Source organism: Lapidilactobacillus salsurivasis, assembly GCF_054785215.1.
On sequence record NZ_BAAABI010000008.1, the window covers coordinates 1 to 56,827 of the forward strand.

A 56,827-nucleotide genomic window follows, 5' to 3' on the forward strand; every position below is an offset into this window, starting at 1 on the left:
TCTGACTACGAATCAGAAGGTTGTAGGTTCGACTCCTACTGGGTGCATAGTTCGGGAAGTAGCTCAGCTTGGTAGAGCACCTGGTTTGGGACCAGGGGGTCGCAGGTTCGAATCCTGTCTTCCCGATGGTAGTAAAATAATAAAATGCGGAAGTAGTTCAGTGGTAGAACATCACCTTGCCATGGTGGGGGTCGCGGGTTCGAATCCCGTCTTCCGCTTCTGAGTCTGAAAGATAGCTTTTAGGCTTTTTTGTTCTAAGGATTCAGTAGAGCTGATTGACGGGAAATAGCTCAGCTTGGTAGAGCACTACGTTCGGGACGTAGGGGTCGCAAGTTCAAATCTTGTTTTCCCGATTGAAAAACGTTGAAAGTGATTAAACTTTCAACGTTTTTTGGTATCAGTTAGGAACTTGGTAGTTGGCAGATCGGTTAATTTCTTTTATAATGAAGGTCAATGATGGTCAAAATCAGATGAGACTTGATAGAAAAGGAATCGATCGATGGCAGGACAAAATATTTCAGATATAATTGAAGCGTATTTGAAACAAATTCTGGCTGCGGAACAACAGATAGAAATCAATCGTTCCGAAGTAGCGGCGCAGTTCAATTGTGTTCCTTCACAGATCAATTATGTCATTAAGACTCGTTTCACCACGCAACAAGGCTATTTGGTGGAAAGCAAACGGGGCGGCGGCGGATACATTCGCATTGAAAAGATGCAATTTTGCGATCAGGACCATTACTTGAATCGCTTAATTGCGGCAATCGGGGCGCAAATCACCTTGCCGCGGACGTTAATGGTTTTGCAGCAGTTGATTGAATCGGAATTGATCAGTGAACGCGAGGCACGCTTGATTGCCACGATGCTGACAGATGAGGCATTGCGGATCAAGGATCAGACGGCCGCGGAAACAGTGCGCGCTAATCTCTTGAGCGCATTATTGGATGGCTTACGTTATCGCTGAATTTGGTTTAAAGAAAGGCAGGCGTTATCTTGGATAATCTATTTACAGAAAGTGCCAGTAAAGTGCTGGTCATTGCCCAAGAACAGGCGCGGTATTTTCATCATCACGCGGTGGGGACAGAGCATTTATTGTTAGCATTAACGATGGAAACGGAGGGAATCGCCGGTAAGACGCTGCGGCAATTGACGATCACCCCGGATTACGTCAAGGAGGAGATCGAGCGGTTTACTGGTTATGGCTCGTCCTCCGCAGAAGGTTCGGATCAGGCGGATGGCTATTTGCCTTATTCGCCGAAGTCCAAGCAGATTTTGGCTTATGCTGGGGACGAGGCCAAGCGTCTAGGCGCCATCAAGATTGGCACCGAACATATTTTGTTAGGATTATTACGTGAGGACGATATTTTGGCCGCGCGGATCTTGACGAATTTGGGGCTCAGTCTAACCAAGACGAAGCAGATCCTATTGAAAAAAATGGGCTTATCTGACGCTAATTTCAAAAAAGGGCAGATCGCTGGCGGCCGTGCTTCAGCGCGACCGGCAGCAACGCAAGCGAAGACGTTGACCCCGACTTTGAATTCTTTAGCGCGGGATTTAACGGCTGCGGCCACGGAAGCGAAAATGGATCCCGTTGTCGGTCGTGATCGGGAAGTTAAGCGGGTGATTCAGATTTTGAGCCGGCGCACAAAGAACAATCCGGTCCTGGTCGGCGAACCTGGCGTTGGTAAAACAGCGATCGCCGAAGGACTAGCGCAGCGCATCGTTGCGGTCAATGTCCCGGCTGATATGCGGCAAAAGCGGCTGATGATGCTGGATATGGGGTCCCTGGTTGCTGGCACCAAGTATCGTGGTGAGTTCGAAGATCGCCTAAAAAAGGTGATCGACGAGATCTATCAAGATGGCCAAGTCATCCTGTTTATTGATGAACTGCACACGCTTGTTGGCGCAGGTGGGGCAGAAGGCGCGATCGACGCTTCCAATATTTTGAAACCGGCCCTGGCTCGGGGTGAATTGCAGTTGATCGGCGCGACGACCTTGGATGAATATCAGAAGTATATTGAAAAGGATTCCGCCCTGGAACGTCGGTTTGCCACCGTGCAAATCGATGAACCGACGCCGGCCGAAACTGAATCAATTTTGAAGGGGTTACGTCCGCGTTACGAAGCTCATCATGGTGTGACGATCACCGACGAGGCTTTACATGAAGCGGTTGTACTAGCGGACCGCTATATTGTGGGACGATTCATGCCCGATAAGGCGATTGATTTGATCGACGAATCCGCCGCTAAAGTCCGCTTGGATGAAGCCAGTGACCTGAGCCCGCTGGATCAGGTCCAACAAGAATTGAACCAAATCATCGCCCAAAAGGAACAAGCGATCGAACAACAGGACTTCGAGCAGGCCGCCAATATTCGTCAGAAAGAAATGGCCTTGAAAGTCAAACTCGATGAAGTGATCGCGGCCAATCCTGGCACAGTTCGCTCCGATGTGAAAGTCACGCCAGAAGACGTGGCGGAAGTCGTTTCTGAGTGGACCGGGGTACCATTGACCCAACTGCAGAAGAAAGAGAGCGAACGGCTGATCAACCTGGAACAGATTCTGCATAACCGGGTTGTGGGTCAGGACAAGGCCGTGACTTCGGTGGCTAAAGCAATTCGCCGGGCCCGTAGTGGGTTAAAAGATCCACAACGGCCGATCGGTTCATTCTTGTTCTTAGGACCAACCGGCGTCGGTAAAACCGAATTGGCCAAGGCCTTGGCCGAAGCGATGTTTGGTTCGGAGGACAATTTGATTCGAATCGATATGTCCGAATTCATGGATCAATACACCACCTCCCGTTTGATTGGGTCACCGCCAGGCTATGTTGGCTATGACGAAGGCGGTCAATTGACCGAGAAAGTTCGCAACAAACCTTACTCGGTTGTGCTATTTGATGAGGTGGAAAAGGCCCATCCGGATGTTTTCAACTTGTTGTTACAGGTTTTGGATGATGGTTATTTGACTGATGCCAAGGGGCGCCGCGTCGATTTCCGCAATACGATTTTGATCATGACTTCGAATTTAGGGGCAACGGCCTTACGTGATGACAAATCAGTTGGGTTCGGCGCTTACTCGGCGACGGATCAGCATGCGGAGATGAACGCCAAGATCATGGAGGCGACGAAGCAATTCTTCCGGCCAGAATTCCTGAACCGGATCGATGAGACCGTGATTTTCCATAGTTTGGATAAGGCGCAATTGCGCACCATCGTTCGGATCCTCTCGCGGAAACTACAACAACGGTTGGCGGAGCAACAAATCAGCTTGAAACTGACGCCGGCAGCCATGGATGTGATCGCTCAGGATGGCTTTGACCCTGAATATGGCGCCCGGCCATTGCGGCGCGCGATCCAACGGGACATTGAGGATCGGGTCAGTGAAATGTTGCTGGACAAAACAATCACCACCAATAGTCAAGTTACGGTCGGCGCCAGTAAAGGAAAAATCACGGTTAACGTGAAAGCCTTGAAGCCCAAAGAAGCGGCGCCAAAGACCAAAAGCAAAAAAGCTGTCAAAACGCCTTGATTCCTTCAGATGATAGGTCCAAATAAGTAAGTCGCAACAAGCTAGGTTGTTAACAATCTAGCTTTTTTGCTGGGTTCTGTGCTATCCTTTGAAAGAACGAAAAGAAAAAGAGGTTCATTATGTCTGAATTAGTAACTACCGTGTCCAGTTATCAACAGGCCGCGGCTGTCATTGCGGCCGGCGCCGACCGCCTATATCTCGGCGAGGACGAATTCGGGTTGCGCTTACCCCATAGTTTCGCGCGAGAGGAATTGGCGGCGATCGTGACCCTAGCTCATCAGGAGCAGAAGAAAGTCACTGTGGCGGCTAACGCTATTTTCCATAACGATCGCATCGCCAAAATCGACGAGTATTTCCGCTTTCTCGCGGCAATCGGTGTGGACGAGGTCAGTATTGGTGATCCCGGGGCAATCAATGTTTTGCGGCGGGCGCAACTGAACTTGCCCTACCTTTATGACGCGGCCGACTTGGTGACCAGTTCGCGGCAAATCAACTTTTGGGGGAAACATGGAGCGCACGCCGCGGTGTTGGCCCATGAGGTTCCTTATCAAGAAATGATGCCCCTAAGCCAAAAGGTGACGATTCCTGTGGAGGTCACGGTTTATGGCGCCATTGTGATTCATCAGTCTGGACGGCCGCTATTGGATAACTATTCGAATTTTGTCCAAGAGCATTTGGACCGGACGGATCGGCAACGGGGGTTGTTTATTGCGACGCCCCATCATGATGAGACCCATTATTCGATTTATGAAGATCGCAATGGGACGCATATCTTTGCGAATAACGATCTTGACCTGCTGCCGGATCTGCCTAAGTTATGGGATCTTGGGTTGCGGCGTTGGAAGCTGGATGGTCTCTTCGCCGATGAAGCGACCTTCCCCCAAGTTGTCGCGGCTTTTGCCCAAGCGCGCGCACTTTTGGCGGCGGGAACAGCGACCGCCGCGGACTTGGCAGTGCTGGATCAAACGGTTCAGCAGTTGCAACCAGCAGGCCGCGGTTTAGACAATGGTTTCTTTGATTTAGATCCAGATGAGGTGAAATAATGTTAACTGCAGTCAAACATCCAGAAGTACTAGCGCCAGCCGGGACCCCCGAGAAATTAAAGGTCGCGATCGACTATGGCGCCGACGCGGTCTATATCGGGGGCGACGCCTATGGTCTGCGCTCCCGTGCGGGAAATTTCTCGTTCGCGGAAATGAAAAGCGGTGCGGATTACGCCCATCAACACGGAGCAAAAGTTTACGTGGCTGCCAACATTGTCGCCCACGAGCAAAATTTAGCCGGAGCCGGTTCGTTTTATCGGCAAGTGCGCGATGCGGGAATTGATGCGGTGATCGTCTCGGATCCCTCCTTGATCGAAACGGCGATCACCGAAGCACCAGGTCTGAAGGTTCATTTATCCACCCAAGCTTCCGCAACCAACTATGAGACCCTGAATTTCTGGCAAAATGAAGGCTTGGAGCGGGTGGTTTTAGCCCGGGAGGTGGGGATCGCCGAAATCAAGGAAATGCGTCAACATACCGATGTCCAAATCGAAGCGTTTGTCCATGGTGCTATGTGTATTGGCTATTCCGGGCGTTGTGTGCTGTCCAACCACTTGAGTCTGCGGGACGCCAATCGAGGCGGCTGCGCGCAGAACTGTCGCTGGAAGTATGACTTGTTCGATCTCCCTGACCTAGGTCAGAAGCGCGAATTGGTTGGGCACGGTCCAGATGGAAAAGCCGAGAAGTTCTCCATGAGCGCCGTCGATATGTCGATGATCGAGCACATTCCTGATTTGGTCGAAGCAGGTGTGGATTCGCTGAAAATCGAAGGACGAATGAAGACCGTTCATTATGTCTCGACCGTGGCCAATGTTTATTCCACCGCGGTTCGGAAATATTGCGCTGATCCGGCTAATTATCAGTTGGATCCGGCTTGGGTCGACGAGTTGTGGAAAGTGGCTCAGCGCGAATTGTCGACAGGCTTTTATTACGGGACGCCAAATGAGGAGTTCCAATTGTTTGGTCAACGGCGCCGTTTGCCTCATTACGCCTTCGTCGGTGAGGTCTTGGCCTACGACGCGGCGACACGGCAAGTGACGGTCCAACAACGCAACAATTTTGGGATCGGCGATCAGATCGAATTCTATGGACCGAACTTCAGTCATCATACTCAAGCGGTAACCGATCTGTTCGATGAGGACGATCAAGCCATCGACCGGGCGCCGCATGCGATGCAGGTCGTGCACTTTACTTGCGCTCAACCGGTTCAGCCGGGCGATTTCGTCCGGGCCCAGGCGCGCCACTAGGTTCTGGCCGGCCTTGGATTCGGGGACATTTCGGGTCTCAATTTGGTAGATTCACACATTTGAGCAAAAAAAGACAATTAACAACGCTTACAATTTGTCAAGACCTTTACAGATAGAAATATTTAGCGTATACTAACAAGGTCTGACAAGAGCTGTAGCGTACAATATTACAGTATCACGACCGATCTTTTGTCCGGTAAGTGATTATATAAGTACAAAGGCAAGGCGTTTGCTGTTGCTTTTGTCTTTTTTTTGCTTAAAAACTGGTCGAAAGAACGATTTAATCAAAATGTAACATTTGTCATGATTCTGAAATATTAGCAAGCTACTGATTTTTTTGAAGGGGTGAACGGTTTGGTAGGACACATCGTGAAATATGGTAAGCACCGGACGCGGCGTTCTTACGCGCGGATCAAAGAAGTGCTCGATTTACCAAATTTGATCGAGATCCAAACAAATTCATATCAATGGTTCCTAGACGAAGGGCTCAGCAGCATGTTCCAAGACATTATGCCGATCGACGACTTCGCGGGTAACCTTTCGCTTGAATTTGTTGGCTATAAACTTTTAGAACCAAAATACTCAGTCGAAGAGGCGCGGCAACATGACGCCAATTATTCGGCGCCTTTACACGTTACTTTGAAGTTGACCAATCATGAAACCAATGAGATCAAAACTCAGGATGTTTTCTTTGGCGATTTCCCATTGATGACCGAGCAAGGGACCTTCATTATCAACGGTGCCGAACGGGTTATTGTTTCCCAATTAGTTCGTTCCCCTGGTGTTTATTTCAATTCATCAATCGATAAGAACAGCCGGACGCTTTACGGCACAACGGTCATCCCGAACCGCGGCGCCTGGTTGGAATACGAATCTGATGCGAAGGATATTTCCTACGTGCGGATCGACCGGACCCGGAAGCTTCCCTTGTCAATTTTGATTCGGGCATTGGGCTACGGCTCGGATTCCGAAATCATCGATATCTTAGGTGAAAACGACAGCTTGATGTCAACCTTGGAAAAGGATGTCCACAAGGATACCAGTGATTCACGTGTCGCTGAAGCCTTGAAAGATATTTACGAACGTCTCCGCCCAGGCGAACCGAAGACCGCAGATAGTTCGCGGTCATTGCTGTACGCGCGCTTCTTCGACCCTAAGCGCTACGATTTAGCGCCGGTTGGTCGTTATAAAATCAATAAGAAACTGGGCTTGAAACATCGCCTGATCAATCAAACGCTTGCTGAGACCTTGGCCGATCCTGATACCGGTGAGATTTTAGCGGAAAAGGGTAAATTGGTTGATCGCGAAGTCATGGATAAATTGAATCCCTATTTGGCGCGTGATGATTTCAAGACGGTCACTTACGAACCTTCTGATGAAGGTGTTGTTAATGAACCAATGACTGTGCAAGTCATCAAGGTGGTTTCACCCGATGATCCTGAAAAGGAAGTCAATCTGATTGGTAACGCGAATATCGCCGAGGATGTCAAGCACATTACCCCTGCGGATATCGTGGCTTCGATCAATTACTTCTTGAACCTGAGCGAAGGCTTAGGAAGCACTGATGATATCGACCATTTAGGCAATCGGCGGATCCGTTCCGTTGGTGAATTGCTCCAAAACCAATTCCGCATTGGTTTGGCGCGGATGGAACGGGTTGTGCGGGAACGGATGTCGATCCAAGATATCAACACAGTCACCCCACAACAATTGATCAATATTCGTCCTGTTGTGGCGTCCATCAAGGAATTCTTTGGGTCTTCCCAGCTGTCCCAGTTCATGGATCAAACGAATCCGTTAGGTGAATTGACCCATAAGCGGCGTTTGTCTGCCTTAGGACCTGGTGGTTTGACCCGTGATCGCGCTGGTTACGAAGTGCGGGACGTTCACTATACCCATTATGGCCGGATGTGCCCAATTGAAACCCCTGAAGGACCAAACATTGGCTTGATCAACAGTTTGGCGTCTTATGCCGTCGTCAACAAATACGGCTTCATTGAAACCCCTTATCGCCGGGTCGCTTGGACCGATCATAAGGTTACCGATAAGATCGACTACTTGACCGCTGATGAAGAAGATAATTACATCGTCGCGCAGGCGAACTCTGTGTTAAACGATGATGGTAGTTTCGTCGCTGACACAGTCTTGGCGCGACACAAAGACGAAAACATCGAAATCAGCCCTGAGAAAGTCGATTACATGGACGTTTCGCCTAAACAGGTTGTCGCGGTCGCGACTGCCTGCATTCCTTTCTTGGAAAATGACGACTCCAACCGGGCCTTGATGGGTGCGAACATGCAGCGTCAGGCTGTGCCATTGGTTGATCCTCATGCGCCATTAGTTGGTACTGGGATGGAATATGTGGCTGCCCATGACTCCGGGGTTGCTTTACTGGCTAAATATGATGGTGTCGTTGAATTCGTTGACGCTAAAGAAATCCGGACGCGTCGCGCTGATGGCACCTTAGATAAATATCAATTAATGAAATTCCGCCGTTCTAATGGTGGTAAGAGTTACAACCAACGGCCAATCGTGGCTAAAGGTGATCAAGTCGATGCTGGTGAAATCATCGCTGATGGACCAGCGATGGAGAAGGGCGAATTAGCCTTGGGGCAAAACCCATTGATCGCCTTTATGACTTGGAACATGTATAACTTTGAAGACGCGATCGTTTTATCAGAACGTTTGGTCAAAGACGATATTTACACGTCGATCCATATCGAAGAATATGAATCTGAAGCCCGTGACACTAAATTAGGACCTGAAGAAATGACTCGGGAAATTCCTAACGTCGGTGAAGACGCGTTGAAAGATTTGGATGAATTCGGGATCGTGCGGATCGGGGCCGAGGTTCATGACGGTGATATCTTAGTCGGCAAGGTCACGCCGAAAGGGGTCACTGAACTATCCGCTGAGGAACGTTTGCTCCATGCGATCTTTGGTGAGAAGGCTCGCGAAGTTCGCGATACCTCACTCCGTGTCCCTCATGGCGGCGGCGGCATCATTCAAGATGTGAAGATTTTTACTCGTGAAGCGGGCGATGAGTTAGCGCCAGGCGTCAATATGATGGTGCGGGTCTACATCACTCAGAAGCGGAAGATCCAAGTCGGGGATAAGATGGCCGGTCGTCACGGTAATAAAGGGACGGTTTCCATCGTGGTTCCTGAAGAAGATATGCCATTCATGCCAGATGGCACGCCGGTCGATATTCTCTTGAACCCCATGGGTGTTCCTTCACGGATGAACATTGGTCAGGTCTTGGAACTGCATTTAGGCATGGCCGCGCGTAACTTGGGGATCCACGTTTCCACGCCAGTTTTCGATGGCGCCAATGAGAAAGATCTTTGGGATACTGTTAAGGAAGCCGGAATGGCCAGTGACGGGAAGACTGTTCTTTATGACGGTCGGACCGGTGAAGCCTTCCATAATCGTGTTTCCGTTGGGGTCATGTACTACATGAAGCTGGCCCACATGGTTGACGATAAGATCCATGCTCGTTCGATTGGACCTTACTCTTTAGTGACGCAACAACCTTTAGGTGGTAAAGCCCAATTTGGTGGTCAGCGTTTCGGGGAAATGGAAGTTTGGGCCTTGGAAGCTTACGGGGCCGCTTATACCTTACAAGAAATCTTAACTTACAAATCGGATGACGTTGTTGGCCGGGTCAAGACCTATGAAGCCATTGTCAAAGGCGAACCAATTCCAAAACCAGGCGTACCTGAATCCTTCCGCGTTTTGGTCAAAGAATTACAGGCTTTAGGGCTTGATATGAAGGTCTTGGATGCCGATCATCAGGAAATCGAACTCCGCGATATGGATGACGAGGATGATGATATCGTCAATAACGACGCGTTACAGAAATACTCCGACGAACAAGAGAAGAAACGTCAAGAAGAAGAGGCGCAAAAAGCCTTAGCTGAAACGACGGGTAAAGATCAGCCGGCTAAGTAAGCGGTCGATTGACAATAGACAGGGAGGTCTAAATCTTTGATCGATGTAAATAAGTTTGAAAGCATGCAAATCGGACTTGCATCCCCTGACAAGATTCGGAGCTGGTCTTATGGCGAGGTCAAAAAGCCAGAAACGATCAACTACCGAACCTTGAAGCCAGAACGTGATGGCTTGTTCGATGAACGCATTTTCGGACCAACTAAAGATTGGGAATGTGCCTGTGGCAAATACAAACGTGTCCGTTATAAGGGCATTGTCTGTGATCGCTGTGGTGTTGAAGTTACCCGTTCTAAGGTTCGGCGCGAACGGATGGGTCATATTGAATTGGCCGCACCCGTTTCACATATTTGGTATTACAAGGGAATTCCTAGCCGGATGGGTTTGATTTTGGACATGAGCCCACGCGCTTTGGAAGAAATCATTTACTTTGCTTCTTATGTTGTGATTGACCCAGCTGATACCACATTGGAATACAAGCAATTGTTGACTGAGCAAGAATATCGGGAACGGCTCGACGAGTTCGATGGTAAATTCACTGCCAAAATGGGCGCTGAAGCTATCAAAGAATTGTTGCAAAAGGTCGACTTGGACAAAGAAATCAAGTCCTTAAAAGAAGAATTACAAACCGCCCAAGGGCAAAAACGGACCCGCTCGATTCGCCGGTTGGATATTCTGGATGCCTTCAAGCAATCCGGTAACCGTCCTGATTGGATGATCATGGATGCGATCCCGGTTATTCCACCAGATCTACGGCCAATGGTTCAATTGGAAGGTGGTCGTTTCGCGACTTCTGATCTGAATGACCTTTACCGTCGGGTGATCAACCGTAACAACCGGTTGAAACGCTTGTTGGATCTGAATGCGCCTAGCATTATCGTTCAAAACGAAAAGCGGATGTTGCAAGAAGCCGTTGACGCTTTGATCGACAATGGTCGTCGTGGCCGTCCCGTCGCTGGACCTGGTAACCGCCCATTGAAGTCTCTTTCACACATGTTGAAAGGGAAGCAAGGCCGGTTCCGTCAGAACTTGCTGGGTAAACGGGTCGACTATTCTGGACGTTCTGTTATTGATGTTGGCCCAACCTTGAAGTTCTATCAATGTGGGGTCCCACGTCAAATGGCGCTGGAGTTGTTTAAACCATTTGTCATGCACGAATTGGTTAAACGCGATATCGCCTCAAATATCAAAAATGCCAAACGCAAGATCGAACGTCAAGATGATGATGTTTGGGATGTTTTGGAAGATGTGATCAAGGAACGGCCCGTGTTATTGAACCGGGCGCCAACGTTACACCGTCTGGGCATCCAAGCCTTTGAACCTGTCTTGGTCGATGGTAAATCCATTCGTCTGCATCCACTGGCTTGTGAAGCCTACAATGCCGATTTCGATGGGGACCAAATGGCGATCCACGTGCCTTTATCTGATGAAGCGCAAGCTGAAGCACGGATGCTGATGCTAGCAGCCCACCATATTTTGGCGCCAAAAGATGGTAAGCCGATCGTAACCCCTTCACAGGACGTTGTTTTGGGTAACTATTACTTGACACTAGAAGAACGCGGTCGTGAAGGCGAAGGCATGATTTTCAACAACATCGCCGAAGTTGAAACCGCGATGCAAAATGGCGATGTTCATTATCACTCCCGGATCGGGTTGTCGATTGCTTCCATGCCAACGAAACCATTCCCAGCGGCACAAAAGAATGGCATCTTGTTGACCACTGCTGGCAAGGCCTTGTTTAATCAAGTTTTACCAGAGAACTTCCCGTATTTGAATGAACCTTCCAACGCCAACTTGGTTGATGGCAATTTGGACAAGTTCTATTTGGAACCAGGGGAAGATATCCACGCGAAATTGGAACAAGAACCACTTGTGACCCCATTCAAGAAAGGCTTCTTGTCTGATATCATCGCGCAAGTCTTCAAGGTCTATAAAGTTCAACGGACTTCTGAATTGTTGGATGATATGAAGGAACTGGGTTACACGGTCTGCACGATCTCCGGCTTGACGGTCGGGGTGGCTGATGTGCCGGTCATGCCTGATAAAGATCGAATCGTTGACGACGCTCATAAGAAGGTTGCCAACGTCTCCAAACAATTCCGTCGGGGCTTGATTACCGACCAAGAACGTCATGATCGGGTCATTACCTTATGGAATGATGCGAAGGATGAGATCCAACAAGAATTATCTGATTCCTTTGACCCATCTAACCCAATCTCAATGATGAGTGATTCTGGCGCCCGGGGCTCGATTTCTAACTTTACCCAGCTTGCCGGCATGCGTGGCTTGATGGCCGCGCCTAACGGTGGGATGATGGAAGTTCCCGTAACGTCAAACTTCCGTGAAGGCTTGTCCGTCATGGAAATGTTCATGTCAACCCACGGTGCCCGTAAAGGGATGACCGATACGGCCTTGAAGACAGCCGATTCTGGCTACTTGACCCGACGGTTGGTTGACGTTGCCCAAGATGTCATTGTTCGTGAAGAAGACTGCGGTACTGACCGCGGGATTCTGATCAAAGCGATCCGCGAAGGCAATGAATTGATTGAATCCTTGTTTGATCGGTTAGTTGGCCGGTATTTGCAAAAATCAGTGATCAACCCCGAAACTGGGGAGCTGATTGCTAAACGCGGCGATTTGGTCAATGAAGACACTGCCCATCAAATCGTTGACGCTGGTGTCGAAGAAGCAACGATCCGTTCCGTCTTTACCTGCGATACCAAACATGGTGTCTGCAAGAAGTGCTATGGTTACAACTTAGCGACTGGCGGCGAAGTCGAAGTCGGCGAAGCTGTCGGAACCGTTGCCGCTCAATCGATCGGCGAACCTGGTACCCAGTTGACCATGCGGAACTTCCACTCCGGCGGTGTTGCCGGCGGCGAAGATATTACGCAAGGGTTGCCACGTGTCCAAGAAATTTTCGAAGCGCGGAATCCGAAGGGGCTTTCGGTTATCACTGAAGTTACGGGTGAAATCACTGCCATCGACGAGAACCCGGCCGAACATACCCGTGAGATCACCGTTGAAGGTAAAACTGATACGCGGACTTATAGTGTTCCTTACGCGTCTAGTGTGGCTGTCGCTGAAGGCGATCACATCGAACGCGGCGCGAAGTTAACGGGTGGTTCCATCGATCCGAAGCAGTTGATTCGTGTTCGTGATGTGATTTCTACTGAGAACTACCTGCTGTCTGAAGTCCAAAAGACTTATCGGATGCAGGGTGTTGAAATCAGTGATAAGCACGTCGAGGTGATGGTTCGGCAAATGTTACGGAAGATTCGGGTGCTTGATCCTGGTGATACCGAGATCTTGCCAGGGACCTTGCTTGACATCGCTGATTTCACCGAACAAAACCAAGCAACATTGGTCAAAGGTGGCATTCCGGCCACTGGTCGTCCGGTATTGTTAGGAATCACCAAGGCTTCCTTGGAAACCAACAGCTTCTTGTCGGCAGCATCCTTCCAAGAAACAACGCGTGTCTTAACCGACGCGTCGATTCGCGGTAAGAATGATCCTCTGATCGGCTTGAAAGAGAATGTGATTATCGGGAAGATCGTGCCTGCTGGTACCGGGATGGCGAAGTATCGTCACATGGAACCAGAGAAGGTTGGCGCTTCCTCCAAGAGCATTTACTCCATTTCAGACATTGAAAAGAAAATGGAAGCCGAGGATGCCGAAGCGGCACCAAAGAAATAAATTAAACTGTCATTCAGCGTTGAACCAAGGATGACATGGTATCAGATTACCGATCAAAGCTCCAGCGACAGTCGTCGCTGGGGCTTTTTCTGTACAAAAAATCCCCGGTCAATGTTTGACAGGGGAATTTAAGAGACTTTATCGGTTAGATTGCGGTTTTTAGAGGTCAACATGAGCGAAATCGCGGTGCGCATGGCGCGCAGCCAGGTCGGTTGCCACCAGATAACCGAGGAGGGCCAATAGCAATCCAGGAAGCAGCTTGGTCTGTTCGGCACCGAAAGTCGTGAGCCAGTGGTAACCAGGAAAATGAGGTAGGGCCTCGGCGCCGCCGGCCACGAGCAGGAGCCCTGGCAAACATTTGAGAAAGGCTTGACCGACCTTGGCCGGTTGTCGAAAGTAGGCGGGTAGAAAGGTGAAATTAAAAACGCCAAATATTAAAAAACCCACGGTAAACAAAGTGACATTGGCGCTCAAGCCGACGGGATTTCCGGCCAGGGGCAAAGCCTGTCGTAATTGGGCGAATGGTAGCGTCAGTAGCAGGCTTGCCAGTTGCGCGGTGACCGTGACGAGGAATTTACTTGTGACCAGCGCTTGCCGCGGAATCGGTAGTAGTGCTGTATAGTAAAGATCGTTGGTCTCACGGTTGTAGGTAAAGGAAATGAAGATACCTAGGCAGGAAAAGAGCCAGATCATGACCAGCGGATAAGCGGGGACCAACACTAGGGGACCCATGCAAGTGAACACAAATAGGTTCGGGTGGGCGGCCAAGCACCATTCTTTTTTCAAGAGGTCAATGCGCATTGTCGGGCACCTCCAGGGCGACAATCATGTCGTCTAAAGTTAGGGCTGTCGCAGAGCGGTGGACGGCGCTGAAGTGCGCCAGTGTGTCTGTGGCGATGATCTGACCCTGGCGCAAAACAATCAATTCATCGGCGCAGCGCTCCAAGTCATCGGACAAGTGGGTCGCCAGCAAGATACTGATCCCGGAATCGGCTAGCTGGCGCAAAATTGTTTGCAACTGGCGTCGGGCAACCACATCTAGACCACTGGTCGGCTCGTCGAGAATCAACAATTGCGCCTGGTGGGCCAACGCTAGCGCCAACTGATATTTAACTTTCATTCCTGTTGAAAGTTCTTTGACTCGTTGCTGTTCATTTAAATTGAACTGCCGGCACAAGGTCAGATAGCAATCTTGGTCCCAGTTAGGAAAGAACTGCCGTGTGATCTTGGTTAGACTGACAAGGCGCTTCTCCCGATAATAATCGGTCGTGCCTAGTACCACACCAATTTGCAGTAGGCTTTCTCGCTGGTGATCACTGAATGGTCGCTCAAAGAAGCGAATCTGCCCCTGATCAATCGGGCAAATTCCTAAGAGCGATTTGATCAAAGTCGATTTGCCAGCGCCGTTGGGACCGATCAGACCATAGATTTTACCTGGATCAAGGCGCAATCGAGTCACGTTAAGTTGAAAAGTGGGATATTTCTTGACCAGGTTGGTCACGGTCAGGCTAGACATTGTCGTCACCCGCTGGGAACAAGTGGTGAAAAGCTGGTCCGGTTTGTGCCAGAAATTGGTCCACGGCGACCAAGGCCAGTCCGGCGGTACCTGGATTAGAATCGCCTAAGAGCATCAACTGCGTTCCAGGTGTCAGGCCTAAGGTGGTGCAAGCCGTCGCTGGCAATGTAACTTGATGTTGATCATCCAACGTGACCACACCGAAAATATGTTTTCCCGGCGGTCCAATCGGAACACCGGTGTTCTCTTCATCGTAGGTCACTAGGGCATTGAGATCGACGCCAAATAGATTCGCTAGTGCTAAGCAACGATTGATGTCTGGCAAACTGGCGCCGCTTTCCCACTTTGCGAAAGCTTGGCGGGAGACGTTGAGCCGCTCGGCGACAAACTCTTGCGACCATTGTTTGCGTTGACGTAGGCTCCGAATGTTCGCTGCGATAAATTGATTTGCTGTCATTTTGATTCCTCCAATAACTCGATTATACTCAGCAAGTTTCGCGAGGACAGCATTTTAAGGTAACTGATTTCGCAACGACTGGTTGCCCCGGATATTGTTTTGCGGATATGACCGGATCTTGCAGGGTGGTTTGACCCGAAATCAATTTAACGAAGTGGCCAGAAGCCCTGCCATAGCAGCACCCAGCGTTGGCTTAGCGCAAAGAGTTGCGGGGTGATCAAGGTGGCCACGAACAAATAAGGCAGAAAGGGAATCTGTCGATCTGAGGTTTGCTCGCGCCAAGGATAGTAGGTCAAAATCAGCAGATTGGCGATGAAGAGCGCGCCCAGGCCAAAGACACTCCCGCGATAGAAGAAGATCAGCCCGAGCCAAAAGACATCAGCGCTGCCTAAGCCCTGCGTCAGTCGGGCAATTAGGGCAAATCCTCCTGTCAAGGCCAAGGCGGCGAGCCAGTGCGGTTGGCCGGCGGGGAAGGGGGCCAATAGGAGGGCGCCACCACAAATAAGCAAGGTGCGTTGATAAACATAATGATTGGTCCAATCGGCTAACGCACAGATAAATAAGCCGGCCAAGGCGATGAAGTCAGCCAGTTGATAATCTCCGGCATTGGTGAACAGCCAACATGCGCTCAGTCCACCTAGCCATTCGCGCAAGGTTGACGCCAGGGGGATTGGTTGCTGGCAGTGGCGACAGCGACCATGGTGCTGCCCATAACTGATGATCGGGATCAAGTCAGCCCAGGTCAGCGGCCATAAACAAGTCGCGCAGTGCGAGGGGGTGAAAACCACGTCGGCTGCTGGTCCCCGCTCAACCACTAATTGACCAAAAGAGCCTAAACTAGCGCCTAGAAAGAAAATCAAAATCAATCGTATTGTTTTTTCAAGCCAAATAATCATCAAATAAATCCGCCTCCATCAGCTCGCCGTGTCCACTTTCTGTGTTAAAATAAGATACGCCAAAGATCCGAAATTCCGTTTATTTTACCGCGCGCCTTGCTGGAAATTTGAGCGGCCGTCGCAAACTGCCAGATTTTAGTGAATGATTGGGGGTCAGTGCTGAATAATCGTCGAAAAAGTGCCGAATTGGTTTGACAGCGCTGGCGCTTCGTGATAATGTATTAAAGGTGCTTTCTGGATATTGTTCGATACTTCGGTGTCCGTGCTGCTCTATTCGAAGCTATCAAATGTTCAGGCCTTTATTTTTTACAAAAAAATGAACCGCCTGGATGTGTGTACTTAAATTTGAAATAAAACTGAGGAGGATCCTTGATGCCAACTATTAACCAATTGGTACGTAAAGGCCGTAAATCAAAAGTTTCAATGTCAGATTCACCTGCTTTGAACTTTGGTTACAACAGTAAGAAAAAGTCATTAACTTCAAATCCTGCACCTCAAAAACGTGGTGTAGCTACTCGTGTAGGGACAATGACTCCTAAGAAACCTAACTCCGCTTTGCGGAAGTATGCCCGTGTTCGTTTATCTAACTTGATCGAAGTTACCGCCTATATTCCTGGTATCGGTCATAACTTGCAAGAGCATAGTGTCGTCTTGATCCGTGGCGGTCGTGTAAAAGACCTTCCTGGTGTTCGTTATCACATCGTTCGTGGTGCTTTAGATACCGCGGGTGTCACTGACCGGAAACAAAGCCGCTCCAAGTACGGTGCTAAGCGCCCTAAGAAATAGCATTTTAATCTGACCAATAACCATTACTAGGAGGTTTACTCAATGCCAAGAAAAGGTAATGTGGCAAAACGCGATGTCTTGCCAGACCCAATCTATAATTCAAAACTCGTTTCCCGCTTGATCAACCATTTGATGCTTGACGGCAAACGTGGTACCGCATCAACGATTTTATATGATGCTTTTGACATCATCAAAGAAAAGACAAGCAAAGATCCACTTGAAGTATTCGAAGAAGCCATGAAGAACGTTATGCCCGTTCTTGAAGTTAAAGCTCGCCGTATCGGTGGTTCTAACTATCAGGTGCCAATCGAAGTACGTCCAGAACGTCGGACGACTTTAGGCTTACGTTGGATCGTTAGTTATGCTCGTTTGCGTAACGAACATACCATGGACGAACGTTTAGCTAACGAGATCATGGACGCTGCTAACAACACAGGTGCTTCTGTTAAGAAACGCGAAGATACCCATAAGATGGCAGACGCTAACCGTGCTTTCGCCCACTATCGTTGGTAAGATTCTGATTGAGCGGCTCCGGCAAATCGCACGAGCGGCTCAATTTTATCTAGATTACTTATTGAGAGGAGAAACTTTGAATGGCTAATAAACGTGAATTCCCTTTGGAAAAAACACGTAATATCGGGATCATGGCTCATATTGATGCCGGTAAAACAACGACCACTGAACGGATCCTGTACTACACAGGTAAAATCCACAAAATTGGCGAAACCCATGAAGGGGCTTCACAAATGGACTGGATGGCGCAGGAACAAGAACGTGGGATCACGATTACTTCCGCTGCGACGACTGCGCAATGGAAAGACTATCGGATCAACATCATCGATACTCCAGGACACGTGGACTTCACGATTGAAGTTGAACGTTCATTGCGGGTACTTGATGGTGCCATCACGGTTTTGGATGCTCAATCTGGCGTGGAGCCACAAACTGAGAACGTTTGGCGGCAAGCGACCACATACGGTGTTCCTCGTTTAGTATTCGTTAACAAAATGGACAAGATCGGCGCGGACTTTGACTATTCTGTTTCGACTTTACATGACCGTTTACAAGCCAATGCTCATGCCGTTCAAATGCCGATCGGCGCCGAAGACCAGTTCGAAGGCGTGATTGACTTAATCGACATGGTCGCTGACTTATACGACGAAGATGCTTTGGGTACGAAATGGGATACGGTTGCCGTACCTGATGATTACAAGGATGAAGCTGAAAAACGTCGGAATGAATTGATCGAAGCTGTTGCTGACGTTGATGACGACATCATGGAGAAATATCTCGACGGTGAAGAAATCACTAGCGACGAATTGCGTCATGCAATTCGCGAAGCAACGATCAACTTGAAATTCTACCCTGTTTTAGCTGGTTCTGCCTTCAAGAACAAGGGCGTGCAAATGTTGATGGATGCAGTCGTTGACTACTTGCCATCACCTTTGGAAGTTCGGCCTTATAAATCAATTGATCCTGCTACTGGCGATGAAGTTGACTTATTGGCTGATGATGACGCGCCGTTCGCTGGGTTGGCCTTCAAGATCGCCACTGACCCATTCGTTGGCCGTTTGACTTTCTTCCGGGTTTACACAGGGACTTTGATTGCAGGTTCATACATCCTGAACGCAACGAAAGACACGCGTGAACGTGTTGGTCGTTTGCTGCAAATGCATGCGAACCACCGTCAAGAAATCCCTGAAGTTTTCTCTGGAGATATTGGCGCGGCGATTGGTTTGAAGAACACCACCACTGGGGATTCTTTGACTGACCTTAAGCGGCCATTGATTTTGGAAGCAATGGAAATTCCTGAACCAGTTATTCAGGTATCGATTGAACCAAACTCTAAAGAAGACCGGGACAAGATGGATCTTGCTTTGCAAAAACTTGCTGAAGAAGATCCAACCTTCCGTGCGGAAACAAACCCTGAAACTGGCGAAACGCTGATCTCTGGGATGGGCGAATTGCATTTGGACATCATCGTTGACCGGATGCGTCGTGAATTCAAGGTTGAAGCTAAAGTCGGCGAACCACAAGTTGCCTACCGTGAGACCTTCACGAAACAAACCTCTGCTCAAGGTAAGTTTGTTCGTCAGTCTGGTGGTAAAGGTCAATATGGTGACGTTTGGATCGAATTTACTCCAAATGAAGAGGGTAAAGGCTTCGAGTTCGAAAACGCCATCGTTGGTGGGGTCGTGCCTCGTGAATACATTCCTTCAGTAGAACAAGGCTTGAAAGAATCAATGGCTAATGGCGTCTTAGCTGGTTACCCATTGATCGACGTTAAGGCGAAGCTCTATGATGGTTCTTATCACGAAGTCGATTCATCCGAAGCGGCCTTCAAGGTTGCCGCTTCAATGTCATTGCGGGCGGCTTCTAAGACAGCTGGCGCAGTGATCCTTGAACCGATTATGAAGGTTGAAGTTGTGGCGCCTGAGGATTACTTAGGTGATGTTATGGGCCAGATCACTGCACGTCGTGGTCGGGTCGATGGCATGGAAGCGCGTGGTAACGCCCAAGTCGTTAATGCCTCAGTTCCATTGGCAGAAATGTTTGGTTATGCGACTACCTTGCGTTCAGCAACTCAGGGTCGTGGTACCTTCACGATGGTCTTTGATCATTACGAAGCAGTGCCAAAATCAATCCAAGAAGAAATCATCAAGAAAAACGGTGGCAACTAATTAGCTGTCCCACCCATACTTGATTGCTTATGAAACACTCACGCTGTTCAGGCGTGAGTGTTTTTTTGTTGCATGCCTGATTAACCGGGAAGCGATTTTGATAGCAATTTAGGCATCGATTCCGATTGCTAATAATATAGAAGAAAATTTGTAGGTCTGGATTTTTTGGTATTGAAAGATGAGTGCACATCAAGAGTTCCAGCCCTTTTTTGATGACAAAATTTTTTTCTACTGCCCAGCAACTGGTTGAAAATCAATGAAGCCGCTTCCCAATGATTACCGCAAAAAAACTTGAATAATTTAGAGAAAAACCTTGAAATTGCAAGGCTTTTCCAGTAATATAGATAAAGTGCTCAGTTCCAGGGGTGTAGTACGCCCTAGGGGTGCTGCGCAACAAACAAGGGCGTTGAAGTGAGAGGTTGCGACACACCCGGCCGCATTGCCACGACGGTTATGTTGGTAATTCCCACGGAGCTTGTCCATTAATGTGACGAAAAGGAGGTAAATTTCCATGGCAAAACAAAAAATTCGGATTCGGTTGAAGGCCTATGAACATCGTATCTTAGACCAATCAGCTGAAAAGATTGTTGAAACGGCAAAACGTACTGGTGCTGCAATTAGCGGGCCAATCCCATTGCCAACAGAGCGTAGCCTTTATACGGTGATCCGTTCACCGCATAAGTACAAGGACTCACGTGAACAATTCGAGATCCGGACGCACAAACGTTTGATCGATATCGTTAACCCAACTGCTAAAACAGTTGACGCGTTGATGAAACTCGACTTACCAAGTGGTGTCGATATCGAAATCAAATTATAATAGACCAAAGAAAATGGAGGTGTAGTCATGGCTAGAAAAGGAATCTTAGGGAAAAAGGTTGGAATGACCCAGATCTTTACGGAAAATGGCGAATTGATCCCTGTTACTGTGATCGAAGCAAGCGCGAACGTTGTTTTGCAAATCAAGACAACTGAAACAGACGGTTACGAAGCAGTTCAATTAGGTTATCAAGACGTTCGTGAAGTTCTGTCTAACAAACCAGCTAAAGGTCATGCTGCTAAGGCAAAAACGGCTCCTAAGCGCTTCATTCGCGAAATTCGTGATGTTGAGCTAGGAGATTATGAAGTCGGCTCTGAAGTTAAAGTCGATGTGTTCAACGAAGGTGACGTTGTTGACGTTACTGGTATCACGAAGGGTCATGGTTACCAAGGTAACATCAAGCGCTTCGGCCAATCACGCGGACCTGAAACTCACGGTTCTCGTTATCACCGGATCCCTGGTTCAATGGGCGCGATCATCAACCGTGTTTTCAAAGGCAAGATGTTGCCAGGACGCATGGGTAATGACAAAGTCACGATCCAGAACTTAACGATCGCGCGCGTTGATCCTGAACGGAATGTTTTGTTGATCAAGGGTAATGTCCCTGGCGCTAAGCATTCATTCGTTACAGTTAAATCCGCAATCAAATTAACAAAGTAGAAATTGAGAAAGGAGGATTTTCGTAATGGCAAATGTCACACTTTATAAACAAGATGGAACTGAGAATGGTACCGTTGCTTTAAACGATGCGATTTTCGGGATCGAACCTAACAACAGCGTCGTTTTCGACGCTGTCGTCATGCAACGTGCTTCTTTACGTCAAGGGACACACGCTGTCAAGAACCGTTCCGCGGTCCGTGGCGGTGGTCGTAAACCTTGGCGCCAAAAGGGTACTGGTCGTGCTCGTCAAGGCTCGATTCGTTCTCCACAATGGCGTGGTGGTGGGATCGTCTTCGGACCTACACCCCGTTCATATGCTTATAAATTACCTAGAAAAGTACGGCGTTTAGCAATCAAATCAGTTCTTTCGCAAAAGGTTCTCGATGGTGATTTGATTGTTGTGGACGGATTGAACTTCGACCAACCAAAGACAAAAGCATTCGCTGATGTTTTAGCAGGGTTGAATGTTGCGACAAAGGCATTAGTTGTTCTGGAAGCTGACAATGATTTTGCAGCTTTATCAGCACGCAACTTGCCAAACGTCACAGTTGTGGAAGCTGACGGCATCAACGTGTTAGATATCGTCAACAACCAGAAACTGATCTTAACACAAGCCGCTCTTGCTAAAATCGAGGAGGTGCTTGGTTAATGGCCGCACATGATATTATTATTCGTCCGATCGTGACGGAACAATCCATGAACATCATGGAAGATAAGAAATACACGTTTGAAGTTGCTGTCAACGCGAACAAAATCGCGGTTCGTCACGCAATCGAAGAAATCTTTGGCGTTAGCGTCAAAGAAGTCAACATTTTGAACGTTCGTGGTAAAAAGAAACGTTATGGCCGTTATGAGGGTTACACAAAGAAACGTCGGAAAGCAATCGTTACTTTGACACCTGATTCTGATGAAATCAAGATTTTTGAAGATTAGTCATAACTAGAATAATACAGGAGGAAAACTAATGGCGATTGTTAAATACAAACCAACCAGCAATGGTCGGCGCAATATGACCGCATCAGATTTTGCTGAGATCACCAAGTCAAAGCCTGAGAAGACTTTACTGGAATCCCAATCAAAAACTGCCGGTCGTAATGCTCATGGTCATATTACGGTTCGTCACCGTGGCGGCGGTCACAAACAAAAGTACCGTGTCATTGATTTTAAACGTACCAAAGATGATGTTAAAGCAGTTGTAAAGGCGATCGAATACGATCCCAACCGGACTGCGAACATTGCTTTATTACACTACGAAGATGGGGTTAAGTCATACATTATCGCGCCTAAGGGTTTGGTCGTTGGCCAAATCGTCCAATCTGGCGATAACGCAGATATCAAGGTTGGTAATGCACTTGAATTGGCGAACATTCCTGTTGGTACTTTGGTTCATAATATTGAATTGAAACCAGGTAAGGGCGGCCAATTGGCTCGTTCAGCCGGCGCTTCGGCTCAGATCTTAGGTCATGAAGCTAAATACACCTTGATTCGCTTGACTTCAGGCGAAGTACGGATGGTGCTTTCATCTGGCCGTGCCACAGTCGGTGAAGTTGGTAATGAACAACATGAATTGATCAAGATTGGTAAGGCTGGCCGTAAACGCTGGTTAGGCTTCCGTCCAACAGTTCGTGGTTCAGTTATGAACCCTAACGATCACCCTCATGGTGGTGGTGAAGGTAAAGCACCGATCGGACGTCCGTCGCCACTCTCACCATGGGGCAAGAAGACAATGGGTAAGAAGACCCGTAATTCTAAGGCTCGTTCTGAGAAGCTCATCATTCGGCACCGTAAGGGCAAATAGTCATAACTAAACACGATCGAAGGAGGTAACATAATGGGTCGCAGCTTGAAAAAAGGACCTTTTGCTGACGAGCATCTTCTGAAGAAGATCGCCGCTCAAGCAGATAGTGAGAAGAAACAAGTCATTAAAACTTGGTCACGTCGTTCTACGATTTTCCCTAGTTTTGTTGGGTACACGATTGCAGTTTATGATGGTAGAAAGCATGTCCCAGTCTTCGTCCAAGAAGATATGGTTGGCCATAAGTTAGGCGAATTCGTACCAACAAGAACATTCCGCGGTCATGGCGGCAATGATAAGAAAACGGCGGCACGCTAGGAAGGAGAGATTTAGTCGATGGCAGATCAAGATCAAATCACATCAGCACGGGCAGAAGCAAAAACTGTTCGTATCGCGCCTCGTAAAGCTCGCCTTGTAGTCGATTTAATTCGTGGCAAAGGTGCTGCTGAGGCATTAGCGATTTTACAATTTACACAACGTGGTGCTTCACCAGTTGTTGCTAAAGTTTTAAAATCAGCTATTGCGAACGCTGAACATAATTATGATTTAGATGCACAGAACCTGTACGTCAGTGAAGCTTACGTTAACGAGGGTCCAACCTTGAAGCGTTTCCGTCCACGGGCGAAAGGTTCAGCATCACCAATCAATAAACGGACAAGCCACATCACTGTGGTTGTCAAAGAACGAGAAGAATAGGAGGGAAAAACGTGGGTCAAAAAGTAAATCCGATTGGATTCCGTGTTGGCGTCATTCGTGACTGGGATGCAAAATGGTATGCTGATAAAGAATACGCTGCTTACTTGCACGAAGACTTGCACATCCGTAAATACATTGAAAAAAATCTTGCTGATGCCTCGGTTTCCCAAGTGGAAATCGAACGTTCTGCTAAGCGTGTGAATGTTTCGATTCATACTGCTAAACCAGGTATGGTCATTGGTAAAGGTGGCGCGGAAGTTGAAAACTTACGCAAAGCTTTGAACGCATTGACTGGCAAACAAGTCCACATCAACATTGTTGAAATCAAGCAACCAGATTTGGATGCAAAGTTAGTTGCCGAATCAATCGCTGCTCAATTGGAAGCACGTGTGGCTTTCCGTCGGGCACAACGTCAAGCAACTCAACGGACGATCCGTGCTGGCGCTAAAGGTATCAAGACTCAGATCTCTGGTCGTTTGAACGGGGCAGATATGTCACGGGTCGAATGGCATACAGAAGGCACCGTGCCTTTGCATACGTTACGCGCTGATATCGATTATTCATGGCAAGAAGCAACTACAACTTATGGTCAATTAGGTGTTAAAACCTGGATCTACCGTGGCGAAATCTTACCAGGACAAAAAGTTGTCCGTGATGCCGATACAGGCAATGACAATAAGAAACGCAACAACAATAACCGTCGTGGTCGTCGTGACCAACGCGGTGATAAGAGAGCTGCGAAAGGAGGAAAATAATCAATGTTAGTACCTAAGCGTGTTAAACATCGCCGCGAGTTCCGTGGTAAGATGCGCGGTGCCGCTAAAGGCGGCAAAGAGCTTAACTTTGGCGAATATGGCTTGCGTGCTGTGGAATCACATTGGATTACCAACCGCCAGATCGAAGCTGCTCGTATTGCGATGACCCGTTACATGAAACGTGGCGGCCGTGTTTGGATCCGTATTTTCCCACATAAATCATACACCGCTAAAGGCGTTGGTGTCCGGATGGGTTCTGGGAAAGGTGCACCAGCAGGTTGGGTAGCACCCGTTAAGCGCGAGAAGATCTTGTTCGAGATCGGCGGCGTTCCAGAAGAAGTTGCGCGTGAAGCACTTCGTTTGGCATCACATAAGTTGCCGATCAAGACTAAGTTTGTTAAGCGCGAGGAAGTAGGTGGCGAAGCTAATGAAGGCTAGTGAAATTAAAGGGTTAACCACTGCTGAAATGCTTGATAAAGAAAAGCAATATAAAGAAGAATTGTTCAACTTGCGCTTCCAACAGGCCACTGGTCAATTGGAAAACACCGCTCGCTTGAGCCAAGTGCGGAAGAATATCGCACGGATCAAGACAGTTCTTCGTCAGCAAGAACTTGAGAAATAATCGGAAGGGAGATTTAAAACTTGAGCGAAGAAAATCGTAATAATCGTAAGGTTTACCAGGGTCGCGTTGTTTCCGATAAAATGGAAAAGACAATCACCGTCGTGGTTGAAACTTATCATACCCACCCAACTTATGGGAAACGTGTTAAGTATTCGAAGAAATTTTATGTACATGACGAAAACAACGAAGCAAAAGTTGGCGACATTGTTCGGATCATGGAAACTCGTCCGTTGTCTCGTTCAAAGCGCTTCCGTTTATTAGAAGTTGTTGAGAAGGCAGTTATTATCTAAAGCGCGTCAAGAATGACGAGAGGAGGAAATTATAGTGATTCAACAAGAAACTCGGCTTAAAGTTGCTGATAATTCAGGTGCTCGTGAAATCTTGACGATCAAAGTTCTTGGTGGTTCAAACCGCAAGACGGCTAACATCGGTGATGTCATCGTTGCTACAGTCAAACAGGCAACACCAGGTGGCGTTGTCAAAAAAGGTGACGTGGTCAAGGCAGTTATCGTTCGTACCCGTTCAGGCGCACGCCGCCCAGATGGTTCGTACATTCGTTTCGACGAAAATGCCGCTGTGATCATTAACCCAGATAAGAGCCCTCGTGGTACTCGTATCTTCGGACCGGTCGCTCGTGAACTTCGTGATAACGACTTTATGAAGATTATCTCGTTAGCACCGGAAGTATTATAGTCGTAATTGAGAATTGTTCATGAGGAGGTGCACATCAAACGATGCACGTAAAAACTGGTGATAAAGTTAAAGTTATTAGCGGTAAAGACAAAGGCAAAGAAGGCAACGTCCTTAAAGTCCTCACTAAGCAAAACCGCGTGATTGTCGAAGGCGTCAACATTGTCAAGAAGCATGCGAAACCATCTAACACAGATCCTCAAGGTGGCGTTAAAGAAATCGCAGCTGCGATCGATGTTTCTAACGTGATGCTGATCGACCCTTCAACGAAAGAACCAACTCGGGTTGGCTATCAAGTCGTTGATGGTAAGAAGGTTCGGATCTCTAAGAAATCCGGCAATCAAATCGACAAGTAAACGAGAAGGGAGGATACAACTTAATGTCAAATCGCTTAAAAGAACGCTACGTTAAAGAAATCACACCAGCAATGGTTGAGAAATTTAACTACAGCTCTGTCATGCAAGTACCAAAGATCGAGAAAATCGTTCTGAACATGGGTGTTGGTGATGCAGTAACCAACTCTAAAAACCTAGATAACGCTGTTGAAGAATTAACTTTGATCTCTGGTCAAAAACCACTGATCACCAAAGCTAAGAAATCAATCGCCGGCTTCCGTTTACGTGAAGGAATGTCCATTGGGGCAAAAGTTACGTTGCGGGGCGAACGGATGTATGATTTCTTAGATAAATTGATCAACGTTTCTTTACCTCGTGTCCGTGACTTCCATGGTGTTAGCACTCGTTCATTTGATGGACGCGGTAACTACACATTGGGTGTCAAGGAACAATTGATTTTCCCGGAAATCGAATTCGATAAAGTTGCGCGGGTCCGTGGGTTAGACATCGTCATCGTCACTACCGCAAATACTGACGAAGAAGCACGCGAATTGTTGACCCAAGTTGGTATGCCATTTGCTAAATAAAGGAGGTCACACATTTGGCTAAGAAGTCATTAGTAGTCAAGAATCACCGTCCTGCTAAGTTCTCAACACAGGAATACACACGTTGCGAACGTTGCGGACGTCCACATTCTGTATATCGCAAATTTAAGCTTTGCCGTGTTTGCCTTCGCGAATTAGCTCATGAAGGTCAAATCCCTGGCATGAAAAAAGCAAGCTGGTAATCCTAAAACGACAGGAAAGGGAGGTAAATTAATCAATGGTCATGACTGATCCAATTGCAGACTATCTAACACGTATTCGTAACGCCAACATGGTACGTCACGAATCTTTAGAAGTTCCTGCCTCGAAAATTAAGAAAGACATGTCTGAGATTCTGAAGCGCGAAGGTTTCATCCGCGATTATGAAGTGGTCGAAGACGGCAAACAAGGGATGATCAAAATCACCCTTAAATACGGTCAAAATCACCAACGTGTCATTTCTGGTTTGAAGCGTATCTCTAAACCAGGCTTGCGTAGTTACGTGAAGGCTGACGATGTTCCTAAGGTTCTTAATGGCTTAGGCATCGCAATCATTTCAACATCAGAGGGCGTTATCACCGATAAAGAAGCCCGTGCCAAGAACGTCGGCGGCGAAGTTTTAGCTTACGTTTGGTAATTCTCAAAAGTTAGGAGGTGTTTCATTAAATGAGTCGTATTGGCTATAAAGTAGTCGAATTGCCTGCAGGCGTTACGGTTACAAAAAACGGCGATCAAGTCACAGTTAAGGGCCCTAAAGGCGAATTAACTCGGACATTTGATCCAGCAATCACTTTGAAAGAAGACGGCAACATCGTTTCTTTCAACCGTCCTAATGATAACTATAAAGCACTTCATGGGACGACACGTGCTAACTTCAACAACATGGTCATCGGGGTCACCGAAGGCTATGTCAAGAAAATGCAATTGGTCGGGGTCGGCTATCGTGCACAGTTAAAGGGTAAGACCTTAAGCTTAAGCGTTGGTTTGTCTCATACAGTTGAATTTGAAGCACCAGAGGGTATCACAATTGAAGTTCCGTCAAACACGGAAATCAATATCAGTGGTATCAGCAAGCAACAAGTTGGCCAGTTGGCAGCTGAGATCCGCGCGATCCGGCCACCAGAACCTTACAAAGGCAAAGGTATTCGTTATGTTGATGAATATGTTCGTCGTAAGGAAGGTAAGACTGGTAAGTAGTTTTTAAAAAATTTATGAGGTGAACATTGTGATTTCGAAACCAGACAAAAATAAGACACGGCAAAAACGCCACACGCGTGTCCGTGGCAAAATCTCTGGTACTGCAGAGCGCCCACGCTTGAACATTTTCCGTTCTAACAAAAACATCTACGCTCAATTAATTGATGACGTAGCGGGTGTGACGCTTGCAAGTGCCTCAACTCAAGATAAAGAATTGACTGCAACAGGAACCAAAGTTGAACAAGCGCAACAAGTTGGCGAGTTGATCGCAAAACGTGCCGAAGATAAGGGCATTAAGGCCGTTGTCTTTGACCGTGGTGGTTATCTCTATCATGGCCGTGTTCAAGCATTAGCTGAAGCAGCCCGTGAAAATGGACTGCAATTCTAAGGAAGGAGAAAACCACACATATGACTTTTATTGATCCAACTCACCTAGAATTAGAAGATCGCGTTGTTGCGATCAACCGTGTCACTAAAGTTGTCAAAGGTGGTCGTCGTTTGCGCTTTGCCGCAATCGTGATCGTTGGCGACAAGGCTGGACACGTTGGCTTTGGTACTGGTAAAGCTCAAGAAGTTCCAGAAGCAATCCGCAAGGCCGGTGAAGATGCTAAGAAGAACTTGGTCGAAGTTCCAATCGTTGGAACAACGATTCCTCACGAAGTAATTGGTCATTTCGGTTCAGGTCGCGTTTTGTTGAAGCCTGCTGTTGAAGGTTCTGGGGTTTCTGCTGGTGGTGCCGTTCGTGCTTTGATGGAACTTGGTGGCGTTCTTGATGTCACTTCGAAGACATTGGGTACAAACACACCAATCAACGTGATCCGCGCAACGATGGATGGCTTGAAACAACTACAAACTGCTGAGCAAGTTGCTAGTCTTCGTGGTGTTTCTGTTCAAGACTTACAAAACTAGGAGGGCTTTGTTGATGGCTAAGATTAAAATCACGCTCGTCCACAGCGCTGCACATCGCCTACCTGCTCAACGCAAAATCGTTAAAGAGTTAGGCTTAGGTCGGATCAGCAGTTCTGTGATCAAACCTGATAACGCTGCAATCCGCGGTGCTATCTTTAAGATCTCTCATTTAGTTGAGATCGAAGAAGTTCAAGACTAATCATAATTTTCAAACAAGGAGGTGCTAGACTTCATGGAATTGCATGAATTAAAAGCTAGTGAAGGTTCCCGTCGCAATCGTAAACGTGTTGGCCGTGGTACTTCGTCAGGTCAAGGTAAGACTTCCGGACGTGGCCAAAAAGGTCAATTGGCGCGTTCAGGCGGTAAGACACGGATCGGTTTCGAAGGTGGCCAAATGCCATTGTTCCGTAGAATGCCAAAACGTGGCTTCAAGAACATCAACCGTAAAGAATATGCCATCATCAACCTGAATGACTTGGAAGGTTTTGATGAAGGGACAGAAGTTACGACTGAATTATTGATCCAATCCGGCGTGATCAAGAAAGAACTTGCCGGCGTTAAGTTGTTAGCGACTGGCGAATTGACTAAGAAACTTTCAGTTAAAGTTGCTAAGTGCTCAGCTGCTGCTAAAGAAGCTGTTGAAGCTGCTGGTGGTTCGATCGAGGTGCTCTAATGCTAACGACATTGCGGAATGCATTCAAAGTCAAGGAAATCCGTAAGAAGATTTTCTTCACGCTGTTCATTTTGTTGATCTATCGTCTTGGCTCTCAGATCACTGTACCTGGGGTTGATGCATCTGCGCTGTCGAAAATAAGTGCTGGCGGTTTGATTCCATTGTTTGATACCGTTAGTGGTGGTGGGTTGTCTAACTACTCACTATTTTCGATGGGTGTCTCACCATTCATTACCGCGCAAATCGTCATTCAATTGTTGCAAATGGATATTGTTCCGAAGTTTGTGGAATGGAGCAAACAAGGTGAAGTTGGGCGGCGTAAGCTGAATCAAGCGACGCGCTACCTGACGATTGTCTTGGCCTTCGTTCAGTCGATCGGAATCACCGCCGGCTTTAACTACTTAAGCAATTACGGCTTGATCAAGGATTCGACACCGCAAACATTCGTCATTCTGGGCATCATTCTAACCGGTGGGACAATGTTACTGACTTGGTTAGGTGAACAGATCACGGATAAAGGGATCGGTAATGGCGTCTCCATGATTATTTTCGCGGGGATCATTGCTCGGTTACCTCAAGGAATCTATTCATTGATTGAAGAGAACATTATCAATAATATTGATGCGAGTGCCGCTGAATTGTGGAAAGGCATTGGTATTCTGGTCTTGTTACTTGTTGTTATTCTGTTCATCGTTTTCTGGGTGACTTATGTCCAACAAGCTAATCGTAAGGTTCCGATTCAATACACGCGTCGTGCGACTGGCGGCGGTAGTGAAAGCTACTTGCCATTGAAAGTTAACGTTTCAGGCGTGATTCCTGTTATTTTCGCCAGTTCCTTCATCATTACTCCTTCGACGATCTTGATGATTTTCCAAGCGAATCATGGGGATGAAGGCTGGTATCAAGTACTCAGCAACATTTTCAGCATGCAGACAACTGTCGGCGCGTTGATTTATACCGTTTTGATCGTCTTATTCACGTTCTTCTATGCCTTTGTCCAGGTCAACCCGGAGAAGCTGGCGGAAAACTTGCAAAAGCAAGGCGCCTATATTCCTAGTGTTTGGCCAGGTAAGGAAACAGAGAAGTACTTCTCAGGCTTATTGATGCGTTTATCCACAGTCGGCTCGATTTTCTTGGGTCTGATCGCGTTGTTACCACAATTAGCGACGAACATCTGGGGCTTGCCACAATCCATTGGGTTGGGCGGAACTAGTTTGTTGATCGTTGTTGGGGTCGCACTGGAAACTTCCCGTCAATTAGATGGCTTGATGATGAAACGTCAATATGTTGGATTTATTCGGTAACTGGAGGCTGGAAAATTGAATTTGATTTTAATGGGGCTGCCTGGTGCTGGTAAAGGCACACAAGCAGAACGCATCGTTGACCAATATCATTTGGCGCATATCTCCACTGGGGATATGTTCCGTGAAGCAATGGCAGCAAAGACGGCGGTTGGGTTAGAAGCCAAGAAGTTCATTGACAATGGTGATTTGGTTCCTGATGAAGTTACCAACGCGATCGTCAAAGAACGGTTACAGCAACCCGATACCAACGTGGGTTACATGTTAGATGGTTTCCCACGGACGATCGAGCAGGCTGAAGCCTTAGATCGGATCGCAGCTGAATTGGCGAAGCCGGTTGACGCTGTGATCAACATTGATGTTGACCCGAAAGTCTTGGTTGATCGTTTATCCGGTCGGTTCATTTGCCGGACCTGTGGCGCGACTTATCACAAGTTGTATAATCCGCCTAAGGTTGCTGGGACTTGCGACCGCTGCGGTGGCCATGACTTTTATCAACGTGAAGATGATAAGCCCGAGACGGTCAAAAACCGTTTAGCCGTTAATATCAAAATGAATACACCGTTACTTGATTTTTACCGCGGTAAAAACTTACTTTATACCGTCAATGGTGAACAAGATATCGATCAGGTTTTTGATGAAATTGAAGCAATTTTGTCGAAATTAAATTAACTCTTGGTTCAGTGGTATAAAGTAAAGCTGAAGGCTTGGCAGAACAACTCCTTTGTGATAAACTAGGGCGGTGTTATGTCAAGTGAGTGCGGTTGCTCTCACTGTTTTTATGTATCCACGTGTTAACCAATTAGGAGGAAAATTTTTTTGGCAAAAGATGACGTAATCGAAATCGAAGGAACGATTGTCGACACCCTTCCCAATGCGATGTTTAAAGTCGAATTAGAGAACGGTCATACCGTGTTGGCGCATGTTTCTGGTAAGATCAGGATGCATTACATTCGTATACTTCCTGGCGATAAAGTTACCGTCGAATTATCACCATACGATCTCACCAAAGGCCGTATTACTTATCGGTATCGTTAAAGATATCGTATTTTCGGGAGGCTTAAATTAGAAATGAAAGTTAGACCATCAGTAAAACCAATGTGTGAACATTGCAAGATTATTAAGCGCAAGGGCCGTGTCATGGTCATTTGCTCAGCAAACCCAAAGCATAAACAACGTCAAGGCTAATAGGAGGTGTAATAGATGGCTCGTATCGCAGGTGTTGACTTACCTCGTGAAAAGCGCATCGTCATTGCTTTAACCTATATTTATGGGATCGGCAATACGACTGCTCAAAAGATTTGTAAAGACGCTGGCGTGTCTGAAGACGTTCGTTCTAAAGACTTAACACCAGATCAAGAAGACAAGATCCGTGCAGAAGTTGATAAAGTTCGAGTTGAAGGTGATCTTCGCCGTGAAGTAACTCGTGATATCAAACGTTTGCAAGATATCGGTTCATACCGTGGCATTCGTCACCGCCGTGGTTTACCAACGCGTGGTCAAAATACCAAGAACAACGCGCGGACTCGGAAAGGTCCAAAGATCTCAATCGCCGGTAAGAAGAAATAATTAGGATAAGGAGGTAAACACATGGCAGTTCGTAAAGGAAGTCGGAAACGCCGCGTCAGAAAGAATATTGAAAGTGGCGTTGCTCATATCCACTCCACTTTTAACAATACATTAGTTATGATCACTGATCCCCAAGGTAACGCAATTTCTTGGTCATCAGCTGGTGCTCTTGGCTTTAAGGGTAGCCGGAAATCAACCCCGTTTGCTGCACAGATGGCTGCTGAATCCGCTGCTAAAGAAGCAATGGAGCATGGCATGAAGGCTGTTGAAGTTGCAGTCAAAGGCCCTGGTTCAGGTCGTGAAGCTGCGATCCGTTCATTGCAAGCAACTGGTTTGGAAATCAGTGCTATCCGCGATGTTACTCCGGTACCGCATAACGGTTCCCGTCCTCCAAAGCGTCGTCGTGTTTAGTGTCGCTGGTTTTTAAGATGTATCGACGCGTTCACTTAGACACACACGTTTCGAAAGGGGTAAAGATTGAATGATCGAATTTGAAAAGCCAAACATTACAAAAGTTGATGAAAGTACCAACTACGGTAAGTTTGTGATTGAACCGCTTGAACGTGGTTACGGAACGACGCTTGGCAACTCATTAAGACGGATTTTATTGTCGTCTTTACCTGGCTCTGCTGTCTCAAGTATTCAAATTGATGGTGTACTCCATGAGTTTTCGACCATCGATGGGGTCATGGAAGATGTCACCCAGATTATTCTGAATATTAAGAAGTTGGCATTAAAGAATCACTCTGAAGATGTTAAAGTTGTTGAAATCGACGTAGATGGCCCAGCGACAGTAACTGCCGCAGATATCAAGACCGATGATGACATCGATGTTTTGAATCCTGAACAGTATATTTGCCAAATCGCTGAGGGTGGTCATTTACACATGCAAATGACGATCAAAAACGGTCGTGGTTATATTCCTGCTGATCAGAACAAGAGCAGCGATATGCCCATCGGCGTCATTGCAATCGACTCGATTTTCACACCGATCGAACGAGTGAACTATCAGGTCGAAAGCACCCGTGTTGGTAAGCGTAATGACTTTGATAAATTGACATTGGATGTTTGGACAAACGGTTCGATCTCACCCCGTGAAGCAATTAGCCTAGCTGCTAAGATCCTTTCTGATCACTTGAATATTTTCGTGGACTTGTCTGATGAAGCCAAGAACACGGATATCATGGTGGAGAAAGAAGAAACGCAGAAAGAAAAGAAACTTGAAATGACGATCGAGGAACTCGACTTGTCAGTTCGCTCTTATAACTGCTTGAAACGGGCCGGGATCAACACAGTCCAAGAATTGACCAATAAAACTGAAGCAGATATGATGAAGGTTCGCAATCTTGGCCGCAAGTCCTTGGAAGAGGTTAAAGCTAAGTTGATCGATCTTGGTCTATCATTACGCTCAGACGATTAATTAACACTAAAGGGAGGTTAGACTATGAGTTACCGCAAATTAGGCCGAACATCTTCACAACGGAAAGCAATGTTACGTGATTTAACGACTGATCTGTTGATCAATGAACGCATTGAAACTACGGAGACCCGCGCTAAGGAAATCCGTCGTTCTGTTGAAAAGATGATCACTTTAGGCAAACGTGGCGATTTGCACGCACGCCGTCAAGCTGCCGCATTTGTTCGCAACGAAATCGCTTCTGTTCATGAAGACGGCGAAGAGGTTGTTGTACAATCTGCTTTGCAAAAGCTTTTCAGCGACATTGCACCACGCTACGCCGATCGTAACGGTGGTTACACCCGCATCCTCAAAACGACACAACGTCGTGGTGATGGCGCGCCAATGGTTATCATTGAGTTAGTGTAATCGACCCACGATTTCAAATTAAGCACGATTAATTTCGGCCAATTTTCATTTCATAAGTGTGAGTGCGAGCGTTACGATGATGGGAACCCACCAAGTCTAGCTTAGGCGTGTAGCAATACGCGTCCCGCTTATGAATGATTATTGTACATACAGTTGGTGAATCGGCGATGGCTGGTTCACCGACATGCAAAAATAAGCGATCGCCTTGAATTGTTCAGGGCGGATCGCTTATTTTGTTGGGTCTAGAATTTTTGTCGCGCTCACGGCGTGGAAGTGATTCCCGTGCCAACAAATTTTCAGTGGTGCTAAACTTGGTCGGGATTGCGGCTTGGTGCCGGTAAGGCCGACTTTAAATCAATCCAGTTGATCAGACCTTGCAAGCGCTGGTCCCAAAATACGATCAGGGGACCGGTAAAGAAGGCAACGATGATTGTCACGACGCCAACTGGGCCGCCAGCAAAGTAGGCTCCCAGGGTAAACAAGGAATCCTGGGCGATGCGAATGACTTTATACTTACCATGGGTCAAAGTGACCAGGATCGGGGTTAACGCGTCATATGGAGCGACCCCAGTGTCCGCCGTAATATAAACGGCCACGCCAAAGGTGAAAATCAACAACCCAATCACGGCGACGAGGATTTGGCTGCCGATCGTGGTGGGCAATGGTAAGACCAAACCGTACAACCAGTTGAAGAGCTGGATATAATAGCCGATCAGGACCATATTAAAAATCGTTCCGGTGCCGATCAATTTTCGCTCCATGAAGAAAACAAAAATCAAGATGATAAAGTTGATCGCCAGTTGGTAGTTGCCTAAGCTGATGTTTAGGAACTTGGACAGCCCCACATTGATTGCTGAGTAAGGGTCCATGCCCAAATTAGCGATCAGGAGCAAGGTGGCTCCAATGGCTTGAATGGTCACGCCAATGAAGGACATCAGTGAGCGCCAAAGATAATTCTTGGCTCCCTTCGGCGCAAGCGTTGCAAGAATCGTTTTGATCATGATGACTTCCTTTGCTAATAAGATAGGTTGGTCAGTTTGATTAACCAACTTGAAACCATTATAAAGAATCCGGTTTCAATTGTATAGGCCCATCAGGGAAAATACAAGGACCCCGTGGAAATTAGCCTGGCAGTTCGGCAGGGGAAAACGTTACTCAGGCTAAGTGGGCCAGTTCGGGAGTCGACTGCGGCATCAAAACCGGCGCTGGTTTTATGATTTGACGTTTCTGCCTCATTTTGCCGGTTATTTTTTCGATCGAGTGATTTTTTGACGGCTCAGGACCACGCCTATTGGTGGAATATGGTAGAATGTTATCAATGATTAATTGGAGGTGCGGCTGTGGAACCGCTGATTCGCTTGGAACATTTGACTTATACTTACAATAATAGTGACGTCCCGGCGTTGAATGACGTTTCTTTGACGATCGCAGCTGGTCAGTGGATCGCGATCGTTGGTCACAACGGTAGTGGCAAGAGCACCTTGGCAAAAACATTGAATGGCCTGATCGAACCGCAGCAGGGCCAGGTTTACTTCAACGGGGTCCTGTTGGATGAGGATTCCGTTTGGTCGATCCGCCGGAAAATCGGTGTGGTTTTCCAAAGTCCGGACAATCAATTTGTTGGGGCAACGGTGGCCGATGACGTCGCTTTCGGGATGGAAAACAATGGGGTCCCGCGGGCGGAAATGGTGCCCCGGGTCGCGGCGGCCTTGGCGCAAGTGCGGATGAGTGATTACGCGACGCATGAACCGGCGCGTCTTTCTGGCGGACAGAAGCAACGGGTGGCCTTAGCCGGCGTTTTGGCGCAGCAACCAGAGGTGATCATTCTGGATGAAGCGACGAGTATGTTGGATCCTCAAGGCCGGCAAGATGTGGTCAGTTTGATGACCCAACTCCAGGCCGCCGGGAACTTCACGATTATTTCCATTACGCATGACATTGATGAGGCTGCTTTGGCTGATCAGGTGATCTTAATGGATGATGGTCGTCTGATCCAACAAGGACCACCAGCGGCAATTTTTAATGAAGGCGAGCTACTGCGTCAACATGGTTTGACTGTTCCCTTGAGCGAACAAGTGCGAACCGGTCTAGTGGCGCAACACGTGCCGTTGCCAGATCAATACTTAAGTGAGGAGCAGTTGGTCAGCAAATTATGGACATTACATTTAAACAAGTAAGTTATACTTATCAGGCGAACTCGCCACTGGCGACACCCGGTCTGCGGGATGTTGATCTGCATTTTGCCAGTGGTAGCTATAACGCGATCATTGGGCAAACTGGAAGTGGAAAGTCTACGCTGGTGCAGCATCTCAATGGGTTGCTGATCCCAACGGCTGGTCAGGTGATCGTTGGTCAACAGGTGATTACCCCCTTGACCAAGAACAAGGCGCTCCATGACCTGCGGCGGCAGGTGGGACTGGTTTTCCAATTCCCGGAAAGTCAGTTATTTGAAGAAACTGTCCTGAAAGATGTGGCCTTCGCGCCGAAAAATTTCGGAAAAACGCCCGCTGAAGCGACTGCCATCGCCCAGCAGGCCTTAAGATTGGTGGGGATCGGCCCTGAATTGGAAGCAAAAATGCCGTTTGATCTTTCTGGCGGACAAATGCGGCGGGTGGCGATCGCTGGAGTTTTGGCGATGGAACCAGAAGTCTTGGTCTTGGATGAGCCTACTGCCGGCCTTGATCCCGTTGGTCGGGAAGAGATGATGCAATTGTTCGCGCGAATTCAGCAGGAACGCCAGTTGACCGTGATTTTGGTGACCCATCAAATGGACGATGTGGTTCGTTACGCGGATCAGGTGGTGGTCATGGAGCAAGGACATCCTTTGAAAGTGGGCAGTCCCCGGGAGATCTTCGCGGATCCAACCTGGTTGGCGGCCCATAATCTGGAATTGCCCAGCACGGGTCAGTTGGTCGCGCGGCTGCAACAACAAGGTTTTGAGTTTACGACTTTGCCATTGACGGTTCCTGAATTATTGGCTCAATTGACGCCACAATTAAGGCAGGTGCCTGTGGATGGATAAACTGATTCTGGGACGTTATTACCCGGGGGATTCCTTTGTTCACCGTTTGGATCCTCGTCTTAAATTGATTCTCAATATTCTATTTATTATTTTGATCTTCATTGCCCAGCATTGGCCGAGTTATCTGTTGCTAGGCGTTGTGGTGGTCGCCAGCGTCTGGGCCTCAGGAATCTCCTTGAGCTTCTTTCTGCGGGGGCTGCGACCAATGCTGGTCTTGATCCTCTTCACGGTGGGGCTACAGCTCTTTTTCACCAGCGGGCAGCACGTGTATTGGCAGTGGGGAATCTTGTCGGTCAGTCAAGAAGGGCTGATCAACGCCGCTTACATTGCGGTCCGCTTCCTGTTGATTATTTTCATGTCAACGTTATTGACCTTGACGACACAGCCTTTAGAGATTGCGGATGGACTAGAGTATTTAATGAAACCCTTGAAAGTGGTCAAATTCCCGGTCAATGAGGTCGCTTTGATGCTTTCGATCGCGCTACGCTTCGTGCCTAAATTGATGGACGAAACCACGAAAATCATGAATGCGCAGCGGGCCCGAGGCGTTGATTTCAATAATGGTGGGTTGATCAAACGGGCGAAGGCCTTGCTACCATTACTGATTCCCTTGATGATGAGCAGTATTGATATTGCCTCGGATCTGACCACGGCGATGATTTCGCGCGGTTACCGCGATGGCGAAGGGCGGAGTCGTTACCGGATTTTGCAGTGGCGACCAACTGATACCGTGATCTTAGCGGCTTCTGGCGTGCTGACGGTGGGGCTGATCCTCCTCGAGCGCTTCCTGTGATCCTGGCAGTGGCGGCCGCGGTTTGGCCGGTTAGCCGGGCAACGAACCGGCAGCAACTCAGCGGCGCCCGTTTAGCAAGCGAACGGGCGCTACTTTTTTGAGAAAAATCACTGCTTGCTTTGATCGACTAACTCATCAGACGTATTCATCAGTCGTCCTTATCAGACGCACTCATCAAGAGAAAGGAGGTGGCGTTTGGATGCCACGTTATCGGGTCACCGTCGCTTATGACGGGACGAATTTTGCGGGATTTCAGCGCCAACCCCATCAGCGGACCGTTCAAGGCACGCTGGAGCAGGCCCTGACCAAAATGACAAAAGGGCAGTTTGTGAAGGTCCAAGGTTCCGGCCGAACCGATGCCGGCGTTCACGCCCATGGTCAGGTGATCAATTTCGATTATCCGAAGGAATTGCCGCCCCGCAATATGCGGTTGGCGCTGAACAGTTTGTTGCCTCTAGATATGGAAGTGGTGGCCAGTCAGCTGGCCGCGCCGGATTTCCACGCTCAATTCGATACCATTGGCAAATGCTACCGTTATCAAGTCAGTCGCGGGCGCTTCACTGACCCCTTTCGGCGCTTTTATACCGGTCACTATCCTTATCCGCTTGAGGTGTCGTTGATCCAACAAGCGCTACCTGATTTGCTCGGCGAGCACGATTTTACCAGTTTTGCAGCCAGCGGTGGCGCCATCAAGAATAAAGTGCGGACGATTTACCGCGCCACAGTTGTTGAGAATCCGGCTGATCACGAACTGACCTTTGAATTCATTGGCAATGGTTTTCTCTACAATATGGTGCGGATCTTGGTGGCGACTGCTTTGGAGATCGGCAATGGCCGGCGGGCACCGGATGACTTTCAACGGCTGTTACAAATCGGGGATCGTCAAGCGGCTCGCGGCACCGCGCCGGCAAGCGGACTCTACTTGGAAAAAGTTTTCTATCCTGGCGATGAAGCGGAGCTCACTAGTCTTAGCCAGATCGAGATCGTCAAACCGCTGGTACCCAAGCGGTTCTCGCCAGAATGGCGGCGGAAGCCAGATCAGGAGAACAAGCTTTAGGCGCAACCCCGGCCAGGTCCCGCTTCAGTACAGTAGCCCTGACTAGCGTCGCTTAATTTTGCGCTTCGACTATTTTATGGGGAAGTAACGTCCCGCCATGAAAAGAAAAATAGTTAAAACTTTGGGATAATCACCGATTTTCATTGACTTCAGGGCTTATTTTCGGTAAACTAGTCGTTGGTATTTGTTTGCCCCACGATAGGCCCCGGAAATCTTATTGAGTGTCAAACAAAACATTATTTATGGAGGAATTTATCGTGCGTACAACACCTTTGGCAAAACCAGGCGAAATCGAACGTAAATGGTATGTGATCGATGCAACAGACCTTGTATTAGGTCGTTTATCTGTTGCAGCAGCGACAATCTTGCGCGGCAAGAACAAGCCACAATTCACACCTAACGTCGATACTGGTGACAATGTAATCATCATCAATGCATCTAAACTTAAATTAACTGGTAAGAAAGCAACTGACAAGTTGTATCAACATCATAGTGATCATCCCGGTGGTTTGAAGACACGGACGGCTGGTGATTTGCTGGCGAACAATCCTGTTCGTTTAGTTGAATTATCGATCAAAGGCATGTTGCCTAAGAACACGTTGGGTCGCCAACAGTTCAGTAAGTTACATGTTTATGCTGGTGCTGATCATGAACACCAAGCACAGAAGCCAGAAATCTTAGACGCTTCAACCATTAAATAAGGGAGGAAATTATAGTGGCACAACAAGTAACTTATATCGGCACAGGTCGTCGTAAAAATTCAGTTGCGCGTGTTTTCCTCGTTCCTGGAACAGGCAAAATCACGATCAACAAGAAATCAGCTGATGACTACATGCCATTCGCAAGTCTGATTTTAGACATGAAACAACCTTTAGCTTTGACTGAAACAGAAGGCGCTTATGACGTTAACGTGAACGTTAACGGCGGCGGTTTCTCTGGTCAAGCCGGCGCGATCCGTCATGGTATCGCTCGTGCTTTGTTAAACGTTGACCCTGACTTCCGTAGCGTTCTGAAGAGCGCCGGCATGTTAACTCGTGACCCTCGGATGAAGGAACGTAAGAAACCAGGTTTGAAGAAAGCTCGTAAGGCTAGTCAGTTCTCAAAGCGTTAATCCGGCACGTTATAACAAGCCTGATTACGGTTTTAACTTTTACCCCAATTGGCAAAATTCGCTCAGAAAATTTAACTTTGGGGTAAGGTTTGGGGTAAATATTATCTCAATGAGAATGTTGAACGTCAGATTAGATAATCTGGCGTTTTTTTGTACTTTCTTTTTTTAATCGATTTACGAACATTTCGTGCACCTTAGTGGAAATGACATCCGGCGTATTGACGTAAATTTTTGTCGTTGCTACGTCGGAATGAGTGAGTGCTTCGGAGATATCTTCGAGGGAAGCACCACCTTCACGGGCAAGTGTACCAAAAGTGTGACGCAACTTGTGTGGGTGTAATTTAGCCAATTCTGGATGACGATGATGGATCGACTTGATTCGATAATTCAAATAGTCGGAATGTAAGGGGACATTCATGTGACCACGAAAATCGGTATACGTGAATACAAATTGGTCAGGTGTTTGCTCAATTCCAATTTGCGCTAACTCTTCGGCTTGCTGTGCCTTCCATTCTGCAATCTCACTAACTAGTTCTTCTGGAATAGTTAGCTGAGTGAACTTATGGCCCTTAGTGTCTTTGAGCTTCTTAGATTTAGAAAGACTTTGAATGATGAACAGGGAATTAGTTTTCAAGTCAATATGACGCCACTGTAAGCCATAGGTTTCACTCTTACGGTCACCAACGTGTAAAGTTAGCAAGAAGAGTAAATGCTGCATCAACGTGATTTTACCGGCTTGATAGTCTTCCTCTAGCGCTTCGAGCCAGTCGAGCAACTTTTGCGCCGTGAGTGCTTCTCCTTTCGCTTGACGCTGCTTTTTTAATTGGTCATGGTAAGGAGATGCAACCATGTTTAGAACCTTACCAACGCGATTATATTCGATATAATCCATTGCTTCGGCGAGATCAAACACTTGGCGTGTGTAACTCTTGATATTGCGAATATTGCTAAAAGTGGCAGATTTCATCGTCAATTCATTGATGACAATTTCCTTATGATTGTTCAGATAATTCAATGAGTAATTACCAAACATCGGTAGAATATGAAGTCTAAAAATTGATTTTTGATAATCGATTGTCTCAGTTGTAGGGACAACGCGTGTCCGTCCAGTCGCACCCTTAACATAAATATCCATGAAGACGTTGTGGTAAAAATCACTAAATAACATTTCTCCTTTAGTTTCCAATGAACGCGGGCTATCATCCTTTCGTACCTGTTCAATTTGCATCAACACATTAGCTTCTTGAATCTTAGCTGTCTTGAGACTTGGCAGTGTTTTCTTGTAGCGGCGTTTGTTGTCGAAAAATGGTCTAAGCTTTTTCGGGTATTGCACTTCTACAAGATAACTTCCAGATTTTGTTTTACTAATAGTCATAACTACATTCCTCCAAAAAAATTAATTGAAATTTTTCAGAGCGAACGTAAGGCTTCAAAGTTATTTTAACTCATATGCTTCATTTCGTCAGCTCTAGTTATTAACCAATCATCAACAGATGAGCGATCAAAGCGAATGCAACCACCAATTGTGATCGATGGTAGGCCCTGAGCAATCCAGCTATCTAAAGTATTGTTGGCAATTTGCAAGTAATTACAAAGATCCTTTTTCTTAAGATAGCGGGTACCAATGGCGGCATCAGTCCTTACTCGCTTGACTTCACCCATGATCATTTGATAGATTTCGGCACGTAGTTTATCTTGTTGTTGATCACTGATTGTGATCGTGAATTCTGAAGTAGCGATAGTGTATCATCTCCAATCAGGTATGAATGACTAATGGGGGAGAATTAAAAAAGTCGGGTGTTGATTTCACTTCCTTTCAAAAAATAGTGCAACAGTTTAATGGTGCTGTCAGACCTTGCTACCCAGTTCCGTCACTAACGGACATAGGAATTGCACCTCTCCTGCTTACGTGGGAGCCTCGCGGAAGTATCATTATCTACTTAATTTGTACGATTGTTAGTTAAAAATCGTAGTTGAAGTGTGGGTGGCGCTCGCAGTTCTGGTCATGGCGTCCACAGATCAACAGTTCAAGTAAAGTAAGAAAGTTAGGGTAGCAATATTCAGTTGTCAAAGGGCTCACAGGTAATATTTCCTGTTCACTATATACATACAAATAAAGGATGAGAAATGAAACCAAAAAAGCAAATTAATCAAAAAAGATTAATCTGCTTCTCGTCTAACTACAAATAACGTTCCAAATTAAACTTGTAGGTTGTTCGAATAAATTGTTCAGTTAATATCTGATAACGATCCTCATCAAAAACTGAATGCCCCCGACAAGTGATGCTAATAATTAATGGCTGAAATTCTTTTATCAGCTGAGCCATAGCAAGTGGGTCGCCATGCTGGGCTGCGTAAATCGTTTCGGTATAATTCATTGCAATTCGCTCTCCTAGAGTTAGATTTGGGTCGTCTAATTCTTAGAAGTGTTGGGGGAGACCGAATTTTTATGGTTAAACTAGTCGAAGAATGTTGAGCCGATTTTGCTCAACACCTTGCGATGCTGTTTGGAAATCGCTTGACTGCTGACATGAAGAATCTGACCAATTGCCTTATCTGAAAGTTGTTCAACGTATTTGTAATAAAGTAATTTCTTTTGAGCATCGGTTAATCTGGCTATTGCAATGATCAACCGTTCGTTAATGAGGTATTCCTCAAGGTGAATAGCTTGTTCCGCTGTTATTAATTTAATAGTTGGTGGGCCTTCATTGATCGGGTACTCCACTGTTTCCTCGTTTAATGGTACTTTAGGAACCTGATGTTGTTCCTGAGTGTAGATTGAGCGAGTTTTGTTCACGAGTGACAGCTTGGCATAATGTGAAAATGCTTGTTTGACATCTTGATCAGACATAACAAATCCTCCTTTTACCAAACAAATACATATAATTTTTTCAAAGTGAAACCGATTTAAAGAATATTGCATTAAATTTTGATTTTTTTAGACGACAGTAGAAGGTATCTGTACTAATTATTATTTAATACGTTAGTGTTATTTAAAATGTTGTAGTGTTTAACATTGTGTAGTTTCAATTAGTTGGTGCAAAACGCCTGAAAGGTCCCTCTAGTTTTACAGCACTACCGATCGGTACGGCGGTCAATTATTTGGTGAAATCGCGATTATTTTTAATTGTAAAGACAATCGTATCAGATGAGACTATCAGTGCCGAAGTAACTGAAAAGTGATGAGCTTCACTAGTTAGACCGGTGACATGCTAAGACGACAAAAAGCAAAAGTCCCCATCTACTAGTCTAGCAGTCACAATTAACAAATATCAAGTAATGGTGTCAACATTTTTGGTTAAAGGGTCCCTTGAAGAAGACACTAAACCATTTCCAACATACCGTGAACTAAATGCGTTGCTGATAAAAATATGCCAGTCAGGCCATTGTGTTCGTCGTGATGGAAAGATGATGCTCAGTTACTAAGTGTAGATAACAATCCAGTATCGTAAATTATTAAATTGCATGGTGAATCAAGTAACCTATTATTCATTAGTGCAACCAGTGATAAAAGGTCAACGTTACGCCGTTGGCGTACGCCATGTTCAGGTAGATCATTCAAGGAGAAACCAATTCTCCCCTGATTTAGCCAATTATAAATAGATTTAGTCGCTAGTTTAAATTCGTGAGCAATCATTCCTGGTGACCAGCTTAGACGTAAATGGTTGAGAATTTTTTGCTTTAACTCATCGCTCAGCTTAGTTTTCCGACCACATCGTGATCGCTTGTATTCGGCATCTGTTTGTGCTAATTCAGCCTGATAAGGTTGACATCGAGATAATTCATAAGAAATTGTTGACGGTGATCGGTTCAGCCGAACGCCCATTTGGATATTGGACAGCCCTAGTTCACAAAAGGTTTCGATTTTAATTCGTTCGGAATAGGTTATACTAGACAAAAGATCAGCTCCTAAAAGATGGGTTTGTGGTAAACACCATTTTAAAGGAAGCTGATCTTTTTTGTCCGAACAGCGTTCGGATTAATTTTACAATCTACCTAATTAGTTTTAATATTTTTAAGTTGATATTATAACTTAATGAATTATCTAATAAGAATTGGTTGATATATAGCTGATACGAATAAATGACGATGTTCGGTAAAGAATATTGCTATTATATAGAAGTGAAAAAAGAACTGTAAAAACTTGACCATTTTTGTTGACATCAATTGTTACAACTTTATGACAAGGGTTGAATTCAAGTTGTTGGGTATATACCATTATGTTATAATGTGATAGATAATGCATATTTTCATGAAAATATTGTGGAGATTGCGGTAATGGTGGAGGTACGCATGAGACATAAAGCAGGACGAATCGTGGCAGTCTTACTGGTTTTGTTGATAATCGTTGGTGGTGGGGCTGTGGCAGCAATTTATCAAAAAAACAGTCTAGCTCACATTTATTTTCACAAGTTGACTGATAAGACGGAGAAAACAACGCCAGTGGCAACAACGGATAAGACTGCAAGTTCTACCATTGATGAAACAAAGCTGAAAGCGCAATTGAAACAGCTCCAGTTCGTCGGTAATGTAGCGGTGATTCAAGATGGCAAGTTGATCTACCAACAACCATACGGACAAGATCCACAAAAGAATGTCAAAACAGCGACGACGGAGTATCAGATCGGGGCATTGCAAAATACGCTGACGGCGGCGGCCGTGATGCAGTTAGTCAAGGATGGTAAGTTGGATCTTAATACGCCGATCAGCAAGTACTATCTATTAGATAATGCCGATACTAGTGTGACGGTAGGCAGCCTTTTAGAAATGACTTCTGGTTTAACGTTGGATGTTTTACCGGCCAGTGAGTTAAATAAAGATGTGATTGCGTGGAATTTAGCGAATGCCACTGTGACCACAACAGGTCAGTATAACTTCCAGACAGTCAATTATGCGTTACTTTCTGGCATCATTGCGCAAGCCTCTGGTGTATCCTACCAGAAATTCATTAAGGACACGCTTTTGCAACCAGCTGGGGTCAAACATACAGGCTTTGTTACCAGCGCCGCGGTACAATCTAAGTTAGCCCCATCATTCACTTATGATAAGGCTAGTGACAGTGCTTCAGCGGTCACGCAAGACACGCTTTTCCAAACGATGAATGATCAGTTAGGTTCAAAACAGCTCTATACCACAGCTAGCGATATGGCACAGTTGACTCATTACATCACCAGTAGTAGTTTTGTCGGTGAAAAGTACATGCATCAAGGGGCCATCGCCAAAGAGGGGACTGCCTATACTGGACGGTTGACTATTGATGGCAGCCGGTTAGTCAGTCGGGCTGACTTTGCTGGTTACCACAATGCGCTAGCCTTTACCGAGGATGGTAAAACTGGTGTCGTATTACTGAGCAATTATCAAAAAGATGGCAGCTTAAGTGATACGGCGAAAGCTATTTTGAAACTGGTGCAAAAAAACGACTAATTAATCGCACAAAAGGCACTATTTACGAACGATTGTCCGGGAATAACGCGACATAATATGTCACATGGTAATTAATGTTCGTTTTGTTACGTGTTTGTCATGAAACTGTTATGTAAACAAACTATAATGACAGTGAATTAAACAATAAGTTTAATCAATGATAGTGCTTATTAGAAAATATAAAACAAAAAGAAACTTGTTCGGTAGGTAGCCGAAACAAATCAAAAATTCAAATTTATGCTCTGCATAAATTATCCCGTCATCTATGTATGATCTGGTCATATTTCTTGTGGGACTTTTTAGCCACAGGGATGGTCACCAACTGTAACATCTAAAATTTATTAGTAGATTTAACTAATGGATTCACCTTAAGAGTGTGTAATAGGAGGAGCTTTTTAAATGAACGAAACGAGCCATTCAGAGGCAACCCTGAGTATTGAAGATATTCTGTTGACGTTGCGCAAACATTTAAAGATCATTATCGGATCAACGATCATCGTAACGTTATTGGCGTTCGTCGTGACGTTCTTCGTGATGACACCTAAATACCAATCGACAACACAATTATTGGTTAATCGTAAATTAGATGCAAGTGAACAAACGGCGGCTTTACAACAAACTCAAGCTGATGTTCAAATGATTAATACTTATAAGGATATCATCACTAGTCCAACGATCTTAAAGGATGTTGCTAAAAAGGTGGGCAATGGCCAAACGGTTAGTAAATTAACTGATGAAATTTCGATCAGTAGTCAACAAAATTCACAGGTGTTCTCAGTCGACGTTAAAACGACCGATCCCCAAGAAGCGGCTAAAATTGCTAACGTCACGGCACAGACTTTCCGTAATAAGATCAAATCGATCATGAGTGTTAATAACGTTTCGATCGTCTCCAAGGCAGCGGTCAATGAATCACCAGTTTCACCGCGGTTACCATTAAATATTGCCATTGGGTTCGTGCTCGGCTTGTTAGCCGGAATTGGCTTGGCCTTCTTAAATGAAGCGTTGGATAAAACGGTTAAGGATGAAGCCTTTTTGGCTGAAGCAGGTTTGACCAGCTTAGGGATCGTTTCGGAAATTTCAGACAAAGATATTAAGAAGCGAGCCTTTGCTGGACAACAACACGGTCAACACGGACATCATACGCGGGTTGCGGAAACAACCGATGAGTTGCCGCCGCGTAGTGCAGAATTACGACGGAGGGTGAACTAATGGCTTTATTTAAAAAGAAAAAGCAGTTGGATTCGAGCAGTATGAAAAACGGGATCGGTTTGATCACCGTCACTAAGCCAACTTCATCGATTGCCGAGCAGTTCCGGACAATTCGGACTAATATTCAGTTCTCTTCTGCAGATCGGCAACTGAAAACGCTGCTCTTTACGTCCGCTGATCCTTCAGAAGGTAAGTCAACGATTAGTTCTAACGTAGCCGTAACTTGGGCGGATCAAGGGAATAAAGTCCTGTTGATCGATAGTGATCTACGCCGGCCAACGGTTTCGCGCTCTTTTCGCGTCTCTAATAGTCAAGGATTAACCACGATTTTAACGGCAAAACAGGCGAATTTAAGTGAAAGTATTCATGAGACTGAAGTGCCGAATTTGTACGTTTTACCAAGCGGTCCGGTGCCACCGAATCCGTCTGAATTACTTAACTCCTCGAAAATGGATCAATTACTGAAAGTCTTAAAAGAACAATTTGATATTATTATTCTGGACGTGTCACCAGTTAATAAGGTCACCGATGCACAAATTCTAGCAAGTAAGGTTGACGGCGTGATCTTGGTGGTTCCCCAAGGTATCGCTCTTAAAGGGGCTGTTTTACGGGCGCGCGACTTACTCAAAAAGGTGAACGCTAACCTGATCGGTGCCGTACTTAACCGCGTGACAGATGCAGCTTCTGGCGGCTACTATGGTGGCTATTACGGAACGGACGATAAGAAATGATCGATCTACATTGTCATATCTTACCGGGATGTGATGATGGGGCGCATACCATGGCTGATGCCTTAGCGATGGCCCGAGTGGCTGTCGATAATGGCATCAGCCATATTTTGGTGACGCCACACCACATGGACGGCAAATATACCAATCATAAGGCTGACGTGATTCAGCGGACTGCAGAATTTCAAGCAGCGCTGGATGAAGCTAAAATCGATTTAGTTGTCTTCCCAGGGCAAGAAGTACACATCACTGGCGACTTAATGCAAGCCATTAAAAATGATGACGTGTTGTTTGCCGATGAAACTAATCGCTACTTGATGTTGGAGCTTCCACACGGTGAAGTACCGGAATACACGAGTCAAATGATTTTTGAACTACAAGCGGCAGGAATTACACCAGTAATTGTTCATCCAGAGCGGAATCATGGTATTCAAAAGAAGCACGAGTTGCTCTATGATTTCGTGGCTAGTGGCTGCTTGACGCAAATCACCGCTAGTAGCTACTTAGGCGTGTTCGGTGATGAAGTGGCTGACTTTACGCAACGGATCATTGATGCCGGCTTAGGCTTTGTTTTCGCCTCTGACGCGCATAACCTGAGAGGCAGAAATTTCCGCATGCAGAAGGCGTTCGCTAAGCTGGAAAAGCATAATGGGACGGAAATGGTCACTTGGATGCAAGATAACGCTAAAAAGATCATTAATGGCGACGACTTAGAGCCAAGTGAGTACCACCATATTAAAGAGAAGAAAAAATTTTGGTTGTTTAGATAATAGTTGAATTTGGAGGAAAGGCAATTGAGTAAAGTTTTACTGACCGGTGGTGCCGGTTTTATTGGGTCAAATTTAGTTGATCAGTTAGTACAAGATGGTGATGAGGTCATTGTCGTCGATGACTTATCGATGGGCTTAGCAAGTAATATACCCACTTCACCTAAAGTGACTTTTTATGAACATAGCATTACTGATCATGGCTTTATGAAAGACTTATTACTCAAGGAACATTTCGACTATATTTATTTATTGGCAGCTATTGCCAGTGTTGCTGATTCAGTCGCGCGACCTTATGAAACGCACCAAATCAATCAAGAAGCGAATGTTTTCATTTTAGAAACAATCCGACAAAATAAATTACCAGTTAAAAAAGTTCTATTTACTTCATCAGCTGCGGTTTATGGTAATAATCCAGAGCTACCTAAACACGAGGATTCGACGATTGATCCATTGACACCATACGCAATCGATAAGTTCGCAACTGAACGTTTTGTAATTGACTATGGAAAACTATACAATATTCCAACAGTGGCGGTACGGTTCTTCAATGTTTATGGACCACGACAGAATCCTAAATCACCGTATTCAGGAGTATTGTCATTAATCACGCAAGCAGCTAAACACCAATCGGCATTTACAATTTTCGGTGATGGTGAACAAACCCGTGATTTTGTCTTTATTAAAGACGTAATCCAAGCATTATGCCTATTGACGAAGGGTAGCAACATCGTACATCAAGTTTTTAATGTTGGTGCCGGTAAACATACTAGCCTTAATCAAGTAATTCAGGTGTATGAGCAGATTATTGATCGTGAACTACAAATTATTCATAAAGCAGAACGGGTAGGGGATATCAAACATTCATATGCAGATATTACACAATTAAGAAGTTTAGGCTATCAGCCGCATTATGATATTACGACTGGGTTAAAGTTATATTGGGAATCGTTAACGGATTAGGGGGAATCTTATCATGGAAAACCAAATCAGTTATACACAAACAGTAGATGAACATGATTTTGTAGCTAAATTAGATCGACCGTTTCATCACATCTATTTACCATTTAAGCGTTTATTCGATCTAATCTTCGCAACGCTATTGATGATTCCAGCTTCAATTATTATTCTAATTTTTATGATTTTAGTTAAGTTAGAAACACCGGGCAAGTGCTTCTATAGCCAAGAGCGTGTTGGGCTAATGGGCCAATCGTTTAAAGTAACTAAATTACGATCAATGTATAGTGATTCAGAGAAAAAATTTGGTGCAATGTGGGCAAAGAAAGAAGACCCACGCGTAACGCGGGTTGGTCATTTTATGCGTAAAACACGGGTAGATGAATTACCACAATTGTGGTCCGTAATTAAAGGGGACATGAGTTTGATTGGTCCACGTCCGGAACGACCAATGTTCACGCAACAGTTTAGCGAAGATATTGATGGTTTTGAACAACGTTTGTTGGTTAAACCAGGTTTGAGCGGTTACGCTCAAGTCCATGGTGGTTACGACGATACACCCGCACAAAAGCTTGCTAATGATATGTACTACATAGAGCATTTTGGGGTATTGACTGATATTGGGATTTTTTTTGAAACGATTCGTGTTGTAGTGACCGGGGATGGAGCTAGGTAATGAAAATAATGTACTGTATTACTCGTTCAAATTGGGGCGGTGCACAGGCAAATGTCTATGGTTTAATAGAAGATCAAATCACAAACAACAATCAAGTAATACTAGTAGTTGGTGAAACGGGTGAGCTAACTAGACGTGTTGAAAAATTAGATAACGTCGAAATTATATACTTGTCTGAGTTGAAAAGATCTTTAAGTCCGTATGATGATTTTCGGGCTGTAATGAGGTTACGAAAAATAATACGTAGCCATAGACCTAATATTTTACACCTACATTCTTCTAAAGCTGGTGCGGTAGGCCGGTTAGCAACTATTGGTTTGATTAATAAACCGATAGTTATTTTTACGGCTCATGGTTGGGCTTTTACGGAAGGTGTAGGCTCTAAAGTAAAGATTGTAGTATATGCATATATTGAGAAGTTTTTAGCTCATTTTATAGATAAAATTATCTGTGTTTCTAAATTTGACTATGACCTAGCGGTTAAGAAAAAGATATTTAATAGTGCTAATCAGGGTATTGTTATTTACAATGGTGTCGATACACCAACCTGTATTACTCATAGTGAAAAAAGTTTAGGAAAAGTAATTATCACTATCCTGAATTATGGTAGATTGTAAAATTTAAGTTGAACATATTAGTGGACAGAAAAACCCATAAAGGTCTTTAATGGTGTCACCACAACATTCCATATGAGATGCAATTAATAGTTAATATTTGCACATTAATGGTTTTATCGGTCGATTGCAGCGATCGATAATTATACCAATCCAGTATCCATCAGTATTTGTGTCATCCTCTGATAATGTGATATAATACGACATGAAGATAAGAAAAAAGCATTTTTGGTTATTCTAGGGGGATTTGAAAAATGGCGAAAGTGTTAGTGACAGGTGGAGCTGGTTTTATTGGCTCGTTTTTGGCTCACAAGTTGGTGGCATGATGGCCACTTCGTATTCAGTTCTTATGTCAGTGTATTACAAGGAATCCCCGGAATTCCTTCGCACAAGTATGGAAAGTATTCGGGTCCAGACTGCTCCAACAAACGATTTTGTGGTTGTGTGTGATGGTCCATTAACTTCCGAACTTGATGCGGTGCTACGGGAAGAACAAGAAAAGTTTGAATCTGCGTTGCATATTCACAGGTTGGAGAAAAACGGCGGCCTAGGTAATGCTCTAAACGAAGGCTTGAAGATTTGTCGAAATGAGCTGGTCGCCAGAATGGATAGCGACGATATTAGCAGACCAGATCGTTGTGAGAAGCAACTGCGTGTATTTGAACAGAATCCAGCGATCGACTTCACCAGTGGAACGATCAGCGAATTTGAAACAGATCCGAAGGTGCCTTTTGGTGAGCGTCATTTACCGACCACAAATGAGGAAATCATTAAATTCTCCAAGAAGAGGAACCCGATGAACCATATGGCGGTGATGTTCAAGAAGAATGCAGTGGAATCGGCCGGAGGATATAGAGAAACATTTCATTTGTTTGAGGACTACTACCTGTGGGTTCGAATGCTGAGAAAAGAATATAAAGCACAAAACATCCCTGATGTGCTTGTTGATGTCCGGACACCAGCTGATATGTATCTTCGGCGTGGTAGCAGAGATTACGCAAAGACAATGATGAAGTTCCATAAATGGCTAAGAAGTATAGGGTGGACATCAGAAATAGATTTTCTGACAGGAGCAGTTCCGCATGCAGCGGTATGTGTCATGTCAAACGGAATAAGGAAAATGATTTACAAAGGGCTTAGAAAAGAATGATCAAGATCGCATTTGTAACCAACTACATAACGAATAATGGTCCAAGCAATGTGATCTTGGATATCATACGGAATCTGGATAAAGAGCAGTACAGCGTTTCTTTGATCACACTTTTCAAAGGTAATGACGAACGCATCGTTGCTGATCTTAGAAACAATGGTGTCCAGATATTCACTTGTAAAACTCTTAGTCGGGCAAAGTGCCTACTAGGACAGGACAGGGAATTCCAAGAGCTTGTAAAAAGAGAAGGGTTTGACATCATTCATTCCCATGGAATCATTCCAGACATTCTTTCTTCAAGGATTAAAACATCTGTGAGGAAGGTTACCACCCTTCACAACAATATGTTTGAGGACTATGTGCAGACGTATGGAAAAGTGAAGGCGAAGATCTTTATAAAGATGCACATTGATGCTCTTAAGAAAATGGACTGCCGCGTAGGATGCTCTAAGTCGGTCTATCAGGTGATGCGGAAGTATCTGAAAAATGTAATATTTATCCGCAACGGTATCAAACCAAAGATTGCAAAGCACACTGTTACGAGGAAAGAACTAGATATTCCAGAAGATGCGGTTGTGTTCGTTTTTTCGGGTGGGTTGTCTTTCAGGAAAAATGTACAATTTTTGACACAAAATTTTGTACAATATCACAATAAGGATGAATACTTATTACTGCTTGGAGATGGACCAGAAAGAGAAGCCTGTGAGCAAATGGTGGATGACCACGTAAAGCTGTTGGGTTTTCAGGACGATCCAGCGGCTTATTACAACATAAGCAATATTTATGCATCAGCTTCAAGATCAGAAGGATTTTCCATTTCTGTGCTGGAAGCACTGTCGTGTGGCTTAGGTCTGTTCCTATCAGATATTCCATCACATCGAGAAGTGGTCGGAATGGGGGAAGATTTATATCTTGGCGAGAACTTCTCTATTCAAAATGATGGCCGGAGTTTTAACACAGCAATGGGAGAACTGCGAAAAAATTTTAACAGAGTCGATAAAGAAGCAATAAAAGATTTTCAACTGAAAAAATTGTCTGATAAGGCCATGACAGCAAAATATGACAAAGAATATAACAAATTTTTGAAAGCCGGGGATTAAGCATATGGAAAAAGTTAGTATAATAATTCCGGCTTATAATGCTGAAAAATACCTAGAGCAGTGCCTCGATAGTGTCTGTGAACAGACATATAAAAACATTGAAATATTGATTGTAAATGATGGATCAACCGACTCTACCGGAAAAATCATAGAGAAATATGCATCGAAAGATTCACGTATACAGTTTTTCCATAATGAAAATCATGGCGTTTCATACTCGCGGAATTACGCAATAGAGCATAGTACTGGGACTTACATTGCACCAGTGGATTCTGATGATATCATCGCTCCGGGCTATATAGAAATATTAGTCCAAATGATAGAAAAATATCATGCGGAGATGGCGGCCACAGGAGTTGTAAAAGAAAAAGATTACAACCCGACAGACTTCTCCAAGGGAGTAACAGAAGTATTCAAGGGTGATCAGGCAACAGCGCAGCTATGGGGGAAATATGAAGGCTTTTTTTGGGGAAAAATCTACCTCGCTAACCTCATTAAGCAGCACTCGCTGCGAATGAATGAGAAGGCAGCGATTTGCGAAGATCTTCTCTTTAATGTCGAGTATATGAAGTATTGTGATACAGCGGTTTTTTACTCGGGAAAACAATATTTTTATCGTCAAGTGAGCAACAGCGCAACTTATAACCTGAAGAATCTGAAATGGTTTAGTGTGCTGAAAACATACAGGGTAATTATGGAAGAATTGAAAGATACTCCATCATATAACACAGCTGCGAATGCATATCTGATGACATTAACGGAGGCCAGATACCGGGCACATCTGTTAAAAAAAGAGCATCCGGAACTGGAACGAAAAGTTAACAGAGAGTTAAAGCGCATGTCGCCGCAAATGAAGAACTTCTCTGGCAAGGAGAAAATCAAATTCTTCTTGTCCATGTATTTTGCGGCGCCTGTTATGGCTTATCACAGAAGAAAGGTATAATGATGTACAAGCTATCTATTATCATTCCTGTTTATAATGCTGAGCAATATATTGATGATTGTCTGAACTCAATTATTTCAGAACTTAATGCTGAAACAGAAGTCCTCCTTTTGGATGATGGTTCGAAAGATTCGTCTCTTGAAAAGTGCAGGAGATATGAGCGGGCGAATATACGGGTTCTCCACCACGATAATCATGGTGCGTCGTATACAAGAAACAGAGGTATAGCTGAGTCAACAGGGCAATATGTAATGTTTGTTGACGCGGATGATGTACTACTGCAAGGGTGGCAAGAAGCAGTCTTTTCCAATATCGGCAGGAGTTTTGATATTGTTTATTTTTCTGGCAAGCTTGATAAAAAAGACAAAAATATAAAAGCTATTGTAGACGGCATCTTTGGGATCAGAAAAGAGAATGCCCTGACGACCATGGCGTCGCCAGGATCAAAAATTTTTAATAGAAACTTTTTGAACATCAATCGTATTGCATTTGATAGTAATCTGATCAATGGGGAAGATGCCTTATTTAACCTTGAGGCTGTCATTAAGTGTAGAAGTTTCGAATTTGTAACGCGATCCTTATATAAGTACAGGATTCACAATGGTTCTTCGACAAAGACATTTAATCCGAGGTTTTACAAGTCAAATCTTTTGTTTTTGCAGAGGGAAGAGAAGCTGATGTCAGAATCTGGACAGTTCGCAAAGAACGAAATAGATTATGCTATCAACTTTTCGTTCTCCTACAGTGTCTATCTGTATCTGTTCCTCATAAGCAGAATCAGAAATAGGAAAGAGAAAACGCAGGAAATGAAAAAAATGCATTCAAAGTCCATGAATCAGTATTTTCTGCGCTTTCCAACGACAGTTCATCCTGAGAAGGTTGTGCAGATCAGTTACAAGTTAATAGAGCAACGGAAAGATAGTCAGGCTTTGATTTTTACAGATTGCTTGAATTCAGTCAGAAATATTCGAAACAGATTCCGGTCAGGAAAGAATGAATATTATTTTATAGAAATGTAAAGAAAACGGGAAGAAAGAGCGTGGATAGAATAAACGGGAAGGTAATTGGTTATGACAGATAAGCGTGTAGGAATTATTACATTTCATCATTCATATAATTGCGGTTCAATGTTGCAGGCGTTTGCTTTGCAAAGGGTAATTGAGCGATTAGGTTATGAAGCGGAAATCATCGATTTCTCAAATGGTGGTCAGAAGCAACTATACAGTGTGACACAGCCCAATAATTCTGTAAAAAATATTCTCAAGAATATCATTCTCTTTCCATACAAGGATAGAATAAGAAAAAATTTTGAGAGTTTCGAAGAATTCAAGAACGCCGAATTTCATCTTTCTCCAGAATCTTATTCACGAATGGAAGAGTTGACGGACACCAGATACTTTGTGGTAGTCACGGGGAGCGATCAGGTTTGGAATATTACAATTGAAGATGGTGATGACGCATACTATTTACCATGGGTGAGGAATGCACGTAAAATTGCTTATGCTCCATCTTTCGGTGCAAAGAATGTCATGAAATATGCTGATGATCCGGAAAAGTACAAGACATATCTTTCTGATTTTGATGCGCTCTCTATTCGTGAGGAAAATGGAAAAAAGTGGCTTCAGGATTTGGTCGAAAAAGATGTTCCTGTATTACTTGATCCGACATTACTTTTAGATGCCGACGCATATGAACAGATTGCTGATCAAAATTTGAACTTACCGGATAAGTATATTTTTTTCTATTCGCCGTCTTACCAGAAAGATATTGTCCATTTGGTGCAGTGCGTATCGAATAAGTATCATCTTCCGGTGATTGCATTTAATACAAAAACATTTTATGTGAAGGGAATGCAAAGAACCGGCTTTAAACTTCCGGAAATCGAGAACCCTCGATCGTACCTGACACTTATTAAGAATGCAACTTTGATCATGACAACATCGTTCCATGGAACTGTTTTCCCTACTATTTTTAGAAAGCCGGTGTGGGTGATCAAGAATGGTGGAATGTTTGGTGATGATGATAGAGTAAAAACTTTAATTAAGGAGTTAGGGATAGAAGAACGGTTAATTCCGATTGAATATAGAGAGTATTTTAACTATATGAAAATGGTGGATTACTCCTATTACGAGGAGGAACTTCCCATTCTACGAAATAAGGCAATTCAATATTTAAAGGACAGTCTGGACACGACGAATGAAGAATGAGAATAAGAACTTTATAATGAATGTTGTATATCAGCTTTTGATATACATCTTTCCTTTGATTACAACGCCCTATATTTCGAGAGTGCTGGGCGTTAACAATATAGGAATTTATTCCTACACATATTCGATTGTCAACTTCTTTATGCTAGCTGCAATGCTTGGTATGAACAACTACGGAAATCGGGAAATCGCCAGAATCCGGGATGACCAGACTCAGATGAACCGAAAATTTTCCAGTATGTATGGTTTGCAATTGGTGACGAGCACAGTTACGCTTGCGGTTTATATATTCTATGTGATCTTTATTTGCAGGAGATACCGGGAGATCGCGGCAATTCAGTTTATTTTCCTTATTTCGACATGCTTTGATGTGAATTGGTTTTATTTTGGCTTGGAGAAATTTAAGCTGACGATATCAAGAAATGTCCTGATTAAGGTGATTTCGTTAGTGTTTATATTCCTTTGCGTTAGGAACAGAAACGATCTGTGGGTCTACACGGCCATCATGGGGAGTGCAACACTGATCAGCCAGCTTTATCTTATCTTTATTTTACATCGGTACGTTCACATTGTACGGGTCAAATGGAGTGAGATCTTTAGCCATTTTAAACAGGTTCTCGTTCTTCTTATTCCGGTCTTGGCGTATGGAATCTATGCCATTATGGATAAGATAATGATCGGAGGACTGTCGTCAACAGTTGAGCTTGGAAATTTTGAAAATGCACAGAAAATCATTAGTATTCCGATTTCTGTTATTACAGCGCTGGGAACAGTCATGCTTCCCCGTATGTCGTATGTTTTAAATAACAAGAAATCCGAATATAAGCCGATTCTCAGGGC

General features: G+C 45.3%; 65 protein-coding genes, 3 tRNA genes and 2 pseudogenes (1 of these 70 cut by a window edge). 60 read left to right on the plus strand and 10 right to left on the minus strand.

Annotation, left to right across the window (positions count from 1 at the left end):
• Positions 1-52 precede the first annotated feature (52 nt).
• The 9 genes from ACYVSB_RS09600 (at position 53) to rpoC (ending at position 13,459) form a co-directional block, all read left to right on the plus strand.
• A tRNA-Pro gene (locus ACYVSB_RS09600) sits at positions 53-126 on the plus strand.
• Positions 127-146: 20 nt separating this feature from the next.
• A tRNA-Gly gene (locus ACYVSB_RS09605) sits at positions 147-218 on the plus strand.
• Between the two features lie 61 nt (positions 219-279).
• Positions 280-353, plus strand: a tRNA-Pro gene (locus ACYVSB_RS09610).
• Between the two features lie 146 nt (positions 354-499).
• A complete protein-coding gene (locus ACYVSB_RS09615; protein WP_125600072.1) occupies positions 500-964 on the plus strand; it encodes a CtsR family transcriptional regulator in 465 nt (154 codons plus the stop codon).
• A gap of 29 nt (positions 965-993) precedes the next feature.
• Positions 994-3,525, plus strand: a complete 2,532-nt coding sequence (locus tag ACYVSB_RS09620; RefSeq protein ID WP_461219236.1) for an ATP-dependent Clp protease ATP-binding subunit — start codon at positions 994-996, stop codon at positions 3,523-3,525.
• Between the two features lie 119 nt (positions 3,526-3,644).
• On the plus strand, positions 3,645-4,568 hold the full coding sequence (locus ACYVSB_RS09625) for a peptidase U32 family protein (RefSeq protein ID WP_125600078.1): 924 nt from the start codon (positions 3,645-3,647) through the stop codon (positions 4,566-4,568).
• Positions 4,568-5,815, plus strand: coding sequence for a peptidase U32 family protein (locus tag ACYVSB_RS09630; protein ID WP_125600080.1), 1,248 nt, complete (start codon positions 4,568-4,570; stop codon positions 5,813-5,815). The genes ACYVSB_RS09625 and ACYVSB_RS09630 overlap by 1 nt, the downstream gene beginning before the upstream one ends.
• Before the next feature lie 354 nt (positions 5,816-6,169).
• Positions 6,170-9,766, plus strand: coding sequence for a DNA-directed RNA polymerase subunit beta (gene rpoB / locus ACYVSB_RS09635; RefSeq protein WP_461219237.1), 3,597 nt, complete (start codon positions 6,170-6,172; stop codon positions 9,764-9,766).
• 36 nt (positions 9,767-9,802) lie between these two features.
• Entirely contained in the window at positions 9,803-13,459 is a 3,657-nt protein-coding gene (gene rpoC / locus ACYVSB_RS09640) for a DNA-directed RNA polymerase subunit beta' (RefSeq protein ID WP_461219238.1), read from the plus strand.
• Between the two features lie 159 nt (positions 13,460-13,618).
• Here rpoC and ACYVSB_RS09645 read toward each other — a convergent pair whose 3' ends face one another.
• The 4 genes from ACYVSB_RS09645 to ACYVSB_RS09660 all read right to left on the minus strand — a co-directional run bounded on the left by ACYVSB_RS09645 (position 13,619) and on the right by ACYVSB_RS09660 (position 16,328).
• Positions 13,619-14,260 carry an ABC-2 transporter permease gene (locus ACYVSB_RS09645; RefSeq protein WP_461219239.1) on the minus strand — a complete coding sequence of 214 codons (642 nt, stop codon included), beginning with the start codon at positions 14,258-14,260 and terminating at the stop codon, positions 13,619-13,621.
• Complete coding sequence (locus ACYVSB_RS09650) at positions 14,250-14,975, minus strand: ABC transporter ATP-binding protein (protein ID WP_461219240.1); 726 nt, start codon at positions 14,973-14,975, stop codon at positions 14,250-14,252. The genes ACYVSB_RS09645 and ACYVSB_RS09650 overlap by 11 nt, the downstream gene beginning before the upstream one ends.
• Positions 14,968-15,432: a helix-turn-helix domain-containing protein gene (locus ACYVSB_RS09655; RefSeq protein WP_125600095.1), complete on the minus strand. Its 465-nt coding sequence runs from the start codon at positions 15,430-15,432 to the stop codon at positions 14,968-14,970. The genes ACYVSB_RS09650 and ACYVSB_RS09655 overlap by 8 nt, the downstream gene beginning before the upstream one ends.
• Before the next feature lie 146 nt (positions 15,433-15,578).
• The gene (locus ACYVSB_RS09660; protein ID WP_461219241.1) at positions 15,579-16,328 is read right to left on the minus strand and encodes a prepilin peptidase; all 750 of its coding nucleotides are present in this window, start codon (positions 16,326-16,328) and stop codon (positions 15,579-15,581) included.
• 372 nt (positions 16,329-16,700) lie between these two features.
• Here ACYVSB_RS09660 and rpsL point away from each other — a divergent pair, with 372 nt between their 5' ends.
• The 32 genes from rpsL (at position 16,701) to rplQ (ending at position 34,226) form a co-directional block, all read left to right on the plus strand.
• Entirely contained in the window at positions 16,701-17,114 is a 414-nt protein-coding gene (rpsL, locus tag ACYVSB_RS09665; protein ID WP_125600101.1) for a 30S ribosomal protein S12, read from the plus strand.
• A gap of 42 nt (positions 17,115-17,156) precedes the next feature.
• The gene (gene rpsG, locus ACYVSB_RS09670; protein WP_125600103.1) at positions 17,157-17,627 is read left to right on the plus strand and encodes a 30S ribosomal protein S7; all 471 of its coding nucleotides are present in this window, start codon (positions 17,157-17,159) and stop codon (positions 17,625-17,627) included.
• An 80-nt stretch (positions 17,628-17,707) separates the two neighbouring features.
• Positions 17,708-19,795: an elongation factor G gene (gene fusA / locus ACYVSB_RS09675; RefSeq protein WP_461219242.1), complete on the plus strand. Its 2,088-nt coding sequence runs from the start codon at positions 17,708-17,710 to the stop codon at positions 19,793-19,795.
• Between the two features lie 511 nt (positions 19,796-20,306).
• On the plus strand, positions 20,307-20,615 hold the full coding sequence (rpsJ, locus tag ACYVSB_RS09680) for a 30S ribosomal protein S10 (RefSeq protein WP_125600109.1): 309 nt from the start codon (positions 20,307-20,309) through the stop codon (positions 20,613-20,615).
• 27 nt (positions 20,616-20,642) lie between these two features.
• The gene (gene rplC / locus ACYVSB_RS09685; RefSeq protein WP_461219243.1) at positions 20,643-21,275 is read left to right on the plus strand and encodes a 50S ribosomal protein L3; all 633 of its coding nucleotides are present in this window, start codon (positions 20,643-20,645) and stop codon (positions 21,273-21,275) included.
• Between the two features lie 25 nt (positions 21,276-21,300).
• Positions 21,301-21,924: a 50S ribosomal protein L4 gene (gene rplD, locus ACYVSB_RS09690; RefSeq protein WP_125600113.1), complete on the plus strand. Its 624-nt coding sequence runs from the start codon at positions 21,301-21,303 to the stop codon at positions 21,922-21,924.
• A complete protein-coding gene (gene rplW / locus ACYVSB_RS09695) occupies positions 21,924-22,208 on the plus strand; it encodes a 50S ribosomal protein L23 (RefSeq protein ID WP_125600116.1) in 285 nt (94 codons plus the stop codon). The genes rplD and rplW overlap by 1 nt, the downstream gene beginning before the upstream one ends.
• 31 nt (positions 22,209-22,239) lie before the next feature.
• Positions 22,240-23,073 carry a 50S ribosomal protein L2 gene (gene rplB, locus ACYVSB_RS09700; RefSeq protein ID WP_461219244.1) on the plus strand — a complete coding sequence of 278 codons (834 nt, stop codon included), beginning with the start codon at positions 22,240-22,242 and terminating at the stop codon, positions 23,071-23,073.
• A gap of 33 nt (positions 23,074-23,106) precedes the next feature.
• Positions 23,107-23,388, plus strand: coding sequence for a 30S ribosomal protein S19 (gene rpsS / locus ACYVSB_RS09705; protein ID WP_125600122.1), 282 nt, complete (start codon positions 23,107-23,109; stop codon positions 23,386-23,388).
• Between the two features lie 18 nt (positions 23,389-23,406).
• On the plus strand, positions 23,407-23,766 hold the full coding sequence (rplV, locus tag ACYVSB_RS09710; RefSeq protein ID WP_125600125.1) for a 50S ribosomal protein L22: 360 nt from the start codon (positions 23,407-23,409) through the stop codon (positions 23,764-23,766).
• Positions 23,767-23,777: 11 nt separating this feature from the next.
• Positions 23,778-24,521: a 30S ribosomal protein S3 gene (gene rpsC / locus ACYVSB_RS09715; RefSeq protein WP_125600128.1), complete on the plus strand. Its 744-nt coding sequence runs from the start codon at positions 23,778-23,780 to the stop codon at positions 24,519-24,521.
• 3 nt (positions 24,522-24,524) lie between these two features.
• Positions 24,525-24,959, plus strand: coding sequence for a 50S ribosomal protein L16 (gene rplP, locus ACYVSB_RS09720; protein ID WP_125600131.1), 435 nt, complete (start codon positions 24,525-24,527; stop codon positions 24,957-24,959).
• Complete coding sequence (gene rpmC, locus ACYVSB_RS09725; RefSeq protein ID WP_125600134.1) at positions 24,949-25,143, plus strand: 50S ribosomal protein L29; 195 nt, start codon at positions 24,949-24,951, stop codon at positions 25,141-25,143. The genes rplP and rpmC overlap by 11 nt, the downstream gene beginning before the upstream one ends.
• Before the next feature lie 20 nt (positions 25,144-25,163).
• On the plus strand, positions 25,164-25,433 hold the full coding sequence (gene rpsQ, locus ACYVSB_RS09730) for a 30S ribosomal protein S17 (RefSeq protein ID WP_125600137.1): 270 nt from the start codon (positions 25,164-25,166) through the stop codon (positions 25,431-25,433).
• Positions 25,434-25,467: 34 nt separating this feature from the next.
• Positions 25,468-25,836, plus strand: coding sequence for a 50S ribosomal protein L14 (gene rplN, locus ACYVSB_RS09735; RefSeq protein WP_125600141.1), 369 nt, complete (start codon positions 25,468-25,470; stop codon positions 25,834-25,836).
• Between the two features lie 41 nt (positions 25,837-25,877).
• Positions 25,878-26,189, plus strand: a complete 312-nt coding sequence (rplX, locus tag ACYVSB_RS09740) for a 50S ribosomal protein L24 (RefSeq protein WP_125600144.1) — start codon at positions 25,878-25,880, stop codon at positions 26,187-26,189.
• 23 nt (positions 26,190-26,212) lie between these two features.
• Complete coding sequence (gene rplE, locus ACYVSB_RS09745; RefSeq protein WP_125600147.1) at positions 26,213-26,755, plus strand: 50S ribosomal protein L5; 543 nt, start codon at positions 26,213-26,215, stop codon at positions 26,753-26,755.
• A 14-nt stretch (positions 26,756-26,769) separates the two neighbouring features.
• A complete protein-coding gene (locus tag ACYVSB_RS09750) occupies positions 26,770-26,955 on the plus strand; it encodes a type Z 30S ribosomal protein S14 (RefSeq protein WP_125600150.1) in 186 nt (61 codons plus the stop codon).
• Between the two features lie 35 nt (positions 26,956-26,990).
• Positions 26,991-27,389: a 30S ribosomal protein S8 gene (rpsH, locus tag ACYVSB_RS09755; protein ID WP_125600153.1), complete on the plus strand. Its 399-nt coding sequence runs from the start codon at positions 26,991-26,993 to the stop codon at positions 27,387-27,389.
• A gap of 29 nt (positions 27,390-27,418) precedes the next feature.
• Positions 27,419-27,949: a 50S ribosomal protein L6 gene (gene rplF, locus ACYVSB_RS09760; protein ID WP_125600156.1), complete on the plus strand. Its 531-nt coding sequence runs from the start codon at positions 27,419-27,421 to the stop codon at positions 27,947-27,949.
• A gap of 19 nt (positions 27,950-27,968) precedes the next feature.
• Positions 27,969-28,337, plus strand: a complete 369-nt coding sequence (rplR, locus tag ACYVSB_RS09765) for a 50S ribosomal protein L18 (RefSeq protein WP_309297201.1) — start codon at positions 27,969-27,971, stop codon at positions 28,335-28,337.
• A gap of 20 nt (positions 28,338-28,357) precedes the next feature.
• Complete coding sequence (rpsE, locus tag ACYVSB_RS09770) at positions 28,358-28,858, plus strand: 30S ribosomal protein S5 (RefSeq protein ID WP_125600162.1); 501 nt, start codon at positions 28,358-28,360, stop codon at positions 28,856-28,858.
• A gap of 13 nt (positions 28,859-28,871) precedes the next feature.
• On the plus strand, positions 28,872-29,057 hold the full coding sequence (rpmD, locus tag ACYVSB_RS09775; RefSeq protein ID WP_125600165.1) for a 50S ribosomal protein L30: 186 nt from the start codon (positions 28,872-28,874) through the stop codon (positions 29,055-29,057).
• Between the two features lie 33 nt (positions 29,058-29,090).
• A complete protein-coding gene (rplO, locus tag ACYVSB_RS09780) occupies positions 29,091-29,531 on the plus strand; it encodes a 50S ribosomal protein L15 (protein ID WP_461219245.1) in 441 nt (146 codons plus the stop codon).
• On the plus strand, positions 29,531-30,835 hold the full coding sequence (gene secY / locus ACYVSB_RS09785; RefSeq protein WP_461219246.1) for a preprotein translocase subunit SecY: 1,305 nt from the start codon (positions 29,531-29,533) through the stop codon (positions 30,833-30,835). Before rplO ends, secY begins: the two co-directional genes overlap by 1 nt.
• A gap of 15 nt (positions 30,836-30,850) precedes the next feature.
• A complete protein-coding gene (locus ACYVSB_RS09790) occupies positions 30,851-31,504 on the plus strand; it encodes an adenylate kinase (protein ID WP_125600173.1) in 654 nt (217 codons plus the stop codon).
• 147 nt (positions 31,505-31,651) lie between these two features.
• Positions 31,652-31,870, plus strand: coding sequence for a translation initiation factor IF-1 (gene infA / locus ACYVSB_RS09795; protein ID WP_125600176.1), 219 nt, complete (start codon positions 31,652-31,654; stop codon positions 31,868-31,870).
• Positions 31,871-31,903: 33 nt separating this feature from the next.
• Positions 31,904-32,020: a 50S ribosomal protein L36 gene (gene rpmJ / locus ACYVSB_RS09800; RefSeq protein ID WP_125600179.1), complete on the plus strand. Its 117-nt coding sequence runs from the start codon at positions 31,904-31,906 to the stop codon at positions 32,018-32,020.
• 15 nt (positions 32,021-32,035) lie between these two features.
• Entirely contained in the window at positions 32,036-32,401 is a 366-nt protein-coding gene (gene rpsM / locus ACYVSB_RS09805; protein ID WP_125600182.1) for a 30S ribosomal protein S13, read from the plus strand.
• A 21-nt stretch (positions 32,402-32,422) separates the two neighbouring features.
• The gene (rpsK, locus tag ACYVSB_RS09810; protein ID WP_125600184.1) at positions 32,423-32,812 is read left to right on the plus strand and encodes a 30S ribosomal protein S11; all 390 of its coding nucleotides are present in this window, start codon (positions 32,423-32,425) and stop codon (positions 32,810-32,812) included.
• Between the two features lie 70 nt (positions 32,813-32,882).
• Positions 32,883-33,821, plus strand: a complete 939-nt coding sequence (locus ACYVSB_RS09815) for a DNA-directed RNA polymerase subunit alpha (protein WP_125600187.1) — start codon at positions 32,883-32,885, stop codon at positions 33,819-33,821.
• A 24-nt stretch (positions 33,822-33,845) separates the two neighbouring features.
• Positions 33,846-34,226 carry a 50S ribosomal protein L17 gene (gene rplQ / locus ACYVSB_RS09820; protein ID WP_125600190.1) on the plus strand — a complete coding sequence of 127 codons (381 nt, stop codon included), beginning with the start codon at positions 33,846-33,848 and terminating at the stop codon, positions 34,224-34,226.
• A gap of 305 nt (positions 34,227-34,531) precedes the next feature.
• Here the strand turns inward: rplQ and ACYVSB_RS09825 are convergent, their stop codons facing one another.
• Positions 34,532-35,227, minus strand: a complete 696-nt coding sequence (locus ACYVSB_RS09825; RefSeq protein ID WP_125600193.1) for a YczE/YyaS/YitT family protein — start codon at positions 35,225-35,227, stop codon at positions 34,532-34,534.
• Between the two features lie 339 nt (positions 35,228-35,566).
• On the opposite strand from ACYVSB_RS09825, the gene ACYVSB_RS09830 reads away from it, so the two are divergent.
• The 6 genes and pseudogenes from ACYVSB_RS09830 to rpsI all read left to right on the plus strand — a co-directional run bounded on the left by ACYVSB_RS09830 (position 35,567) and on the right by rpsI (position 40,209).
• Positions 35,567-36,403 (plus strand): energy-coupling factor ABC transporter ATP-binding protein, encoded by an 837-nt coding sequence (locus ACYVSB_RS09830; RefSeq protein WP_125600196.1) that lies wholly within the window; start codon positions 35,567-35,569, stop codon positions 36,401-36,403.
• Positions 36,379-37,248, plus strand: coding sequence for an energy-coupling factor ABC transporter ATP-binding protein (locus ACYVSB_RS09835; protein WP_125600199.1), 870 nt, complete (start codon positions 36,379-36,381; stop codon positions 37,246-37,248). The genes ACYVSB_RS09830 and ACYVSB_RS09835 overlap by 25 nt, the downstream gene beginning before the upstream one ends.
• A complete protein-coding gene (locus tag ACYVSB_RS09840; RefSeq protein ID WP_461219247.1) occupies positions 37,241-38,041 on the plus strand; it encodes an energy-coupling factor transporter transmembrane component T family protein in 801 nt (266 codons plus the stop codon). The genes ACYVSB_RS09835 and ACYVSB_RS09840 overlap by 8 nt, the downstream gene beginning before the upstream one ends.
• 199 nt (positions 38,042-38,240) lie before the next feature.
• Positions 38,241-38,981, plus strand: a pseudogene (gene truA, locus ACYVSB_RS09845) (tRNA pseudouridine(38-40) synthase TruA); the annotation flags it as partial.
• Positions 38,982-39,355: 374 nt separating this feature from the next.
• Positions 39,356-39,799: a 50S ribosomal protein L13 gene (gene rplM, locus ACYVSB_RS09850; RefSeq protein ID WP_125600209.1), complete on the plus strand. Its 444-nt coding sequence runs from the start codon at positions 39,356-39,358 to the stop codon at positions 39,797-39,799.
• A 14-nt stretch (positions 39,800-39,813) separates the two neighbouring features.
• Positions 39,814-40,209, plus strand: coding sequence for a 30S ribosomal protein S9 (gene rpsI, locus ACYVSB_RS09855; protein WP_125600212.1), 396 nt, complete (start codon positions 39,814-39,816; stop codon positions 40,207-40,209).
• A gap of 130 nt (positions 40,210-40,339) precedes the next feature.
• Here rpsI and ACYVSB_RS09860 read toward each other — a convergent pair whose 3' ends face one another.
• From ACYVSB_RS09860 to ACYVSB_RS09880, 5 genes and pseudogenes are all read right to left on the minus strand, one after another.
• Positions 40,340-41,584, minus strand: a complete 1,245-nt coding sequence (locus ACYVSB_RS09860; protein ID WP_100070898.1) for a site-specific integrase — start codon at positions 41,582-41,584, stop codon at positions 40,340-40,342.
• Between the two features lie 65 nt (positions 41,585-41,649).
• Positions 41,650-41,877 (minus strand): helix-turn-helix domain-containing protein, encoded by a 228-nt coding sequence (locus ACYVSB_RS09865; protein WP_100070899.1) that lies wholly within the window; start codon positions 41,875-41,877, stop codon positions 41,650-41,652.
• 512 nt (positions 41,878-42,389) lie between these two features.
• Positions 42,390-42,587 (minus strand): helix-turn-helix domain-containing protein, encoded by a 198-nt coding sequence (locus ACYVSB_RS09870; protein WP_100070900.1) that lies wholly within the window; start codon positions 42,585-42,587, stop codon positions 42,390-42,392.
• An 80-nt stretch (positions 42,588-42,667) separates the two neighbouring features.
• Positions 42,668-43,060 (minus strand): sigma factor-like helix-turn-helix DNA-binding protein, encoded by a 393-nt coding sequence (locus tag ACYVSB_RS09875; protein ID WP_100070901.1) that lies wholly within the window; start codon positions 43,058-43,060, stop codon positions 42,668-42,670.
• A gap of 663 nt (positions 43,061-43,723) precedes the next feature.
• Positions 43,724-44,107, minus strand: a pseudogene (locus tag ACYVSB_RS09880) (IS30 family transposase); the annotation flags it as partial.
• Between the two features lie 395 nt (positions 44,108-44,502).
• Between ACYVSB_RS09880 and ACYVSB_RS09885 the strand changes: the two are divergent.
• The 13 genes from ACYVSB_RS09885 to ACYVSB_RS09945 all read left to right on the plus strand — a co-directional run.
• Positions 44,503-45,633 (plus strand): serine hydrolase domain-containing protein, encoded by a 1,131-nt coding sequence (locus ACYVSB_RS09885; protein WP_461219248.1) that lies wholly within the window; start codon positions 44,503-44,505, stop codon positions 45,631-45,633.
• 399 nt (positions 45,634-46,032) lie between these two features.
• Positions 46,033-46,845 (plus strand): YveK family protein, encoded by an 813-nt coding sequence (locus ACYVSB_RS09890; RefSeq protein ID WP_461219249.1) that lies wholly within the window; start codon positions 46,033-46,035, stop codon positions 46,843-46,845.
• On the plus strand, positions 46,845-47,576 hold the full coding sequence (locus ACYVSB_RS09895; protein ID WP_461219250.1) for a CpsD/CapB family tyrosine-protein kinase: 732 nt from the start codon (positions 46,845-46,847) through the stop codon (positions 47,574-47,576). The genes ACYVSB_RS09890 and ACYVSB_RS09895 overlap by 1 nt, the downstream gene beginning before the upstream one ends.
• Positions 47,573-48,343 (plus strand): tyrosine-protein phosphatase, encoded by a 771-nt coding sequence (locus tag ACYVSB_RS09900; protein ID WP_461219251.1) that lies wholly within the window; start codon positions 47,573-47,575, stop codon positions 48,341-48,343. The genes ACYVSB_RS09895 and ACYVSB_RS09900 overlap by 4 nt, the downstream gene beginning before the upstream one ends.
• Before the next feature lie 24 nt (positions 48,344-48,367).
• Positions 48,368-49,303 (plus strand): NAD-dependent epimerase/dehydratase family protein, encoded by a 936-nt coding sequence (locus ACYVSB_RS09905; protein ID WP_461219252.1) that lies wholly within the window; start codon positions 48,368-48,370, stop codon positions 49,301-49,303.
• Positions 49,304-49,316: 13 nt separating this feature from the next.
• Positions 49,317-49,973, plus strand: a complete 657-nt coding sequence (locus ACYVSB_RS09910) for a sugar transferase (RefSeq protein ID WP_461219253.1) — start codon at positions 49,317-49,319, stop codon at positions 49,971-49,973.
• A complete protein-coding gene (locus tag ACYVSB_RS09915; protein ID WP_461219254.1) occupies positions 49,973-50,590 on the plus strand; it encodes a glycosyltransferase in 618 nt (205 codons plus the stop codon). Before ACYVSB_RS09910 ends, ACYVSB_RS09915 begins: the two co-directional genes overlap by 1 nt.
• 244 nt (positions 50,591-50,834) lie before the next feature.
• The gene (locus tag ACYVSB_RS09920; protein ID WP_461219255.1) at positions 50,835-51,737 is read left to right on the plus strand and encodes a glycosyltransferase; all 903 of its coding nucleotides are present in this window, start codon (positions 50,835-50,837) and stop codon (positions 51,735-51,737) included.
• Positions 51,734-52,837: a glycosyltransferase gene (locus ACYVSB_RS09925; RefSeq protein ID WP_461219256.1), complete on the plus strand. Its 1,104-nt coding sequence runs from the start codon at positions 51,734-51,736 to the stop codon at positions 52,835-52,837. Before ACYVSB_RS09920 ends, ACYVSB_RS09925 begins: the two co-directional genes overlap by 4 nt.
• Before the next feature lie 4 nt (positions 52,838-52,841).
• Positions 52,842-53,780 (plus strand): glycosyltransferase family 2 protein, encoded by a 939-nt coding sequence (locus ACYVSB_RS09930; RefSeq protein ID WP_089121847.1) that lies wholly within the window; start codon positions 52,842-52,844, stop codon positions 53,778-53,780.
• Positions 53,781-53,782: 2 nt separating this feature from the next.
• Positions 53,783-54,799 (plus strand): glycosyltransferase family 2 protein, encoded by a 1,017-nt coding sequence (locus ACYVSB_RS09935; protein WP_461219257.1) that lies wholly within the window; start codon positions 53,783-53,785, stop codon positions 54,797-54,799.
• 51 nt (positions 54,800-54,850) lie between these two features.
• Positions 54,851-55,987 carry a polysaccharide pyruvyl transferase family protein gene (locus tag ACYVSB_RS09940; RefSeq protein ID WP_089121849.1) on the plus strand — a complete coding sequence of 379 codons (1,137 nt, stop codon included), beginning with the start codon at positions 54,851-54,853 and terminating at the stop codon, positions 55,985-55,987.
• A protein-coding gene (locus ACYVSB_RS09945; RefSeq protein WP_461219258.1) for a flippase crosses the window boundary here: on the plus strand, positions 55,977-56,827 show its 5' portion. It continues 577 nt past the right edge of the window; only the first 851 of its 1,428 coding nucleotides appear in the window; the start codon lies at positions 55,977-55,979; its stop codon lies beyond the right edge, outside the window. Before ACYVSB_RS09940 ends, ACYVSB_RS09945 begins: the two co-directional genes overlap by 11 nt.

Coding starts and splice junctions, on each gene's coding strand:
- ACYVSB_RS09615 (WP_125600072.1), top strand. CDS start 500: ATGGCAGGACAAAATATTTCAGATATAATTGAAGCGTATTTGAAACAA.
- ACYVSB_RS09625 (WP_125600078.1), top strand. CDS start 3,645: ATGTCTGAATTAGTAACTACCGTGTCCAGTTATCAACAGGCCGCGGCT.
- ACYVSB_RS09630 (WP_125600080.1), top strand. CDS start 4,568: ATGTTAACTGCAGTCAAACATCCAGAAGTACTAGCGCCAGCCGGGACC.
- ACYVSB_RS09645 (WP_461219239.1), bottom strand. CDS start 14,260: ATGCGCATTGACCTCTTGAAAAAAGAATGGTGCTTGGCCGCCCACCCG.
- ACYVSB_RS09650 (WP_461219240.1), bottom strand. CDS start 14,975: ATGTCTAGCCTGACCGTGACCAACCTGGTCAAGAAATATCCCACTTTT.
- ACYVSB_RS09655 (WP_125600095.1), bottom strand. CDS start 15,432: ATGACAGCAAATCAATTTATCGCAGCGAACATTCGGAGCCTACGTCAA.
- ACYVSB_RS09660 (WP_461219241.1), bottom strand. CDS start 16,328: ATGATTATTTGGCTTGAAAAAACAATACGATTGATTTTGATTTTCTTT.
- rpsL (WP_125600101.1), top strand. CDS start 16,701: ATGCCAACTATTAACCAATTGGTACGTAAAGGCCGTAAATCAAAAGTT.
- rpsG (WP_125600103.1), top strand. CDS start 17,157: ATGCCAAGAAAAGGTAATGTGGCAAAACGCGATGTCTTGCCAGACCCA.
- fusA (WP_461219242.1), top strand. CDS start 17,708: ATGGCTAATAAACGTGAATTCCCTTTGGAAAAAACACGTAATATCGGG.
- rpsJ (WP_125600109.1), top strand. CDS start 20,307: ATGGCAAAACAAAAAATTCGGATTCGGTTGAAGGCCTATGAACATCGT.
- rplC (WP_461219243.1), top strand. CDS start 20,643: ATGGCTAGAAAAGGAATCTTAGGGAAAAAGGTTGGAATGACCCAGATC.
- rplD (WP_125600113.1), top strand. CDS start 21,301: ATGGCAAATGTCACACTTTATAAACAAGATGGAACTGAGAATGGTACC.
- rplW (WP_125600116.1), top strand. CDS start 21,924: ATGGCCGCACATGATATTATTATTCGTCCGATCGTGACGGAACAATCC.
- rplB (WP_461219244.1), top strand. CDS start 22,240: ATGGCGATTGTTAAATACAAACCAACCAGCAATGGTCGGCGCAATATG.
- rpsS (WP_125600122.1), top strand. CDS start 23,107: ATGGGTCGCAGCTTGAAAAAAGGACCTTTTGCTGACGAGCATCTTCTG.
- rplV (WP_125600125.1), top strand. CDS start 23,407: ATGGCAGATCAAGATCAAATCACATCAGCACGGGCAGAAGCAAAAACT.
- rplP (WP_125600131.1), top strand. CDS start 24,525: ATGTTAGTACCTAAGCGTGTTAAACATCGCCGCGAGTTCCGTGGTAAG.
- rpmC (WP_125600134.1), top strand. CDS start 24,949: ATGAAGGCTAGTGAAATTAAAGGGTTAACCACTGCTGAAATGCTTGAT.
- rplX (WP_125600144.1), top strand. CDS start 25,878: ATGCACGTAAAAACTGGTGATAAAGTTAAAGTTATTAGCGGTAAAGAC.
- rplE (WP_125600147.1), top strand. CDS start 26,213: ATGTCAAATCGCTTAAAAGAACGCTACGTTAAAGAAATCACACCAGCA.
- rpsH (WP_125600153.1), top strand. CDS start 26,991: ATGGTCATGACTGATCCAATTGCAGACTATCTAACACGTATTCGTAAC.
- rplF (WP_125600156.1), top strand. CDS start 27,419: ATGAGTCGTATTGGCTATAAAGTAGTCGAATTGCCTGCAGGCGTTACG.
- rpsE (WP_125600162.1), top strand. CDS start 28,358: ATGACTTTTATTGATCCAACTCACCTAGAATTAGAAGATCGCGTTGTT.
- rpmD (WP_125600165.1), top strand. CDS start 28,872: ATGGCTAAGATTAAAATCACGCTCGTCCACAGCGCTGCACATCGCCTA.
- rplO (WP_461219245.1), top strand. CDS start 29,091: ATGGAATTGCATGAATTAAAAGCTAGTGAAGGTTCCCGTCGCAATCGT.
- secY (WP_461219246.1), top strand. CDS start 29,531: ATGCTAACGACATTGCGGAATGCATTCAAAGTCAAGGAAATCCGTAAG.
- rpmJ (WP_125600179.1), top strand. CDS start 31,904: ATGAAAGTTAGACCATCAGTAAAACCAATGTGTGAACATTGCAAGATT.
- rpsM (WP_125600182.1), top strand. CDS start 32,036: ATGGCTCGTATCGCAGGTGTTGACTTACCTCGTGAAAAGCGCATCGTC.
- rpsK (WP_125600184.1), top strand. CDS start 32,423: ATGGCAGTTCGTAAAGGAAGTCGGAAACGCCGCGTCAGAAAGAATATT.
- ACYVSB_RS09815 (WP_125600187.1), top strand. CDS start 32,883: ATGATCGAATTTGAAAAGCCAAACATTACAAAAGTTGATGAAAGTACC.
- rplQ (WP_125600190.1), top strand. CDS start 33,846: ATGAGTTACCGCAAATTAGGCCGAACATCTTCACAACGGAAAGCAATG.
- ACYVSB_RS09825 (WP_125600193.1), bottom strand. CDS start 35,227: ATGATCAAAACGATTCTTGCAACGCTTGCGCCGAAGGGAGCCAAGAAT.
- ACYVSB_RS09835 (WP_125600199.1), top strand. CDS start 36,379: ATGGACATTACATTTAAACAAGTAAGTTATACTTATCAGGCGAACTCG.
- ACYVSB_RS09840 (WP_461219247.1), top strand. CDS start 37,241: ATGGATAAACTGATTCTGGGACGTTATTACCCGGGGGATTCCTTTGTT.
- ACYVSB_RS09860 (WP_100070898.1), bottom strand. CDS start 41,584: ATGACTATTAGTAAAACAAAATCTGGAAGTTATCTTGTAGAAGTGCAA.
- ACYVSB_RS09865 (WP_100070899.1), bottom strand. CDS start 41,877: ATGATCATGGGTGAAGTCAAGCGAGTAAGGACTGATGCCGCCATTGGT.
- ACYVSB_RS09870 (WP_100070900.1), bottom strand. CDS start 42,587: ATGAATTATACCGAAACGATTTACGCAGCCCAGCATGGCGACCCACTT.
- ACYVSB_RS09875 (WP_100070901.1), bottom strand. CDS start 43,060: ATGTCTGATCAAGATGTCAAACAAGCATTTTCACATTATGCCAAGCTG.
- ACYVSB_RS09885 (WP_461219248.1), top strand. CDS start 44,503: ATGAGACATAAAGCAGGACGAATCGTGGCAGTCTTACTGGTTTTGTTG.
- ACYVSB_RS09890 (WP_461219249.1), top strand. CDS start 46,033: ATGAACGAAACGAGCCATTCAGAGGCAACCCTGAGTATTGAAGATATT.
- ACYVSB_RS09895 (WP_461219250.1), top strand. CDS start 46,845: ATGGCTTTATTTAAAAAGAAAAAGCAGTTGGATTCGAGCAGTATGAAA.
- ACYVSB_RS09900 (WP_461219251.1), top strand. CDS start 47,573: ATGATCGATCTACATTGTCATATCTTACCGGGATGTGATGATGGGGCG.
- ACYVSB_RS09910 (WP_461219253.1), top strand. CDS start 49,317: ATGGAAAACCAAATCAGTTATACACAAACAGTAGATGAACATGATTTT.
- ACYVSB_RS09915 (WP_461219254.1), top strand. CDS start 49,973: ATGAAAATAATGTACTGTATTACTCGTTCAAATTGGGGCGGTGCACAG.
- ACYVSB_RS09925 (WP_461219256.1), top strand. CDS start 51,734: ATGATCAAGATCGCATTTGTAACCAACTACATAACGAATAATGGTCCA.
- ACYVSB_RS09930 (WP_089121847.1), top strand. CDS start 52,842: ATGGAAAAAGTTAGTATAATAATTCCGGCTTATAATGCTGAAAAATAC.
- ACYVSB_RS09935 (WP_461219257.1), top strand. CDS start 53,783: ATGTACAAGCTATCTATTATCATTCCTGTTTATAATGCTGAGCAATAT.
- ACYVSB_RS09940 (WP_089121849.1), top strand. CDS start 54,851: ATGACAGATAAGCGTGTAGGAATTATTACATTTCATCATTCATATAAT.